This window comes from Gordonia sp. GN26 (assembly GCF_054823965.1).
This window is the reverse complement of sequence record NZ_JSYC01000014.1, coordinates 1-56,849: the sequence shown is the minus strand read 5'-3', so window position 1 is coordinate 56,849 and position 56,849 is coordinate 1. Positions and strand designations below refer to the sequence as shown.

Here is a 56,849-nt window from a genome sequence, read left to right as displayed (position 1 = left end):
CAGAACCCAGAGCGCGTCGGGCAGTGCGGCGAGGACGTCGGCCGGGTCGTGGGAGTCGACCTGGACCAGCGGTCCCCCGGTGTCTCCGCGGAGGTTGGCGTCGGCAGGTAGGTCGCGGTGTCCGATCACCACGCGCGCCGGCTGGTGCGGATACAGCCCGCCCTCGGCGGTGCGTGCGGTGAGCGTCGGGTTGTCGGCGAGGGCCGTCCCGGTGCCGATGACGATGGCGTCGAGGCGTGACCGCTGTTCGTGGGCGTGGTCGCGGGCGGCGGGGCCGGTGATCCACTGGCTGGTGCCGTCGGGTGCGGCGATCCGGCCGTCGATGCCGGCCGCCACCTTGGCGGTGACCATCGGCCGCCCGAGCCGCTGTCGGGTGAGCCATGGGCGCAGCGGACCGTTCTCCACGATGTCGGCCGCGACTCCCCCGGTCACCCGGATGCCGGCGGCCCGCAGGGTGTCGGCGCCACCCGCGGCGACGGGGTTGGGGTCGCTGACCGCGTAGTGGACGTCGGCGACGCCGGCCTCGATGAGTGCCTGTGAACACGGACCGGTGCGTCCGGTGTGGTTGCAGGGTTCGAGCGTGACGATCGCGGTGCCGCCCCGTGCGGCGTCACCCGCCGCACGCAAGGCCATGACCTCGGCGTGCGGGCCGCCCGGCGGTTGGGTCGCGCCGACGCCGGCGACAGTGCCGTCGGCAGCCAGGATCACCGCTCCGACAGGCGGATTGGGCGAGCTGACGCCCATGGCCGCATACGACGCCTCGACGGCGCGGTCCATGGCGGCGGCGATGTCCATGTGGTGGATCAGATGTCGCTGTGGGCGCGTGCGGTGGCAGCGGATTCGCGGAGGGCGGCGACGGCCTGGCCGGGGTCGGCGGCACCGTAGACCGCCGATCCGGCGACGAAGCAGTCGATTCCGGCCTCGGCCGCCTCTTCGATGGTGTCGGCGTTGATGCCGCCGTCGATCTCGACGAGCAGCCTCAGATCCTCGGAGTCGATGAACTTCCGGATGGCGCGGGCCTTCTCGAGAACCTCCGGGATGAACTTCTGCCCACCGAAACCGGGTTCGACGCTCATGATGAGCAGGGTGTCGAAGTCGCGGAGGATCTCCAGATACGGCTCGAGCGCGGTGCCCGGCTTGATCGACAGACCGGCTTTCGCACCAGCGGCGCGGATGTCACGGGCGACGCCGATCGGATTCTCGGTGGCCTCGGCGTGGAAGGTGACGTTGTAGGCGCCGGCCTCGGCATACGGCGGCGCCCAGCGCTCCGGGTTCTCGATCATCAGATGGCAGTCGAGCGGGATGTCGGTGGCCTTCAGCAGGCTCTCGACGATCGGCAGACCCAGCGTCAGGTTCGGCACGAAATGGTTGTCCATCACGTCGACGTGCAGCCAATCGGCACGGGTGGCACCGGGCTTGGCAACAGCAGCCGCCTCGTCGGCGAGATTCGCGAAGTCCGCGGACAGAATGGACGGAGCGATCATAGGCGCGTTACCAGCGGTGCACATGGTGAACAAGTGTAGGGCGAGTGGGTTTGCCCAGACGAAACCACTGGGCGTCAGGCTCTGTACTTGACCCGAGATGGCAGCAGAGCAGGCGGGCGCCGCACGCTTCGCCGTACTAGTCGGTCCGACTGTTCTGCCATCCCGGGAACTGACGCGCGGGAGGCTTCGGGGTAGAACCCTCTCCCTCGACCGAATCCGGCTCCGGGACTCCAGATGGAAGCGGTTGCCGATTGCACCCTTCCATCTCCGAGCGATACCGGTCACCTATCGCCAGATGTTCGAATTCTTCAACTCGCCACTCACCGAACACGTTTCGATCAGGTCGTCGCGCCGAACCCTTCTGCCCCGAAGGCGGCGCCGCACCGGACCGGTCGAAGCTGATCACCGTCGTCCAGCTTTGAATCGGAGTCGTAAACCAGCCACCATGTGAACGATCGCGAGTCGACTGATAACCGAACTCGCACAGGACAAGGCGCGTCTGTGGCCCCGTGTCTTCGCGACTCAGCAAACTGAAGGTCGAGGTCCCGACCAGCCCACCCGCCTCGCTCTGACTGGGTATTTGCCGAACCTGATCTTCAACACCTGGCGGGGAGGCGTTCACGAAGCCTGGGTAAGCCCATGAGGTTGATTTGCCTTCCTGGGCGAGGATGAACGACTCAACGTACGCCCTGACGAACGTCCCTTCCGGGCTGAGAGGATCGAAAACCGGGTTTCCGACCCATTGATAGGTGACGTCCAAGCCAGGAGGCTGCGGTGGCGGCTCTGATACCGACGCTTGCGCGGCATCGCCGCTGCCATCACCGCAACCACACACCACCACGAGCAGGAACGCCAGAACCGCGCTCAAGCGGGCCGAACTACGCTTCACCACTTCCCCCCGTCAGGGAACCCATGAGGATCTTTCAAGCGATCGAGCTGATTGGTGTATGAATCGATAAAATCATTGTCTCGACTACCGAACAGCTCCTTGACCAATTTTGTGATCGCAGTCTGATTAGACGTTGAGGGAAGCCCATCTCGACGAACAGACTCGACGAATTTCGGATCGTCAATCTTATCCCCGTAGATCTCTCTCATATCGGCGCTTTGGACGAAATCTGGATTAGCCCGCAGGTACCCGTCCAGCATACCCTGGTATACGTTGCTCAAATTTGTACTTTTGTACATCTCGGCGCGAATCGCATCGAAATCAGGAGACGCGCCGATATCGTCGGAATTAGGGGGCGACCCGAGAATTCCGAGCTTCAATGATGGGGCGCTCACGTCCACCATCCCTTGCAGAGCGGGGCCTAGACCTGGTACTGCGGAGCCCATGAGGCCTGCCGTAAGCGATCCGACCGCAGCTGCCGAGTCGTAGACGGCCCCCTTTTCCACGTAATCGACAGCTGCTGCGTACTGACGATCAGCTTCATCCTCGTCCAGCATGTGGTTCATTCCGGCCGTCATCCCGCCATGGAGCCGCCCAGCGAGCTCTCCCAGTTCAGTGCGGCTGGAGTCGTATCCAAATGCTTGCTCCAAGACGTTCGCTTGCCAAAGAGCACTCGCATTCATGATGCGGCCGGCTTCAGGGGCCGAATCCAGAACCTGAAAAAGCGCATTGAACTGGGCCCCCTCTTCGAGCCCGATCACCCCTCTCGTTTCGAAGAGGTCGGGGTCAGCCCCAGCCAAGTCGGCCAAATAGGGCGACATCGCTTTCGCCAGCGTTCGGGTTAGTTCAGGATTGGTTTGCCCGAGAGACTCGGAACCACCATTCATATCCTCGAACGCACTCTTGTTCTCAGCGATGATCCGAGCCAATTCACTTGCAACCTCACCGGACCGGACACCGTCCAGTGTCCGCTCTGCTGACAGTCCCTCAGGCGTATTCGCAACCTCGGGCATCCAGTTGAAAAGACGATTTACTCCATTACTCTCGTCGCCGACGCCGTCCTTCCAATCAAATTGGAAGAGATCTTTCATCGCAATCGAGGCGTCGTAAGAACGACTACCCCCGTCTAAATCGTGCACATCAGGCATACCAGCGTCGACATCGACTGAGCTCCCGGTTCGCACCACAGCGTCGTGAACAGCGATGTGGTCGGAGCCTGCGACATCCATCATTCGCGTAAGTAGTTTCTCTACTTCAGAGTGGGATAGCCGTGTATCTTCATCCGACATGTAGACTTCGCGGGAATCACCTGCGGCTATTTCGCTGGCTCTGGAAATGAGAGCTCGATCGACGTCGCTACCCAACTGCACCGAGCCGTCACCGTAACCCGCAGGTCCAGAATCCCGACTCCGATACTCCAAAACGTCCATCAGATCTTGCATATCAGCGAAGCTGCTGAGCTTGGCAGCCGTGTAGACGCGCTGCTCGCCACGGTCTGCGTACGGGTCTACATAGTTCGCTTTGGTCGCCGAAGGTTTTGTAAGCGTGTCACGCACAGGTGCAGAGAGTTCATTCAGACCACCGGTCACAAACCGCGGCCCCGGCGTCAGTCCCATCTGCTGCAGCGGTCCGGCAAGGAACGTCTGCTCGACCTGCTGGTCTGTCCGCACGCTTGGGTTACCGAGCAGGTAGATACCGTCACCGAGCGCGTTCTTCAACTGAAGACGTTCCGCGCCAGAGTATTCGTCACCGAAACGCTTCAGAGCGTCGAGCGCGTAAGGCGCCGACCCCTCTGAGCTCTGACCCCAGTTGGGCGTGTAAATGGCCTTCAAGTAATCGAACTGCTCTTTCGAGATGACCGCTTCTTCGCCGCGTGCCAGCGCCGCGCGCTGTTCGGGCGTCAGACTGGTCGCACGGTAGAAGCGTTCCTTCTGCTCCGGTGTCGCAGTCCCGCTCATGATCGCCTGGACATCGCGACTTGCTTGCCCGGCGGAGAAGCTCGAGCTGAGCGGAGCGTTGATCTCGGCGTTGCCCAAGACGACATTCAGCGCGCGGGCACCGTTACGGTCGTCCTCCCCGATCTGGTCCGCCAGCGACTGCAGCGACAGCGTCGCTGTCTTCGCCTCCTCGGCCCGCTTGGCCTGGTCGTTCCGAATCGACTGTTCGGCCGCGCTTCCGGCCTCCACACCGTTCAACTCCGAGGCATAGTCCCGAGCGTCGCGCACGGTCCAGTCGTCCGAGACGCTGAACTTGTCGAGTTCGAGGCCGAGTGCCTTCGTCAGAGCAGTGCTTCGGTTGGGGCTGATCGCGGCGGCCGTGTCGTGCAGCACTCTCGCGGCCGCGCTGAGTTCGGTACCGAGCCTGTTGATCTCGTCTTGGTCGGACGTCGTACGGTCTTCGCACGCACGCTTGGATTCGCCCGACCAGCCCTCCACGTTCATGGGAGCATCGGCCATCGTCTTGGTCTGGGTTCGCAGGTTCTCGGCTGTCGTCTCCAGCGATTCCGCAGACTGGAGCAGGACCATCACGTCCCAGCTGTTGACGGTCGACCGTGTCGGACGGTTCATCAGAACACGGAAATGGCTCGGAAACCGCTCGCCAACTCTTCATCGGTGTCTGCGAACTCGGTCGCAACCTGGTAGCAGGTCTGCGAAACCGCGTCCATGCGAGCAGCTGCGCGACCGAGAAGAGTTCGAACGAGGTCATCTTTGCCGGCGCAGGCGCCACTGAATGCCGAACCCGGCATCGCCGCAGCTGCGTCAGCGAATCCGGTACTGCCCGACCAGAGCGCCCGGGTGGCATTCGAGCACTCGGCCAACGTCTTGCCGACGCCCTCGATTACACCCTTCTCGGCTTCCAGGCGATAAGTCACTGTGAGTCCCCCGTCCCCGGCATCAACACCTCTTGACACCCCTCCACTCAGACAACCTAGTACGAGACAGTACGAAGTGGGGATTCGACATCCACAATCACGGAACCCGGACCATGGCCCACACGTCCGGGCCGTCGTCGGGCAGAGACACCTTCCCGGTCACCTCGAACCCGAGCCGTTCGTAGAACGTGACGTTCTCCGGGGATGAGGTCTCGAGGTATGCGGGAAACCCCTCTGTCCGGGCCGCCTCGAGCCCTGGCTCGAGCACAGCTCTGCCGAGCCCTCGTCCCTGCGAATGTGGCGCGACCCCGACCGTGGCCAGATGCCAGACGGGTTCGGCCGGCCGGAGACCGGCCTCTTCGGCCCGCGCGGCGACCTTTACTCGGTCTCCGTACAGGTCGACGACTCGGGATGCGATGTCGCCGAACGCCTCGTCGAGACCCGACGAGGACGGAGTGATCCACACCGCCACGGCGGCAAGGTCGTCCGAGACCCAGACGCGGCCGCACCTCATGCCGATTTCGGCGAGATACAATCGCTGAAGGGATTCGACGCGAGCGGCATGGTTACGCACATCCACCGTGTGTCTGGTGAACGGATAGTCGGCGAAGGCCTGGCCGAGCGTTTCTGCGGCAGCGTCGATGTCTTCCGGAATCGCCGGTCGAATGGATGGGCGGATCGTCACGCGAAGCGAGGTTACCCGCCGCCCCGCAGCACTCAAGCGACCGCGAGCAGCTGCAGCAGCTTCGTCTCGATCATGCTGCGGTCAGGACTATGGTGCCCGATCGCCGGTGGCGCGGCACTTCGATGGCGGGCGCCGGTCGGGGTGATGACGTCGATGACCCGTATGTCTCCGGCCATGCGAACCGAATATCCCCAGCCGTCAGCCTCTTTCGCCCGATTGTGGGTGACACAGATGCCGTCGGCATTGGCTTCGCTGGTCGGGCCGTCGTGTCGATGCGGTTTCGCGTGGTCGATCTCTGCGATCGGTGCGCCGCAGTACGGAGTTCGACAGCGCTGGTCTCGGAGTCGAACGAAGTGCGCGAGTGCGGCCGGGAAGGTTCGCGATCTCGACTCCATCGACACCAGTGCGCCGTCCGACGGACGTGCATAGATACGACGCAGCGTCGAGGCGGTCTCGCCATCGGGCGACACCGATGCGGCGACGAGTTCCCGTGCCACTGCTGCCGGGATCGGTCCGTACCCCTGCACTTCAGCCGCCGAATCATTCAGCCCGAGCAGACATTCGTCGGACATGATCATGTCCACTGCAACCGGCACCGGCTCCGCTGCGGATCGACCGGTGACACGTTCGACCAGCGTGTCGGCCATGATCTGCGCGTGCGTGCGATCGTCGGCGCCGAGGACCGAGTCGGCATGTTTCTTGAGCGAGGCATATACGGAGATCCCCTGCGTCATCGGCAACAACGCCGAAAGCTGGGTCATCAGATCCGGCGCCGGCCGCACGCTGACCCGCCGGTCCTTCTCGGCCTTGGCCTTTCGCGCGACCACCGCGGCCGGCTCGAGTTCGTAGGCGTGACGCTTTGCCCGGCCTTCGACCTCTCGATCGGAAGCACCCACCAGCGCCTGACGGTCGCCGCACACCCGGCGGTCGATCTCCTCGCGCGATTCGCGAGTCAGGTAAGCGGTTTCGCGGGCGAGGATCGTGGCACGCCACTCGGTGAGGACTCCGTCCGCGAGAGCCGCCATCGTATGCGGCATCTCATGCGCCAGGGCACGAGCGAACCCGAGGTACTGGCTCCCCTTTTGCGGTGAGGCCTTACGCGCCAATCCTATTTCGGCGGCAAGCCCCCGGCCCCGCCGCTGCGTCGGGACATTCCTCGCGGCCTCATCGGCTGCACGAAGCTGATCGAGATTCGCGGTCTCACGCACCTGCGCCGCGGAACAGGCGGACTTCACCTCCTCGAGCAGCGTCAACCGCTGCACCGACTCGGCCTCGTCGACGCCCGCAGTCATTCCCGCAAGGAGGCGCTGAAAAGCGTGAAGATCATCCGCCGAAAGGATCGGTGTTCCGCCCGCACATGTTTCGTACATACGTTCGATGATACGCACTTTCTCGCAGACCCAACGTCGTTTTCCACAACCAAGCGAAACTTCGATCACTTAACCATTGAGTTCATCGAACCACCGTGCAACACTTAGCCACATGGCAAACAGTTCAGTCGCCCTCGATGAGATATTCGGTGCGCTGTCGGACCCGACGCGCCGCGCCGTCGTCGAACGTCTCGGGCGCGGGTCTGCGAGCGTCGGCGAACTCGCCGACCCCTTCCCAATGTCCCTCCCGTCCTTCATGAAGCACCTGAGGGTTCTCGAGGAGAGCGGCCTGGTCATGACCAAGAAGACCGGGCGCACCCGAATGTGCACGCTCGACCGTCGACGCCTGCGACGCCTACAGACCTGGCTCGAACACCAGCGCATCGTCTGGACCGAACGCACCGACCGACTCGAAGCCTTCGTCACCGAAACCGAGGAGGCCACATGATCGACCCCGAACTCGACCTGACCCTGCAACGCATCATCCGCGCACCGCGGCAACGGATCTGGGACGCGTGGACCAAGCCCGAGCAGCTCGCGAAATGGTGGACGCCCTCCCCGACCGTCACCCGGGTCGAGCGTCTCGAACCGCGTCCCGGTGGTGCACTGGTCACGCAGATGAGCGACGACGGTGAGACCTTCGTGCCGCACATGGACGCCGTGTTCCTGGTCGTCGACGACCACGAACGCCTGGTGTTCACCAACGCCGTCGACAGTTCATGGCGGCCTGCGGAACCCGCACCCGTCCCCATGACCGCCGAGATCACCCTCGGCGAACATCCCGACGGGACCGAGTACAGCGTCGTCGTACGACACGGCACTCCATCCGATCGCGAGCAGCATCACGATCTCGGCTTCTACGACGGCTGGGGCTCGGTCACCGCAGCGCTCGCCGGACTCGTCGAAAGCGAGGTGTCGCGGTGAGGGTCACCGTCACCGAGTTCATCACCCTCGATGGCGTCACCCAGGGACCCGGTTCGGCCGACGAGGACACCTCCGACGGCTTCACTGCCGGCGGATGGTTGGTCCCACACATGGACGAGACCTTCATTCAGCAGGCGTCACAGTGGCTCGATCTGGCCGACGGACTGCTCCTGGGGCGTCGAACCTACGAGGCCTTCGCCCGCGACTGGCCGCAGATCACCGACCCCGGCGACCCGTTCACCGAGCGGATGAACACCCTCCCCAAGTACGTGGTGAGCAGCACGCTCACCGAACCCCGCTGGCAGCCTGCGACACTCCTCGGTGGCGCCGCGATCGAGGCGGTGTCTTCCCTGCGCTCGAGACCGGGCGGTGAACTGCAGGTCCACGGAAGCAATACCCTCGCCACGTCGCTCCTCGAAGCCGGGCTCGTCGACGCATTGCGGCTGGTCGTCCCCCGACCGCACTCGGCACCGGGAGACAGCTGTTCGGACGCAACGCAATCAGCCTGGGATTCCGGCTGACGCAGCACACCGCGACTCCCGCAGGACTCCTGATCCTCGAATACGAACCGACCGGCCAGGCGACGGTAGCAGACTACGAGGGTGTCGCCGCGATCACTGCCTCGCACGGCAACTGAACGATCAGTCCCGGGTCAACGCCGCCAGGAACATCGCATCCGTGCCGTGGATGTGCGGCCACAACTGAACGTGCGGCCCATCGCCGAGAAGCTCCGGCCCGAGCTTGCCGACGGTCACCAGCGGACGGGCGTCGAGTTGACGCGCACCTTGCACCGATGACAGAACATCAGCGACGACCGACGTGGTCTCGGCCGGGTGCGGCGAGCACGTCGAATAGACGACCACGCCACCGGGTTTGACCAACCGCAGCGCTTCGGTCAGCAACTCCTTCTGCAGGACGACGAGCTCTTCGACGTCGGCGGCGGTTCGGCGCCAACGGGATTCGGGGCGCCGGCGCAGCGATCCGAGACCCGAGCAGGGGGCGTCGAGCAGGATGCGGTCGTATCCGGGTTCGAGGCCGCTCGACCTGGCGTCGGCAACGTGGATCGTCACCGGCAGGTCGCTGACCACCTTGCGGATCAGTTCGGCGCGATGCTTCGACACCTCGATGGCGTCGAGTCGGGCGGCATCGATCTCGGCGAGCGCACCGATCAGCGCGGCCTTGCCGCCGGGTCCGGCACACATGTCGAGCCACCGGCCGGAGTCGTCGGCGACCTCGGCGACCGTGACCGCCCGCGCGATCAGCTGGCTGCCCTCGTCCTGCACACCTGCGTAGCCCTCGCGGACAGCATCGACGTCGCCGGGGTCACCGCTGGGCAGATACACGCAGTAGGGCGAGAACTCGCCTTCCTCTCCCCCGCTGGTCAGCGCCAGTTCCTCGGCGGTGATGTAACCCGGCCGGGCGACCAGGTGCACGGGCGGCCGTTCGTCGTCGGCGGCTAGCGCCGCCTGCAACTGACCGGCCGAGCCGCCGAGTGCGTCGCGGAACACCTCCGCGATCCAGCGCGGATGCGCGTACTGGAAGGCCAGGTAGCCGACGAGGTCCTCGGCGGGCGACGGCGCGAGCTCGTCGACCCACATGTCCTCGTCCTTCTGCGACACCTTGCGCAGCACGGCATTCGCGAAACCCGAAGGGCCCATGCCGTTCTCGGAACGCACGAGATCCACCGACGTCGACACCGCCGCATGGGAACCCACGCGCGTCCGCAACAACTGGTAGGTGCCGAGTCGCAGCACGTCGAGGACGGGGCCGTCGATCTCCTCTACGGGTCGTTTGGCCGCCGCGGCGATCACGGCATCCAGGAGCCCTTGGGCACGCGACGTGCCGTAGGCGAGCTCGGTTGCGAACGCCGCGTCGCGGCCTTCGATCTTGCGATCCCGCAGCATCTTCGGGAGGACCAGGTTCGCGTAGGCGTCGCGTTCACGAACCGCGCGAAGCGTGTCCCGTGCCGCGACGCGGGCCGGGTCGAGGTCCTTCTGCCGGAACTTCGCGGAGTTGTTGTCCCGCTTGCCCTGGCTCGGTCGGCGATCTGCACTCATCCCAATACCGTCCCATCGGTCAGTCGGGCGCCGCGCGCCCAGTCGGCGGCCGGCATCGGCTTCTTCCCGGGCGGTTGCACCGTGCCCAGTTTCACCGGCGTCGAACCGGTCCCGACGAACACCGCCTTCTTCGTCACCGCGACCGCACCCGCCGGCAACGGCTCGGCACGAACCGATTCCGGGAGCGACGCATCGTCCTCGGCGACGGGGCGCACCGGGCCCACCTTGATCCGGGCGTCGTCGAGACTCGTCCACGAACCCGGGGCCGGCGTGTAGGCGCGGATGAGCCGATCGATGATGTGCGCGGGCAGATCCCAGCGGATACGCGCATCCTCGACCTCGACCTTCGGCGCATGACTGACTCCGACCGAGGGCTGCGGTTCGGGGATGAGTTCCCCGGCCTCGATGCCGTCGAGCGTGTTGACGAGCAGGCCGGACCCGGCATCGGCGAGACGGGCGAGCAGGTCGCCGCTGGTGTCGGTGGGCCGGATGGTCTCGGTCAGGATGCCGTACACCGGCCCGGTGTCGAGCCCCTTCTCCAGCCGGAAGGTGCTGGCACCGGTCACCTCGTCACCCGCGGCGATCGCGGCCTGCACCGGTGCCGCGCCACGCCACGCGGGCAACACCGAGAAGTGCAGGTTGATCCAACCATGGGTCGGGAGCGCCAGCAGATCCTCGGGTACCAGGCCGCCGTAGGCGACCACTGCCGCACAGTCCGGCGCCCAGCGACGCAACGTCTCGGCGACGTCGGGTTCGGACATGCGGCGCGGGGTGATCACCTCGAGGCCGTGCTCGTCGGCGAGCACGCCGATCGGTGATCGCACGACCTTGCGACCACGACCCGACACCGCGTCGGGCCGGGTGATGACGCCGACGACCTCATGCGACGGCGAGTCGAGAAGGGCCTGCAACGACGGCACGGCCACCTCGGGGGTGCCGGCGAAAACGATGCGCATTCATCCGATCGTAGGCGGGTCCACCTGGACCCGGATCGGCCCGGTCTGCCGGTGCGTGTTGCGTCGGGCCTGCCCGGCGGCGAGAGCCTCTGCCAGAAGCCGTCCGTGCTTGCGCGGCAACCGCACCAGGATGCGGTCCATCTCGTCGTCGGCGGCGGCCTCCCACTCGGCGCTTCCGGCCGGCGGTCGCACCCCCGGCGGAAGCGGTACCGGCCCGAGAACGTCCGCCCCCTCGGGCAGTTCGAGGTGTTCGACGAAGTCGGTGATGACCTGCGTCGGACCGTCGACCGAGGCCATCGTCACCGCAGGCGGGAAACCCAGTTCGACGCGCTCGTTAAGCTGGAGCGACGCGAATCCGACGGGGTCCCAACGGATCAGCGCCTGGACAGGGGCCAGGGTCGAGTCGGCGACGATGACCACGCGTCCGCCCTCACCATGCGGCCGGACCATGCCGGCCAACGCCATCCAGCGTCGGACGGCGTGTTCCTCCGCGCGCAGATCGGCTCGGTCGAGTTGCGCCCAGGTGTCGACGACGACAGCCGCGCCGTAACCGTCCGGTGCCACCGGTTCGGCGCCGGGCGTCGCGACGACGAGTCGTGCGCCCGGCTCGATCTCGTCGAGGATGGTGTCACCGCCGCTGGTGTGGACCGGCACGCCGGCGAAGGCACGTCCGAGTTCCTCGGCGGTGCGTCGAGCTCCGGTGACCGTCGCGCGCACTTTGGTGTTGCCGCACTCGGGACAGCGGAAGACCGGCTCCGGGCGACCACACCACCGGCAACTCAGACGCTGATTGCCGTCCATCTGCAGGGGCCCGTTGCACGCGCGGCAACGAGCGTGCTCGCGACACCGCGTACACGCCAGCGATGGCACGTAGCCGCGGCGCGGGACGCTGAACACCACCGGCTGGTCGGCGGCGAACGCCGAACGGGCCGCGTCGAAGGCGACCTCGGGGATCCGCGCGGACCTCGCCATCGGGTCGCGCGCGATCTGGCGGTCGTCGTCGGAGATGGCCTGCACACGCGGACTGCGGTGGCGGACGAGCGGCCGGTCGGCGACGAGGTCGTGTGCCCACCCCGATGCGACGAGCGCCTGCGCTTCCGCGGTCCGGGCGAAGCCGCCGAGCACCAGTCCGCAGCGTTCCTGATGCGAGCGCAGGACTGCGACTTCACGCGGATGCGGATAGGGCGCGCGGGGATCGGCCATGCTGTCGTCGCCGTCGTCCCAGACGACGACCAGACCGACGTCGCTGACGGGTGCGAACACCGCACTGCGCGTGCCGATCACGAGTTTCGCCGCGCCGCGTCGTGCGGCGAGCCAGCGACGGTACCGCGCGGTGGGACCGAGACCGGCGGCCAGCGCGACTCCCCGATCGCCGATGAGCGGTTCGCATTCCGCCCACACCCGGTCGAGGTCCCGCTGGTCGGGCACGATGATGATGCAGCCGCGCCCGGCCGCCAGGGTCGTCGCGGCGAGTTCGGCGAGCCTACGGGGCCAGGCCTCCCCCGGCAGCGCCTGCCACGCAGCACGCGGGTGCCCACCATCGGCGATCGCCTCGACGAACGACTCGGCCAGCGGGTAGCGTCGCCACGCCTCCAGGTCGGGCGCCTCGATGACGGTCGTCGGTTCCGGCGTCGTCTCCTTCTCGGTGCGTGCGTGACGCGGCGGAATCGCCAGCCGGACAACGTCTCCCATGGTGCCTGCATAGCGGTCGGCGACGGCGCGGCACAGCGAGGCCAGTTCTGGTGACAGGACGGGTTCGGCGGAGACGACACGGTCGAGCCAGCCCAGCTTGCCGGGGTGGTCGCTCTTCTCGATCCGGTCGAGGAGGAATCCGTCGATCAGACGACCGGCGAACCGAACGCGGACCCGCACCCCCGGAACCGCCGTCGCATCCTGATCAGAGTCGATCAGGTAGTCGAACGGCCGGTCGAGGTGTGCGAGTCCGAGTATGGGCAGCACACGGGCCACCGGCAGCGAATCGGCCGGGACCCGTGCGCCTTTCGGGGGCAGGGACTGCGCCCTTCGGGGTCAGAGTCCGGCGGCCGCGCGCAGCTTGTCCGCGCGGTCGGTCCGCTCCCACGGCAGATCGACGTCGGTGCGGCCGAAGTGGCCGTACGCGGCGGTCGGACCGTAGATCGGACGCAGCAGGTCCAGGTCGCGGATGATCGCGAGCGGACGCAGGTCGAAGTTCTCCTTGATGACGCGCTCGATGACCGCCGGGTCGACGTGCTCGGTGCCGAAGGTCTCGACGAACAGGCCGACCGGAGCGGCCTTGCCGATCGCGTAGGCGACCTGGACCTCGATGCGGTTCGCCAGGCCCGCGGCGACCGCGTTCTTGGCGACCCAGCGCATCGCGTAGGCGGCGCTGCGGTCGACCTTCGACGGGTCCTTACCGGAGAAGGCGCCGCCACCGTGGCGGGCCATGCCGCCGTAGGTGTCGACGATGATCTTGCGGCCGGTCAGGCCGGCGTCGCCCATCGGACCGCCGAGGACGAACTTGCCGGTCGGGTTGACCAGCAGACGGTAGTCGGAGGTGTCGAGGTTCGGCAGGTCGATGTCGGCGAGGACGGCGTCGACGACCTGCTTCTTGATGTCGGGGGCCAGCAGGTTGTCGAGGTCGATGTCGGCAGCGTGCTGGGTCGACAGGACGACGGTGTCGAGGCGGACCGGGATGTCACCGTCGTATTCGATGGTGACCTGGGTCTTGCCGTCGGGACGCAGGTACGGCAGCGTGCCGTCCTTCCGGACCTCGGTGAGACGGCGCGAGAGACGGTGCGCGAGTGCGATCGGCACCGGCATCAGCTCGGGGGTCTCGTTGGTGGCGTAACCGAACATCAGGCCCTGGTCGCCGGCTCCCTGGCTGTCGATCTCGTCCTCGGAGATGCCGCTGCGGCTCTCGTGGGAGTTGAAGACGCCGCCCGCGATGTCCGGGGACTGCGCGCCGATGGCCACGTTGACGCCGCACGACGCACCGTCGAAGCCCTTGGTCGAGGAGTCGTAGCCGATCTCGAGGATCTTGGCGCGGACGATGCCGGGGATGTCGGCGTAAGCGGTGGTGGTCACCTCGCCCGCGACGTGGACCTGGCCGGTCGTCACCAGCGTCTCGACCGCGACCCGGGCCTTCGGGTCGTCGGTGAGGATGGCGTCGAGGATCGAGTCGCTGATCGCGTCACAGATCTTGTCGGGATGTCCCTCGGTGACGGATTCGCTCGTGAACAGGCGTGACGAGGTGGTCATCAGATCCTCTCGAGATCTCGCGCGCGGATGGTTCCGGCGCCGTTTGGCAGGTATCGGCCGTCGTTGTGGCCGGTGGAGTCACTTTCAAAACTACACAGCAGGCAGTTGCTGTCGCGGTGCCGCTCAGGCCCCCCGACCATCAGGCACCAGTTGACGCACTTCGTCAAGTATCCGACTCGACATGAGTGTTTTCGATCCGAAGGGCAGAGCGGTCTCGTCACCCTTGGCGGACAGCAGCCAACCGGTGTTGTCCTCGGTGCCGAACGCCTTGCCGTCGCCGACGGCGTTCACCACGAGCAGGTCGCATCCCTTGCGGGCGAGTTTGGCCCGGCCATGGTCGAGGACCCCGCCGGTCTCGTCGCCGGTCTCGGCCGCGAAACCGACGATGACGGTCTCGGACGGAATCCGACCGTCGTCCCTCGCTTCGACCAGCCCGCGGAGGATGTCGGGGTTGGTGGTGAGTTCGATCGGGGCGGGACCCTGATCGCCCTTCTTGATCTTGGCGTCGGCCACCGCGATGGGCCGGAAGTCGGCGACGGCGGCGGCCATGATGACGACGTCGGCGTCGGCCGCGCGTTTGGTCATCTCCTCGGCGAGTTCCTGGGCGTTGGAGATCCGCACGATGTGCACGCCGGCGGGATCGCCGGGGTCGGCGGTCGAACCGGCGACGACGGTGACACTCGCGCCGCGCTGTGCGGCCGCGCGGGCCAGCGCGAATCCCTGCTTGCCCGAGCTGTGATTGCCCAGGTAGCGCACGGGATCGAGGGGCTCACGGGTGCCGCCGGCGCTGATCAGTACGCGGACACCGGCGAGGTCGTAGGGCAGGGCGTCGGCGCGGTCGAGGAGCAGCTCGCCGATGAGAGCGATCTCCTGCGGGTCCGGGAGGCGCCCGCGGCCGGAATCCGTGCCGGTGAGGCGGCCGGAGGCGGGGGTCATGACCGTCGAGCCCTGTTCGCGCAGCGTCGCGATGTTGGCCTGGGTGGCCGGGTGCTCCCACATCTCGGTGTGCATGGCCGGCACGAAGAGCACCGGGCACCGCACGGTGAGCAGCGAAGCGGTGAGCAGGTCGTCGGCGCGTCCCTGAGCGGCGCGGGCCATGAGGTCCGCGGTCGCCGGCGCGATGATGACGAGGTCGGCGCCCTGGCCCAGACGCACATGCGCGACCTCGTCGACGTCGTCGAAGACGGTGGTGCTGACCGGATTGCCGCTGAGTGCCTCGAAGGTCGCCTTGCCGACGAACTTGAGTGCGGCCGGGGTCGGCACCACACGGACCTCGTGCCCGGATTCGGTGAAGTGGCGGATCACCGAGCACACCTTGTATGCGGCGATGCCTCCACCGACGCCGATGAGAATCCGGCGTCGTGTCTTGGTCGGTTTGGTCATCCCGACGCCGAGACTATTCGCCCTCGGTGTGCTCGAGCAGGTCGGAGTGGATCTCGCGCATCGCGATCGACAGCGGCTTCTCCTGCAGGCCCGGCTCGACCAGCGGGCCGACGTACTCGAGGATGCCGTCGCCGAGCTGGTTGTAGTAGTCGTTGATCTGGCGGGCACGCTTGGCCGCGTAGATGACGAGAGCGTACTTGGACGAGGCGCGCTCGAGGAGATCGTCGATCGGCGGATTGGTGATACCCAGCGGCGTGTCGTATGCCGGTGCGTCGGCGATCTCGGTGATGTCGAAATTGGTCGGGGTGGTCACACAAACTCCTGCGTCGAGGTCTGGGATGTCAGAGAGGCTGGTCAGGTCGCGGGCGCGGTGGGCTGCTCAGGTCCGACCAGCAAGGATACCAAGTCGGAGGCCGCTCGGTCGACTTCGCTGTTCACGATGACGTGGTCGAACTCGTCACGGGCGGCCATCTCGACCTTCGCGGTGGCCAGCCGGCGCTCGATCGCCTCGGGGCTCTCGGTGCCGCGACCGGTCAGCCGGGCCACCAGTTCGTCCCAGCTCGGCGGTGCGAGGAAGACGGTGGTCGCCTCGGGCAATCGGGCGACGACATTGCGCGCACCGACGAGGTCGACCTCCACCAGCACGGGCTTGCCGGCCTCCAGAGCCGCGAGGACGGGCGCGAGCGGGGTACCCGATCGCTGCAGGCCACCGTGGATTTCCGCCCACTCCAGGAGCTCGTCACCGGCGATCATCTTGTCGAAGTCCGCAGCGGAGACGAAGTAGTAGTCGCGGCCGTCGACCTCACCGGGGCGCGGTGCGCGGGTGGTCGCCGAGACGCTGAAGTACAGGTCGGGCAACGCGGCGCGCACCTTGGCGACCACGGTGGACTTGCCGACGGCCGAGGGGCCGACCAAGACGATCAGTCGACCCCTCGTGCGTGCGGCTCCCGCGGTATCCGGCCGGTTGGTCACCGCCGGTCCCACGAGCTCGTCACGCTGCCGTGTTCGGTTGCAATGCTCACGCTCAGGAGCTGAACTTCTCGAGCAGAGCCTTGCGCTGACGGTCGCCGAGACCGCGCAGGCGGCGGGTCGGAGCGATCTCCAGCTCGGTCATGATCTCCTGAGCCTTGACCTTGCCGACCTTGGGCAGGGCCTCGAGCAGTGCCGAGACCTTCATCTTGCCCAGGATCTCGTCGTTCTCGGCATCCTTGAGCACCTGCTGGAGATCGGTGCCACCGCGCTTCAGGCGCTCCTTGAGCTCCGCGCGGACGCGACGAGCGGCAGCTGCCTTCTCCAACGCAGCGGCGCGCTGCTCGTCAGTCAACTGGGGAAGGGCCACGGGTTCCTCCGTCTTTCGTTCTTGATTGGGACTGTCATCGTCCGCCCGGGGGCGTCCGACGGCTGTTGCCACACTGGTGACGCTGCGTCGTATTCGCAACGATGCGGTCGGGTGGGGACCCGTCCGGCATCACCGATTGTTGGCGGCGAATGCGACCGTACCCACGTGATCAGGCATTTGCGAGCGCGACCCCCCGTTTTCGCGGTGTTTTCTCATGTTGTAGTGCACCGCGGTGGTTCGCTCCGCCACATCGACGCTTCACTCATCGTTGCAACGCTCTGACTACGGCTTTTGCACCGAACCTGCAGGTCACAGCAGCGACACTGGCAACGGAGGTCGATAGCCATGCGAAATACATGCGATCGCGCGATTCACACCCTGAGACAGATGTGACTGGAGTGATGTGACCAGATCCGCGCGGAATTCGATCGCGGTTCGAGCGTGTCGCGGGCTCCCCCGGCCACCTCGGCGTCAGCCGAGCGCGGCCTCGACCTCGTCCCGCGCCTGTACGAACGCGTTCCGCAGTGCGGCGACGTCGGGACCTGCGCGGAGCACGCCACGTGAACTCGCCGGGAGCACCCAGGCCGGGTCGGCACCGTCGAAGACGACCTTCAGATCCTCGGCGGTGGCTCCCTGAGCGCCCAGACCCGGCGCCAGGATCGGGCCGTTCAGGTCGGCGAGGTCGAGTCCGTGCTCGCGAGTGGCGCCCACGACGAGACCGACCGTGGCCGTGCCGTCGGCATTCTCGGCCGCCGCGGCGTCGACGATGGACTGGGCGACCGTCCGCTCCCCCGCCGGGGTCTTCTCTGTCACGGCCTTCTGCACGTCGCCACCCTCCGGGTTCGACGTTCGGGCCAGCACGAACACGCCACGCCGGCCCTCACGGGCCAGATCCAGCGCGGGACGCAGCGATTCGTATCCGAGGTAGGGCGAGGCGGTCACCGAGTCGGCGCACAACGGTGAGGCATCGGCCAACCAGGCCTGCGCGTAGGCAGACATGGTCGAGCCGATGTCACCGCGTTTGGCGTCGGCGATCACCAGGGCACCGGCCTCGCGGCAACCCGCGATGACCCGTTCGAGCACTGCGAAACCCGCGGCACCGAACGGCTCGAAGAAGGCGACCTGCGGCTTGATGACCGCCGCCGACGGGGCCAGCGCCTCGACGCAGATGTCGGCGAAACGGGACAACCCGTCGACGGACACGTCCAGGCCCCAGTCGGTCAGCAGCGCCGCATGCGGGTCGATGCCCGCGCACAGGCGTCCGCGTTCGGCCGTCACCCGCCGGTAGCGGGCGCCGAAACCGGACGCCTCCGTCATGACCGGCCGGCCATGTCCGCGTGGCGTCGCTGGATCGAGCGCACCGCGACGTCACCGTTGATCGCGGCCTCGATGCCCTGCACCGCGGCACTGGCGCCCTGCACCGTGGTGATGCACGGGATGTTGACCGAGACGGCTGCACTGCGGATCTCGTAGCCGTCGACACGCGGGCCCGAGTTGCCGTACGGGGTGTTGATCACCATGGTGACCTCACCGGCGCGGATGATGTCCACGACGGTGCGCTGCCCCTCGGCGGCCTCGAAGTGCTTGAGCACGGTCTCGCACTTGATTCCGTTGCGGCGCAACACGTCCGCAGTACCCTCGGTGGCCAGGATCTCGAAGCCGAGGTCCGCGAGGTGCTTGACCGGGAAGATCAGCGCACGCTTGTCCTTGTTGGCGACCGAGACGAAGATCTTGCCGCTGGTGGGCAGCGATCCGTAGGCGGCGGTCTGCGACTTGGCGAACGCGCGACCGAAGTCGGCGTCGATGCCCATGACCTCACCGGTGGACTTCATCTCAGGGCTGAGCAGGTTGTCGACACCGCTGCCGTCCTCGCGACGGAACCGGTTGAACGGCAGGACCGCTTCCTTCACCGAGATCGGCGCGGTCGAGGGGGCCTCGCCGCCGTCGCCGGTCTTCGGCAGGATGCCCTGCTCCCGCAGGTCCGCGATCGACGAGCCGAGCATCACGCGGGCACAGGCCTTGGCCAGCGGCACCGCGGTCGCCTTGGAGACGAACGGAACCGTGCGGCTCGCACGCGGGTTCGCCTCGAGCACGTAGAGGACGTCGTCCTTGAGTGCGTACTGGACGTTGAGCAGACCCTTCACCCCGATGCCCTTGGCGAGCGCCTCGGTGGAGGTGCGGACCATCTCGAGGTCGGCGCGACCGAGGGTGACCGGCGGCAGTGCACACGCGGAGTCACCGGAGTGGATACCGGCCTCCTCGATGTGCTCCATCACGCCGCCGATGAAGACCTCGTCGCCGTCGCACAGGGCGTCGACGTCGATCTCCACCGCGTCCTCGAGGAAGCGGTCGACGAGCACCGGGTGGTCGGGGGTGAGCTCGGTGGCACGAGAGATGTAGTCCTCCAGGGACTTCTCGTCGTAAACGATCTCCATGCCGCGCCCACCGAGCACGTACGACGGACGCACCAGCACCGGGTACCCGATGCGGGCGGCGGTGTCGCGGGCCTCGGCGAAGCTGGTCGCGGTACCGAACGCCGGGGCCGGGAGGCCGGCCTCGGTGAGGACCTTGCCGAACTCGCCGCGGTCCTCGGCGAGGTCGATGGCGGCCGGGCTGGTGCCGACGATCGGGACACCCGCCTCCTCGAGCCGGCGTGCGAGACCCAGCGGGGTCTGGCCGCCGAGCTGCACGATGACACCGGCGACGGTGCCCGACTGGGATTCGGCGTAGTAGACCTCGAGCACGTCCTCGAAGGTCAACGGCTCGAAGTACAGACGATCGGCGGTGTCGTAGTCGGTCGAGACCGTCTCCGGGTTGCAGTTGACCATCACGGTCTCGTACCCGGCCTCGCTCAGGGTGAGCGCGGCGTGGACACACGAGTAGTCGAACTCGATGCCCTGACCGATGCGGTTGGGGCCCGAACCGAGGATCAGCACCTTCGGACGATCCGGCTGCGGCGCGATCTCGCTGGTCGCCGCGGGATCGAGCTCGTAGGTCGAGTAGTGGTACGGCGTCTTCGCCTCGAACTCGGCCGCACAGGTGTCCACGGTCTTGTAGACCGGCCGCACACCGAGCGACAGACGATGCGCGCGCACCGCGGCCTCGTCCTCGAATTCCGAACGGAGAGCGGCGATCTGACGGTCGGAGAAGCCGTTCGACTTCGCCTCGCGCAGCAGCGCCTCGTCGAGGGTGTCGGCGTCGCGGATCTCCGCGCCGAGTGCGGCGATGCCGCCGATCTCGGCCAGGAACCACGGGTCGATCGCGGTGGCCTCGTAGAGCTGCTCGATGGTGGCGCCGGCGTCGAAGGCCAGCATCAGCTTGTACAGACGCCCGTCCTTGGGCGTCTTGATCTCCTCGAGCAGCGCGGGCAGGTCGACGGTCTTCGGGTCGGGCCGGTTGGCCTCCACCCAGAACCCGCCGGCCTTGGTCTCCAGCGAACGCATGACCTTGCCGAGCGCCTCGGCGAAGCTGCGGCCGAGGCTCATGGCCTCGCCCACCGACTTCATCGTGGTGGTCAGCGTGTCGTCGGCGCCGGGGAACTTCTCGAACGCGAACCGCGGCGCCTTGACCACGACGTAGTCGAGCGTGGGCTCGAAGCAGGCCGGGGTCTCCTTGGTGATGTCGTTGACGATCTCGTCGAGGCTGTAGCCGATGGCCAGCTTCGCGGCGATCTTGGCGATCGGGAAGCCGGTGGCCTTCGACGCCAGGGCCGACGACCGCGACACCCGCGGATTCATCTCGATGACGACGAGGCGACCGTCGCGCGGGTCCTGGGCGAACTGGATGTTGCAGCCGCCGGTGTCGACGCCGACCTCGCGCAGGATGTCGATCGAGAGATCACGCATGATCTGGTACTCGCGGTCGGTCAGGGTCATCGCCGGGGCGACGGTCACCGAGTCGCCGGTGTGCACGCCGACCGGATCGAGGTTCTCGATCGAGCAGACGACCACGACGTTGTCGCGGTTGTCGCGCATGAGCTCGAGCTCGTATTCCTTCCACCCGAGGATCGACTCCTCGATGAGGACGTTGGCCGTCGGCGACGCGGCGAGACCGCCGCCGGCGATCCGCTCGAGATCGGCGTCGTCGTAGGCCATGCCCGAACCGAGACCACCCATGGTGAACGACGGCCGCACGACGACCGGGAAACCGAGCTCGGCCACGGTGTCGCGGACCTCGTCCATGGTGTGGCAGACGCGGGAGCGAGCACTCTCGCCGCCGACCTTCTCCACGATGTCCTTGAACATCTGGCGGTCCTCGCCGCGCTGGATGGCGTCGAAGTCGGCGCCGATCAGCTCGATGCCGTACTTCTCCAGCGAGCCGCGATCGTGCAGCGCAACCGCGGTGTTCAGCGCGGTCTGCCCGCCGAGGGTGGCGAGCACGGCGTCGATGGGATGGCCGGCGTCGCGCTCGGCCTCGATCACCTTCTCCACGAACTCGGCCGTGATCGGCTCGATGTAGGTGGCGTCGGCGAACTCCGGGTCGGTCATGATCGTCGCCGGGTTGGAGTTCACCAGGCTGACGCGCAGGCCCTCGGCCTTGAGCACGCGGCAGGCCTGGGTGCCCGAGTAGTCGAATTCACAGGCCTGACCGATGACGATCGGGCCGGAGCCGATGACCAGGACGTGGTTGATGTCTTCGCGGCGCGGCATCAGGCACTCGCTCCTTGCGCACGGTCACCCTCGAGCAGGGTGACGAATTTGTCGAACAGATACGCGGCGTCGTGGGGCCCGGCGGCCGCCTCCGGGTGGTACTGCACGGAGAAGGCGCGGCCGGAGAGCAGCTCGAGGCCCTCCACGGTTCCGTCGTTGGCGCAGACATGGCTGACCCGTGCGCGGCCGAAGTCGGAGTCGAACTCCTCCCCCGCCTCACCCTCGAGTGCGAAGCCGTGGTTCTGCGAGGTGATCGAGACCTTGCCGGTGGCATGGTCGACAACCGGGATGTTGATGCCCCGGTGCCCGAACTTCATCTTGTAGGTGGACCGGCCGAGGGCCCGGCCCAGGATCTGGTTGCCGAAGCAGATACCGAACAGCGGCAGATCGCGGCCGAGGACACCGCGGGTGAGCTCCACGACGTCGTCGGCGGTCGCCGGGTCACCGGGACCGTTCGACAGGAACACGCCGTCGGGCTTGAGGTCGGCGATCGCGTCGAGCGCGATGTTCGACGGCAGCACATGCGTGCGGACGCCGCGCTCGGCGAACATGCGCGGGGTGTTGGTCTTGATCCCGAGGTCGATGGCCGCGACGGTGAACCGGTGCTGATCGACCGGCTCCACGACGTACCCGTCGGAGGTGGTGACCTCGTCGGCGAGCTTGGCGCCCTTCATGTCCGGCTGGTTGCGGACCCGGCCGACGAGTTCGTCGGTGTCGGCCAGGGCCGGCCCCGAGAAGATGCCGGCCTTCATCGAGCCGTGGTCGCGGAGGATGCGGACCACGGTGCGGGTGTCGATCCCGCCGATGCCGACGATCCCCTGCTTGACGAGCTCGTCCTCGAGCGAGGTGGTGGCGCGCCAGTTGGAGACGCGACGCGTGGGATTGCGCACCGCATATCCGGCCACCCAGATCTTGCCGGAGTCGCCCTCGACCCCGGTGCTGCCCGCGCTGCCGGTGCTCTCGCCGTCCTCGGTGTTCCAGCCGGTGTTGCCGATCTGAGGCGCGGTGGCCACGACGATCTGCCGGTGGTAACTCGGGTCGGTCAGGGTCTCCTGGTAGCCGGTCATCGCGGTGCAGAACACCGCTTCACCGAGGGTCTCGCCCACTGCGCCGAAGCTCCGGCCGGTGAACACCTGGCCGTTCTCCAGCACCAAGACCGCTGTGTTCATTCCTGTGTCCCCTGTCCACTGTCATGCTGCCCGGCAAAGGCGTTCACCCAGCCGGGATAAATCGATTTGTCGTCGGCGCGGATTCCCGTGTCGATCTCGGTGCCGCTGGGCAGGACCCATCGGATCACCAGGACACCGTCGGCGCTCATCACCTTGCCCGCGATACCGCGTTCGGTGCGTACCGCCGTGATCGCCGCGCGCGGAATCCAGATGTCGCTCGCACCCTGTCGGGAGATGAGGATTCCCTCCGCGAACTCGGCGATCGTCGCCGACGCGCGGTCGGAGATGTCTCCCACGACCACGCGGTTCTGCCAGCTCGGCGCCATGGTGCTGCCGAGGTAGAGGCCGGTGTCGGGGCCGCGTTGCTCCGCCCCGAGATCGGCCGGGGTGGGCGGCAGTTCGCCGATGAGCTCGGCCTGTGCCGCCTGCTTCTTCTTGTTGCCGGTGATCAGCAGGTAGAACATCGACAGCAGGCTGATCACGATCAGCACGCACACGCCGATGAACCACGCGTTGAACACGAACCTGCCGTAGCCGAGCCAGGTGGTGAAGAGCGACGCGGCCACGAGGATGAGGAAGACGCCCGGGACCAGTCCGCGCCGGGACTCCTCGCTCATCGGGTCACCCGGCCCTCGCGGGTGGTGACCACGCCGCGCAGGACGGTGGCGGTGATGGTCGCCGGCATCGTCATCTCCTCGAACGGAGTGTTGCGCGACAGGCTGGCCAGTTCGTCGCCGCGGACCACCCACGAGGTGTCCGGGTCGACGACGGTGAGGTTGGCCGGCTCGCCGACCTCGATCGGGCGGCCCTGATCGGTCAGCTCGACGATCTGCGCGGGCCGCTCGCTCATCACCCGTGCGACGCCGCGCCAGTCGAGGAAGCCCGGCTTCACCAGCGTCTCGACGACGATCGGCAGCGCGGTCTGCAGCCCGAGCATGCCCGGCTTGGCCTGGGCGAACTCGCAGCACTTCTCCTGCGCGGCGTGCGGCGCATGGTCGGTGGCCACACAGTCGACGATCCCATCCGCCAAGGCCTGGCGCAGGGCTTCCTTGTCACGGACCTCGCGCAGCGGTGGATTGACCTTGTTGACCGGGTCATATGTTTCGAGACGCGAGTCGTCGAGGAGCAGGTGGTGCGGGGTCACCTCTGCGGTGATCGCGATCCCCTGGTCCTTGGCCCAGCGCAACAGTTCGACGGTGCCCTCGGTCGAGGCGTGGCAGATGTGGATGCGCGCGCCGGCATCGCGGGCGAGCAGCGCGTCACGGATGACGATCGACTCCTCGGCGGCACGCGGCCAGCCGGCGAGACCCAGCCGGGATGCGGTCGGGCCCTCGTTGGCGACGGCTCCGACGGTCAGGCGCGGCTCCTCGGCATGCTGGGCGATGAGTACGCCCAGGCCGGTCGCGTACTCGAGGGCGCGGCGCATGAGCAGCGGGTCGTAGACGCACTTGCCGTCGTCGCTGAACATCCGCACGCCCGCGGCACCGGCGTTCATCATGCCCATCTCGGCGAGCTGCTTGCCCTCGAGTCCGACCGTGACCGCACCCACGGGGTACACGTCGACGAGGCCCACCTCGCGGCCGGAGCGCCAGACGTTGTCGGTGACGGTCGAGTTGTCGGCGACCGGGCTGGTGTTGGCCATCGCGAAGACCGCAGTGTACCCGCCCAGGGCGGCCGCCTCGGAGCCGGACCGGATGGTCTCGGTGTCCTCGCGGCCGGGTTCGCGCAGATGTGTGTGGAGGTCGACGAAACCGGGCAGCAGGACCCCGCCCCTGCCCTCGATGCGCTCGGCGTCCTCGGGTGCGGACAGTCCCGCGCCGATCTCGGTGATCACACCGTCGACGACGAGAACGTCGACCGGCTCGCCTTCGCCGTAGGGGCGAACATCGGCGAGCAGGACGGTTCCGGTTGCCGGGGCGGTCACTTGCGAACTCCTGACGTGCTGAGGGTGGGCGTACTCGGCGTCACAGCTGGGCTCCCGCCGAGTCGGAGCCGACGAGGAGGCGGAAGAGCACCGCCATGCGGACGTGCACGCCGTTGCGGACCTGTTCGAGGACGGTGGCCTTCGGCGAATCGGCGACCGACCAGCCGATCTCCATGCCGCGCAGCATCGGGCCGGGGTGCAGCACGACCGCGTCGTCGGAGAGCATCGCGAGGCGGCGGTCGTTGAGACCGAAGCGGACCGAGTACTCCCGGGCGCTCGGGAAGAACCCGCCGTTCATGCGCTCGGCCTGCACCCGCAGCATCATGACCGCATCGACCGACGGCAGTTCGGCGTCGAGGTTGCCCGAGACGGTGACCGGCCACTCGCCCACTCCCGCCGGGAGCAGGGTCGGCGGGGCGACGAGGACGACCTCGGCGCCGAGGGTCGACAGCAGGTGCGCGTTGGACCGCGCGACCCGCGAGTGCACCACGTCGCCGACGATCGCGATGCGGCGCCCGTCCAGCGAACCGAGCCGCTGGCGCAGGGTGAGCGCATCGAGCAGTGCCTGGGTCGGATGCTCGTGCGTGCCGTCGCCGGCGTTGATGATGGCCGGGCCCTCGCCGTCGGAATCGGTGGTCCAGTCGGCGATCTGGGCGGGCGCGCCCGACGCCGGGTGCCGGACGATCAGGGCGTCGGCGCCTGCGGCGTGCAGGGTCTTGACCGTGTCCCGCAGCGATTCGCCTTTGCCCACAGAGGAACTCGAGGCGCTGACGTTGATCACGTCGGCGCTCATCCACTTGCCGGCGACCTCGAAGGAGACGCGGGTGCGGGTCGAGTTCTCGTAGAACACCGTCATGACGGTGCGGCCGCGCAGCGTCGGCAGCTTGCGGACCTCGCGGCCCGTCAGCGCCTGCTCGAAACGCTCGGCGTCGTCGAGCAGCGCGGTGGCCTCGTCGCGACTGAGGTCCTGCGTGGAGAGGAGATGCCGCATCAGGAATCACCCTCGGCGGCAGCGGTATTCGCAGCCGAACTCAGGACGACCTGGTCGATCCCGTCGTGTTCGGTGAGGTGCACCGACACCTGCTCGTCGCGAGCGGTGGGGATGTTCTTGCCGACATAGTCTGCGCGCAGCGGCAGTTCGCGGTGACCGCGATCCACCAGCACCGCGAGCTGGACCGCGGCGGGGCGGCCGAGGTCACGCAGCGCGTCGAGTGCAGCGCGGACCGTGCGTCCGGAGTAGAGCACGTCGTCGACGAGGATCACGATCGCGCCGTCGACGCCGCCGGCCGGGACCATGGTCCGTTCGAGCGGGCGATGGGGCTTACCGCGCAGATCGTCGCGGTAGAGAGTGATGTCGAGGTAGCCGACCGGCACCTCGACGTTGGCGAACTCGCCGATCTTGGAACCCAATCGGGTCGCGAGAGACGTTCCGCGAGTGGGGATTCCGATGAGAACGACGCGCGGGGCGTCGGGCGAGTCCAGAGCTGTCTTCTCGATCACCTGGTGTGCGACACGAGCAATCGTGCGCGACACGTCAGCGGCATCGAGCAGCACCCTGGGGGCGGGGCTGGCCAAAGCCGACCTCCTTCTCCGCCTCGCAGGACGGATCGTTAAAGGATGTCTGTCTTGCGACACTTTACACCGCGTCGCGAGACAGACGAATTCCAGCGACCTGCGCCACAGCAAGCGGTCCCGGTCGCAAACACGACCGGGACCGATGGCATGAGATCTTCGCTACTACTCGGCGTCACCCGACGGCCGCGGCTCGGCGGACGCGGCGGCACGGACCTGCGGCGCGAGCTCGGCGATCTTGGCGAGCACGCCGTTGACGAAGGCCGGCGAGTCGTCGGTGGACAGCTCCTTGGCGAGCTCGACCGCCTCGTCGACCACCACGATGGTGTCGACGTCGAGCGAGTTGAACAGCTCCCAGGTCGCCAGGCGCATGATGGCGCGGTCGACGGCGGGCAGACGCTCCAACGTCCACTCCCGCAGATGGGACGAGATGACCGCGTCGATCTGATCCTGGTCGTCGGCGAGCCCGTTGATCACCGTGGCGGTGTAGTCGTGGATCGAGCCGACGCTCTCGTCCCTGCGGACGTATTCACGGCGTTCGGCGACGAGCTGCGCGGGGCTGACCTTCTTGGCCTCGGCCTCGAAGAGAAGGTCGACCGCGCGCCGCCGCGCCTTGTGTCGGGTTCCGGGTTGTTTCACAGGTCAGGAGTTGACGCGGCCGAGGTAGCTGCCGTCACGCGAGTCGACCTTGAGCTTGTCACCGGTGTTGATGAACAGGGGCACCTGGATCTCGGCACCGGTCTCGAGCGTGGCGGGCTTGGTGCCGCCGGTGGAGCGGTCACCCTGCAGACCCGGGTCGGTCTGGGCGACGATGAGCTCGACGGTGACCGGGAGCTCGACGAACAGCGGGTTGCCCTCGTTGAGCGAGACCTGCACGGTCATGTTCTCCAGCAGGAAGCGTGCGCCGTCGCCGACGACGGCCGGCGGCAGCGAGAACTGCTCGTAGTCCTGTGCGTCCATGAAGACGTAGTCTGTGCCGTCGTTGTACAGGAAGGTCATGTCCCGACGGTCGACGGTGGCGGTCTCGACCTTGACGCCGGCGTTGAAGGTCTTGTCGACAGTCTTGCCGCTCAGCACGTTCTTGATCTTGGTGCGCACGAACGCGGGGCCCTTGCCCGGCTTGACGTGCTGGAACTCCTGGATCTGCCAGAGCTGGTCGTCCATGCGCAGCACGAGGCCGTTCTTGAAATCGGCGGTGGTCGCCATGTGGTGTTTCTTCCCTTGCAGTCAGATGACGGTGAATGTCTTGTCGGTGGTGGTCAACAGTTCCGGGTCGCCTTGTGTGACGACCAGGGTGTCCTCGATCCTGACCCCACCCCATCCGGGTAGGTACACACCGGGCTCCACGGTGACCGCAGCACCGCATGGCAGTGTACCCGCCGCGAGTTTGCCGATTCCCGGCGCTTCGTGGATCTCGAGGCCCACGCCGTGGCCGAGGCCGTGCACGTAGTGATCGCCGTGCCCCGCGTCGGCGATGACTTCGCGCGCGGCGGCGTCCACCTCCCGGAGGTCCGCACCGGGACGCAGGGCCGCCCGGCCGGCGGCCTGCGCGGTGGCGACGAGGTCGTAGATGTCGCGTTGCCAGTCCGCGGCGCGGCGCAACACGAAGGTACGGGTCATGTCGGAGTGGTAACCGCCGACGACCGCGCCGAAGTCGATCTTCAGGAGATCGCCGTCGGCCAGCGCGGTGTGGGTGGGCCGGTGATGCGGGATCGCCGAATGCGCACCGGCGGCCACGATGGTCTCGAAGGCGATGCCGTCGGCGCCCAGGCGGTACATCTCGAACTCCAGTGCACGGGCGGCCTGGCGTTCGGTGTTGCCGGCACGCAGGACGCCGTCGGCGATGATCTGGGCGAGGGCGGCGTCGCCGATCGCGCAGGCGGCACGCAGCAGCGCGATCTCCCCCGCGTCCTTGACCGAGCGCAGAGCCTGGACGACGCCGGTGAGGCCGACCAGTTCGACGCCGGAGTCCTCGATGGACGCGGTCAGGGCACGGTGGCCGGCGACGGTCTCGGCGTCGGCCTCGAAGCCGATCCGCGACGCACCCGCGGTCCGCGCGTGGGCGACCAGCGCCGGTACGCAGGCCCGTTCGATGACGGACTCCACGTCCGGGACCTGCGCGGCGACCTGGGTGATGTAGCGGCCGTCGGTGGCGATCCGGTCCCCCGCGGGATCGGACACGTCGATGAGGACCGCCGCGTTGGAGCCCGTGAAGCCGGTCAGGTAGCGGACGTTGACGAGGTCGGAGACCACGAACGCCGACACCTGCTCGGTGTCGGGACGCTCGCGTAACTGGTTCCGCAGCCGGTCGCGCCGGGCTGCTGTGTCGTGGATGATCGGCACCCGAGCAACGCTACGGCGGGACGTCGCCCAGTGCGAACCCGGCACGCTGGACCGGCCTGATCGACCGGGTGTGTCGGCGATCACGGCACAGATGCGTAGTATGACGCGCATGTCTTCGTGGTTGGTACGCGGTCTGACGATGACCGCCGTTCACGTCCTCGCCCGAATCCTGCTCGGTGTCGCGGTGGTCGAGGCCCCGCTGAACTCCACCGTGTGGCGCACCGTCACCATTGCGGCGGTCGTCCTGATCGCCCTGGTCTGGGGCGGTTTCGACGGTATCCGCGATGCCCGCGCCAATCCCGATCCGGACGACTACGAGGATCTCACCGTCCGCTGGCTCAAGGCGGGTGTCATGGCCGGTGTCATCGCCGGGCTGATCTCCTGGATCCTCGGCAACACGGTCCTCGCCGGCATCGGCCAGGCCGGCCTGTTCGTCGAGCTGATCGCGGGCGCCTCGTTCACCGGGCTGCTGGTGTTCGTCCCGGCGTTCGTCGGTGCGGCCATCGGCCGCTGGCTGATCCGCCGGGACCAGAACAAGGGCGCCCCCGAGGACGACTGGTCGGTCCACGAGGACCGTCACGCCGACGCGGCCGCCCAGTAGCCCACTCCGACCGACGACGAACCCCACGACCTCGAGGTCGTGGGGTTCGTTCGTCTTCGCGAGTGTCGCCTAGAGCAGGACCGACGTGCTCTTGCCCGCCCCGCCCGCGACGGCCGAGTAGGCGGCGGCGAGGAGGCCCGGATCAGGTCCCTCGAGACGGCCCGGCTTGGCCAGCCCGTCGAGCACGACGAACCGCAGCACACCGGAACGGTTCTTCTTGTCCCCCGCCATCCCCTCGAGCAGGTCGGGGAAGGCATCGGGATCGTAGGTCGTCGGCAGGCCGACGAGCTCCAGCACCGACTTGTGGCGGTCGGCGGTCGCGTCGTCGAGACGTCCGGCCAGGCGGGCCAGCTCGGCGGCGAACACCAGGCCCACCGACACCGCGGCGCCGTGACGCCAGCGGTACCGCTCGCGGCGCTCGATCGCGTGGCCCAGGGTGTGGCCGTAGTTGAGGATCTCGCGCAGCGAGGACTCCTTGAGATCGGCCGAGACGACGTCGGCCTTCACCTGCACCGAGCGGCGTATCAGATCCGGGAGGACCGGGCTCGTGGGGTCGAGCGCAGCCTCCGGGTCGGCCTCGATGATGTCGAGGATGCTGGGATCGGCGATGAAACCGGTCTTGATGACCTCGGCGAGCCCCGCGACGATCTCGTTGCGGGGCACGGTCTCGAGGGTGCCGATGTCGATGAGTACCGCGTCGGGTTCGTGGAACGAGCCGACGAGGTTCTTGCCCGCCTCGGTGTTGATGCCGGTCTTGCCGCCGACCGCGGCGTCGACCATCGCCAGCAGCGTGGTCGGGACATGGATGACGCCGATGCCGCGCATCCAGGTGGCGGCGACGAATCCGGAGACGTCGGTCGCGGCGCCGCCGCCGAGGCTGATGACCTTGTCGTTGCGCTTGAGACCGATCCGGCCGAAGACCTCCCAGCAGAAGGCGGCGACCGAGAGGTCCTTACCCGCCTCGGCGTCCGGGATCTCGATGCGGTGGGCGTCGAAACCCTTGTCCGCCAAGAATTCCCGGATCTGTTCGGCGGTCTTGTTCAGCGGCGGCTGGTACAGGATCGCGATGCGGTCGGCGCCGGCGGCGGCGTCGGCGACCTCGCCGAGCAGCCCGCGCCCGATCGTCACATCGTAGGGCGCACCCGCGTTGACGCGGATCGCAACGGGTTCGGTGTCGGTCATTCTGGTGTCCTCACGTCGAGTTCGCGGGCGAGTTCGGAGACGATGGCGTCGGCGACGGCGTCCGGGGCGGCGTCGGCGTCGACCTCGAAGGTGCACACCGACGAGTAGATGTCGGTGCGTTCGGCGAGCAGTTCCGCATAGCGGGCGGCCGGGTCCTCGGTGGCCAGCAGCGGCCGGTCGGTGCCGGATACCCGCTCGTAGCCGCGTTCGGGGCTGACGCGCAGGTAGACCACCCGCTGGTCGGCCAGCGCGTCGCGGACACCCGCCGTGGTGACCGCGCCCCCGCCGAGCGAGACCACCCCGCCGTGATTGTCGAGGACGTCGCAGACGACGTTCTCCTCGATCGTGCGGAAGCCGTCGACCCCGTCGGATTCGAAGATCTCCGGGATGGAGCGCCCCGTGCGCCGGACCAGTTCGATGTCGGTGTCGACGAAGTCGACCCCGAGGCGGTCGGCGAGCAGACGCCCGACGGTCGACTTGCCGGCGCCCATGAAGCCGATCAGCACGGCGCTGGGGCGTCGCCCCGTGGTCGCCCGTGTGGGGGTCGGCGCCTGGGTCATGGGCGCGGCGGGCGCGCGTGGACGGCAGTCAGGTAGGCGCCGAGGTTGGTGGCGGTCTCGGTGGCCGAATCGCCGCCGAACTTGTCCAGTGCCGCCTGGGCCACGACGAGCGCCACCATGGCCTCGGCGACCACACCGGCCGCGGGTACGGCGCACACGTCGGAGCGCTGGTGGATCGCGCTGGCGGTCTCCCCCGTCTCCATGTCGACCGTCGACAGCGCGCGCGGCACCGTCGAGATGGGCTTCATCGCGATGCGGACGCGCAGGTCCTCGCCGTTGGTCATGCCGCCCTCGAGGCCGCCCGCGCGGTTGGTCGAGCGCAGCACACCGTCTGGTCCGGGGACCATCTCGTCGTGGGCCTCGCTGCCGCGGCGGCGGGCGGTGGTGAAGCCGTCGCCGACCTCGACACCCTTGATGGCCTGGATGCCCATGAGGGCGGCGGCCAGACGTGCATCGAGGCGGGTCTCGCCGCTGACGTGCGAGCCGAGGCCGACGGGCACACCGGTGGCGACGATCTCGACGACGCCGCCGAGGGTGTCGCCGTCCTTCTTGGCGGCCTCGATCTCGTCGATCATCGACTTCTCGGCGGCGGCGTCGAAGGCGCGGACGGGGCTGGCGTCGATGGCCTCGACGTCGCTGTAGCGGGGCGGCGGGCCGACGTAGGGGTCACTCGCGCCGATCGAGATGACGTGCGAGACGACCTCGATGCCGAAGACCTGACGCAGGAAGTTGCGGGCGACGGTGCCGGCGGCGACGCGGGCCGCGGTCTCGCGGGCACTGGCGCGTTCGAGAACCGGACGGGCATCGTCGAAGCCGTACTTGAGCATGCCCGAGTAGTCGGCGTGGCCGGGACGCGGACGGGTCAGCGGCGCGTTGCGGGCGCTGCCCTCGAGTTCGGCGGGATCGACCGGGTCGGCCGCCATCACGGTCTCCCACTTGGGCCATTCGGTGTTGCCGATCTCGATGGCGACCGGGCCACCCATCGTGCGTCCGTGGCGCACGCCACCGATCACGGTGACCTTGTCGGCCTCGAACTTCATCCGCGCGCCGCGACCGTAGCCGAGGCGACGGCGGGCGAGCTGTTCGGCGATGTCCGACGAGGTCACCTCGACCCCGGCGACCATGCCCTCGACGAGGGCGACCAAAGCGGGTCCGTGGGATTCTCCGGCAGTTATCCAGCGCAGCACAGTGATCAATTGTTCCATGTGCCCCACAACTCCCCGACAGCGGTCGTGGGGCGGGCGCCGTCAGGCCAGATCGGACACGGAGATCAGCGCACCGACGAGCGCCGGGGCGTGCGCGTGTCCCCGTCGTGGCGCATGTCGCCCGACACTCACGAGGGCGATCACCAGTGTCACGAGCGAGGCGCACGCCACCATCGCGATCGCGGTGTCCCAGCGCAGCGCGAGCCCGCCGCAGGCGAAGGCGAGCTTCACGTCACCTCCGCCGCACCATCCGATCGTGAACGTCAGCAGGTACGGCGTCGCCGCCGCCGCGGCGGCGAGTCCTACGGCAGGCTGGGCGATCGCGACGGCCGCCACCGCGCAGAGTCCAGGCCACACCATCGCATTGGGGATGCGCCGGGTGCGTGCGTCGGTGACCGCGATCGCGAGCAACCAGAACAGGATGGCGGGTTCGACCATGTGCCGAGCTTCGCGCGTATCGCCGACACAGTGACCGGTGGTCTCCACAGCCTCAGGCGTTGGGGATGAGCACCTTCGTCATCGCCTCGCGGGGTGCCGGGAGCCCGGTGAACAGCTCGACCTGACGGAAGGCCTGGTTCAGCAGCATGACCAGTCCCCCGACGACAGCGCCACCGGCCGCCTCGACGGTGGCGGCGAGCGGCGTCGGCCAGGGGTCGTAGATCACGTCGACGACCTTGCGCGCATGAGCGATTGCGGGCGCGAGCGTCCCGGCCGCCGGTGCGGGCACCGTCGACACCACGACAGACGCTGCCCGGCAACGGTTTTCGAGCGCTGTCCCGGCGTCGAACGGGATGACCTCACCGGCGATGCCGAGGCGCTCGCACAGTTCCAGCACAGACGCGGCCCGACCGGCGTCGCGCGCGACGACCGAGATCGTCGAGACTCCCACCTCGGCGAGTGCCATGACCGTCGGCAGCGCCGTGCCGCCGGCACCGACCACGACCGCGTCGGGCGCGGCCCCCGCGGCGAGGTCGGCGTCGACGCCCAGTTCGGCCAGCGCACCGGTCATGCCGTCGATGTCGGTGCAGTCGGCTCGCCACCCGCCGTCGATGCGGACGAGGGTGTTCGCCGATCCGACGAGCTCGGCCCGTTCGGTCCGCTCGGTCGCGAAGTCCAACGCGGCCAGCTTGTTCGGCATGGTCACCGAGAACCCGATGAACTCCGGTGCCGCGCCGGACACGATCTCGGGCAATCGGTCGGCCGTGCACTCGATCCGGTCGTAGGTCCAGTCGTCGAGACCCAGCGCCCGGTAGGCGGCCAGGTGGACGGCAGGCGACTTGGAGTGCGCGATGGGTGAACCGAGCACCGCCGCCCGGCGTCGGTCACCGTTGGGCGAACGGGTCACTGGCATCCCGTCGACACGAGTTTGTTCTTGCAGGCGACGTTGCGGTTGCGCTTGTGTTCCTCGAAGGTGTCGGCGAACAGCGTGGTGCCCGCGGTGTCGACGGTGACGAAGTACAGCCACGAACCCGGGGCCGGGTCGAGCATCGCCTCGAGTGCGGGTACACCCACGGCCGCGATCGGGGTCGGCGGAAGACCCTTGTAGCGGTAGGTGTTCCACTCGTTGTCGGCCTTGTAGGCCTCACCGTGCACGTCGATGTTGGTGACCGCGGCGGTGTAGTTCTGCGTCGAGTCCATCTCGAGCCGCTGATCCTCGTCGAGTCGGTTGCGGATGACCCGGGCGACCTTCGGCGCGTCTTCGACGTGCCGCACCTCGCGTTCGACGATCGACGCGGCGATCAGCGTCTCGTAGGGCGAGAGCCCGGACTTGTTGTTGTCCACCAGGCCCCACTGGTCGAACATCGCCGCGCTCTTGGTGATCATCTCGTTGAGGATCTGGACCGCGGTGTGATCGGGTTCGACGCGCTCCCAGGTGGTGGGCGCGATCAGACCCTCGATGCGGCGATGGTCGCCGGTCATCGACGCGACGTTCTCCTTCGCCCAGTCCGGCACGCCGAGCGCCTCGGGGGTCGAGGTGGCGGCCGCCTCCTCGAGCTGGGCGACGGTGACACCCTCGGGCTGACCGTTGATCTCGGTCGTCGTGGCGTCCTCGATCAGCTGGAAGATGCCCGGCGTGATCTTGTCGTCGATGCCGGTCTTGGAGTCGAGCTGCAGACCCGGCGGGATCACCACGCGACCGACGCGGTGCTGGGCACTGTCGTCGGTGAGCATCTCCACTGCGGTCGACGCCGGGATCTGGGTCCGCATCTTGTAGAGGCCGCCGGACATGGGCTGGCCGTCCGCGGCGTCGAGGAAAGCACGCATGCTGCCGACGACATCGGCGTCGAGAAGGATCTGGCCGAAGTCCGACAGGGTCGAGTTCTCCGGGATGTCGACGATCACGTCGCTGGCGCCCGCGGTGTTGGTGTAGTCCTTGCGCGACTCCAGGACTCCCATGGAGCGCAGACCGTAGTAGCCGACGCCGCCGACGAGCGCGAGCATGAACACGATCGCCAGCGCCAGCACCACGCGGCGCTTCTTCTGGTTCTCCCGGTTGCGCCGGCGCGGACGTCGCGGCGCCGCCGCCGGTTCCGCCTCGTCGGCACCCGGCCACCAGTCGTCCTCGTCGCGACCACGCACGCCGCGCGGCGTCGTCGCCACCGGCTCGGTGTACGCGGGTTCCTCATAGGCGGGTTCCTCATAGGCGGGCGCGTCGTGCACGGGCTGGGCGTCGACGTCGGCGAACTCCGCGCCGTCGTACCGCGGTTCGACATACTCCGGCTCGGCCTCGCGTCCGAGCCGGAAGTCGGTGTCGGGGGCCTCCTGAGGCGGTGCCTCCTGAGGCGGTGGCGGTGGCGGCGGCACGGGCCGACGCGGGGCGGCCGGCGGCGGAGGCGCCTGCTGCACGCGCGGCGGTTGTGGGGGCTGACCGCCCGGCGGGATCCGCACGGGCTGCGCACGCCCCGGAATCCCACCCGGCCGGCCACCCTGGGCCGGGGGTGTGGGCTCTCCGGGCGGCGCGGGCGGGGCCGCACGCCGGCGACGATGCCGAGTGTGCGGCGCTCCCTCGCCGGGCTGCGTGAAGTACCGCAGACGCTCCGGATCCATGCCCTCGGCACCGCTTTGGTGCGCGTCGGCACGGCGTCCCTGGCTGTCCCGGTGTCGCGTGCGACGCCGTTCTTCGGTCACCGCCGGCTCCCCTCCCGACTCTGTCGAGGGACCATCGGACTCACCGTCGCGCATCCAGCCATCCCTGAAGGATAGCTACCGCGGCCGCTTGGTCGATGACCCCTCGAGATGACTTCACCGTCCGGCCGCTCGCGTGCAGTGCCTGCTGCGCGGTCACGGTGGTGAATCGTTCGTCCTGCCAATGCACCTCGGCCGGCGCGATGCGCTCGGCGAGTCGATCGCCGAAGGCGCGCGCGGTCTCCGCCGCGACCCCGGTGGTGTTCTTCAGCGTCTTCGGCAGCCCGATGACGACCCCGATCGCCTCGTACTCGGCGACCAGTTCCACGATCCGATCGAGATCGGTTGTGGCGGAAGGTGTTCGACGGACGGTCTCCACGGGTGTGGCGAGGATCCCGTCGGGATCGCAGACCGCGACGCCGATCCGGACGCTCCCGACGTCGATGCCGAGGCGGCGGCCTCGTTGCAGCGGCATCAGCCGACGAGCTCGCGGATACGCGACAGGGCGGCGTCGATCCCGCCGGGTTCGGTTCCCGATCCCTGCGCGAGATCGGGCTTGCCGCCACCGCGTCCACCGACGAGCGGTGCCACCTCCTTGACGAGGTCACCGGCCTTGATGCCGGCATCGCGGGCGGCGGCGGTCGTGGCGATCACGAAGGGCACCTTGGCATCCGGTCCGTCGCCGCTCGGCGAGAACAGGGCGATCACGGCCTGGCGGTCGGCGACCCGGCCGCGCAGATCGGTGACGACCGAACGCAATCCATTGGCGTCGAGTCCCGGGACACGTCCCTCGACCACGAGCGTGGAACGCACGGTGGTCGCGGTGTCGAGGAGACCGGCCACGGCCGCCTGCGCCTGCTCGGCGCGCACCCGGGCGAGTTCCTTCTCGGCGTCGCGCAGCTTGGTGACGAGTTGTTCGACGCGTCCGGGCACCTCCTCGGAGGGCACCTTCAGCGAAGACGCCAGACCGGCGAGCAGTGCACGCTCCTTGGACAGGAAGCGGAACGAGTCCATGCCGACGTAGGCCTCGACGCGGCGCACACCGGAACCGACGGAGGACTCGCCGATCAGGGTGATCGGACCGATCTGCGACGACGACACGACATGCGTGCCGCCGCACAGCTCCATCGAGAACGGGCCGCCGATCTCGACGACGCGCACGACGTCGCCGTAGTTCTCGCCGAAGAGCGCCATCGCGCCCATCGCCTTGGCCTCGTTCAGTCCGGTCTCGAAGGTGTTGACCTGGTAGTTGGCCTCGACCGCGGCGTTCGCGATCTCCTCGATCTCCCGACGCTGCGACTCCGTGACCGGGCCGCTGGCGTTGAAGTCGAAGCGCAGGTAGCCGGGACGGTTGAGCGAACCCGCCTGTGTCGCACCGGGTCCGAGCACCTCGCGCAGGGCGGCATGCACCATGTGGGTGCCCGAGTGGCCCTGCGTGGCACCGTGGCGCCATGCGGTGTCGACGGCGGCGAGGACCTCGTCGCCCTCCTCGATCTCGCCCTCGTCCACGCGGACCTTGTGCAGCCACACCGACTTCCCGAGCTTCTGCACGTCGGTCACGGACAGTCGGACACCGGAACCGGTGGAGATGGTGCCGACGTCGGCCATCTGGCCGCCGGACTCGGCGTAGAGCGGGGAGCGGTCGAGCACCACGGTGAGTTCCTGCCCGGCGGTCGCCACGGGCACCCGGGCGCCGTCGGCGACCAGACCGAGAACGCGTGCCTCGGAGACGAGTTCGTCGAAGCCGGTGAACTCGGTGGGTCCGCGGTCGAGGAAATCGCGGTACACGCTCAGGTCGGCGTGGCCGGTCTTGCGTGCGGTCGCGTCGGCCTTGGCGCGCTGCTTCTGCTCGGCCATCAGGGCGGTGAAGCCCTCCTGGTCGACCTCGAGTCCGGCCTCGGCCGCCATCTCGAGCGTGAGGTCGATCGGGAAGCCGTAGGTGTCGTGCAGGGTGAACGCGTCGGCACCGGTGATGGTGGTGCTCGCCGACTTCTTGGTGGCGGTCGCGGCGTCGGCGAACAGCTTGGAGCCGGCCGCGAGGGTCTTGGCGAAGGAGGTCTCCTCGCCCACCGCGACCTTCACGATGTCGGCGCGCTTGGTCTCGAGCTCGGGGTACGACGGGGCCATCAGGTCGATGACCTTGCCGATGATCGTGCCCATGGTCGCCTGGTTGTCACCGGCGCCCAGCAGGCGCATCGAGCGGACGACGCGGCGCAGGAGGCGACGCAGCACGTAGCCGCGACCGTCGTTGCCGGGCAGCACGCCGTCGCCGATCAGCAACGCCGAGGTGCGGGCGTGGTCGGCGATCACGCGGAAGCGCACGTCGTCGGCATGCGATCCGGAGCCGTAGGTGCGGCCGGTGAGCTCGGCGGCCAGGTCGATGATCGGCTTGAGCAGGTCGGTCTCGTAGACGTTGTCGACGCCCTGCAGGATGCAGGCCACGCGTTCGACGCCCATGCCGGTGTCGATGTTCTTCTTGGGCAGGGGCCCGAGGATCTCGTAGTTGTCCTTGCCGCCGCCCGGGCCGCGGACGTTCTGCATGAACACGAGATTCCAGATCTCGATGTAGCGGTCCTCGTCGGCCTCCGGGCCGCCCTCGATGCCGTACTCGGGGCCGCGGTCGTAGAAGATCTCCGAACACGGACCACAGGGGCCGGGGACGCCCATCGACCAGTAGTTGTCCTTCAGGCCGCGACGCTGGATGCGCTCGGCGGGCACACCGATCTCGTCCCGCCAGATCGCCTCGGCCTCGTCGTCGTCGAGATAGACGGTGGGCCACAGCTTCTGCGGGTCGATGCCGTAGCCGCCGTCTTCGACGCTGTTGGTCAGCAGCGTCCAGGCGAAGTTGATGGCCTCGCGCTTGAAGTAGTCGCCGAAGGAGAAGTTGCCCGCCATCTGGAAGAAGGTGTTGTGGCGGGTCGTGATGCCGACCTCGTCGATGTCGAGGGTGCGCACACACTTCTGGACGCTTGTCGCGCGGGTGTACGGCGGGGTCTGCTCGCCCAGGAAGTAGGGCTTGAACGGAACCATGCCGGCGTTGACGAACAGCAGGTTGGGGTCGTCGAGCAGCAGCGAGGCGCTGGGCACCTCGGTGTGGCCGGCCTTGATGAAGTGGTCCAGAAAACGCTTCCGGATGTCATGCGTCTGCACTGTTGGTCTCGTCCTCGCCGTTGGTTGTCGCGACATCCCAGAGTACCGTCGGCGCGTCGCGGAACCGGTCCCGGGCGTCATCCCCGGCGCATCCGGCGCGATCAGCGGGATCGGCGGCGTGTGACGGCACCCCGGACAATGGATCTCAGGCGTGCCACGCGCGGCCCGATCTCGCGTTCGAGCCCGTGATCGGTGGGCTCGTAGTAGTCGACGCCGACGAGCTCGTCGGGCGGGTACTGCTGCGGCACCACGCCGTCGGGATGGTCGTGCGGATACCGGTAGGCGACGCCGTTGCCGAGCTTCTTGGCGCCCGCGTAGTGACTGTCACGCAGGTGGGCGGGCACCGCCCGGGCCTTGCCCGCCTCGACGTCGGCGAGCGCCGCGCCGATCGCCGACACCACGCCGGCCGACTTCGGTGCGGTCGCCAGATGGATCGTCGCCTGGGTCAGGGCCAGCTTGGCCTCCGGCATACCGACGAGATTGACCACCTGCGCGGCGGCCACCGCGGTCTGCAGCGCGGTGGGATCTGCCATCCCGATGTCCTCGCTGGCGTGGATCATCAGGCGCCGGGCGATGAAGCGCGGGTCCTCCCCCGCCGCGATCATCCGCGCCAGGTAGTGCACCGCGGCGTCCACATCGGAACCGCGGATCGACTTGATGAACGCGCTGGTCACGTCGTAGTGCTGGTCGCCGTCGCGGTCGTAGCGCACCGCCGCCCGGTCGATCGCGGTCTCGACGTCGGCGAGGTCGACGTGGGTGGCCGAGTCGGCGCTGGCCTCGAGTGCGGTCAATGCGCGCCGGGCGTCGCCGCCGGCGACCGCGACCAGGTGGTCGTAGGCGGCCTCGGTGACCTCGACCTGGCCGTCGAGGCCTCGCGGGTCGCCGACGGCCCTGGTCAGGACCTCACGGATGTCGTCGTCGGTGAGGGACCGCAACTGCAGCACGAGAGACCGCGACAGCAGTGGCGCCACCACGGAGAACGACGGATTCTCGGTGGTCGCCGCCACTAGCAGCACGATCCGGTTCTCGACTGCATCGAGCAGCGCATCCTGCTGGGTCTTGGAGAAGCGGTGGACCTCGTCGATGAACAGGACGGTCTGCTGGCCGTCGATGAGTCGACGGCGGGCGATGTCGATGACCGCGCGCACCTCTTTGACTCCCGCCGACAGCGCGGACAACGCCTCGAACCGGCCGCCGGTCGCACGCGCGATCAGCGACGCCATCGTCGTCTTGCCGGTGCCGGGCGGACCGTAGAGCAGCACCGAGGCCGCGCCCACACCGCTGATCAGCCGACGCAACGGCGAACCGTCGCCGAGCAGGTGCTGCTGGCCGACGATCTCGTCGAGGGTCTGCGGGCGCATCCGGACCGCCAGCGGTGCCGTCGGCTTCGGAGCCGCGGTCAGGCCGTCGGCGCCGGACGTCGGCCCACCGGCTCCGGCGGCCCGGGGATCCGCGGGCGGGTCGAACAATCCGTCCACGAGCCGATCAGGCCATCCAGATGCGCTGCAACGCCAGACCCGTTGCAGTCGCGAAGTCGGCGATCTCGTCCTCGCCGGCGCGACCGGCGGCGGCCGCGAGGTCGGTCCAGCGCGACACGAGCACACGCGGGTCGTTGGTGTGCAGTGCCCAGTCGTGGGTGAAGCCGCCTGCACTCTCCGTCGGGGTGCCCGCAGCAGAGTTCTGCAGGTCCGGATCGAACGGGGTGATCTCCACGCTCGCGTCGGCGTCCGCGCCGGCGTTCTCCGGGTCGACGAGGTCGGAGTCGGCGGGCAGCATCCACGCGGTGGACAACCACACCCACAGCAGCCGGGCGACGAGCACCTTGCGTTGCATCTCGCGCTCGTGCGCGAGGGTCGGCCAGATCGGGTTCACCTCCGACCGCCAGGCGTCGACCATCGACACCTCGAGGTCGGTGGCGCGTGCCGCGGCGTGCGCCGGCAGCTGGGCGGTCATGGTCACCACGGCGTAGGCGATGTCGAGGGTGGCGTCGCGGAAACCGCCCCACTCGTAATCCATGAACTGCACGCCGTCGTCGTTGAGCATGATGTTCTCGGGACCGACGTCCGACGGACTGAACGCGCGGTGCTCACCGTCGTCGAACAGGGCGGCGGCGGTCTCGAGAGCCTCGATCACGCGGTTCGGCACCTGCACGCCGAGTGCGGCCGCATGTCCGGCGAGCGCCTCGACGGAGCGTCGGGCCTCGTCCCGGAGGATGTCGCGGCCCTCCGTGCCCGACGGACCGCGACGGACCAGGGCATCGAAGTCGATCTCGCCGCCGACGGTCGCCGCGTGCATCCGTCCCAGGGCCTGACCCCAGGCGCTCACCGCGCGGGAGGTCTCCACCGGATCGACGCCGTCGAGGAACTCGAGCATCGACCGGCCGTGGCCGAGGTCGGAGAGCACCATGAGGCGCTGGTCGGGGTCGGAGGCGATGAGCTGCGGACCCGGCCGGGACTCGTTCGGGAGCGCGGTGGCGTACTTGTACGAGGCGATCTCGCGGTGGAACGCCTGTGGGTCCTCGTGCTCGGGCAGCGCCTTGATCACCAGCGAACGGTCCAGGCTGAGTGGGTTCTGCGCCACCCTCACCCGGACCACCGTCGTACGGCCGCTACCCCCGAGGTCCTCCGGGTCGTCGAGGACAACGGAGGAACCGGCGCGGTGTGACAGCAGCGCCTCTGCCGCCCGCACCACGCTGGTGATGCGGCTTTCAGTAATGACCGTCATGTCGTGTCCCAAGGTACCCGTTGCAACTCCGTCGCAACACCGGTGTTCATCCTTCTGTACGACGTCGTGACCGGTGAATCACGATTCAGTCACGCCGATCCCGCTGCCTCCCAGGCGTTTAGCGGACCGGCTCACAAATCGTGCCGGGTTGCGCCCTCGGTGGACGCAACCGCCGGCGTAGTACCGGCCTGCGCCGGTTCGTCCTCGACCGGCCTGACGTCGACCGAGACGTCGATGTGGCTCTTGGTCGAGTCGGTGTAGATGACGCCGCGCAGCGGCGGGACGTCGTCGTAATCACGACCCCAGGCCAGGGTCACATGGCGTTCGTCGACCAGTTTGTCGTTGGTCGGGTCGAACGGCAGCCAGCGGTCGTCGGGCATCCACACCGCCGCCCATGCGTGGCTGGCGTCGGCGCCGAAGATCTTCTCCTTGCCCGGTGGCGGGTCGGTCGCCAGGTAACCGGACTCGTAGCGGGCGGCGAGCCCGACCGAGCGCAGGCACGCGATCGCGACCCGGGCGAAGTCCTGGCACACGCCCTCGCGGCGCTGCATCACCGTGTCGACCTTCGTCGAGATCGCCGTGGACCCGGAGCGGTAGGTGAAGTCGTCGAAGATCCGCGTGGTGAGGTCGGTGACGGCCTCGATCAGCGGCCGTCCCGGGGTGAACACCGCAGCGGCGTAGTCGCGTACCGAGGCGGTGATCTCCGGCGGATCGAGGTCGAGGACGAACTCGGCGGCGAGCGCGGCCTCGCGGCTCCCGACCGCCGCCGGGCGCGCGGACTCCCACGGTGCCCGTGCCGCCGGCCCGATGAGCATGCCCTGGTCGACGCCGTCCACCTCGACGACCGAGCGCGCGGTGACCGTGAGCTCCCGATGGGCGGTGCGCACGTGGAAGTAGGTGTCGTTGTTGCCGTAGACGTCGATGCCCGTCGACCGGTCGTCGGGCTCGGGCTCGATGTCGACGGTCGCCGAGAGCACCCGCTGGCCCGGAAGGTCGCGTGGGGTCAGGTAGCAGCGGCCGTACGACGACGACACGTCGTCGTTGTAGGTGTACCGGGTGCGATGCATGACCCGGTAGACGCGGGTGCTCACATCTCACCCCCGCCCCAGATCGGCTGCGCCTGGCGCGGCACGGCGAAGCGGGTCCGGCTGAGCAGGTCGGACAGGTCGCGGGAACCGGTGCGCAGCGTGGTCATCAGCTCCGCGAGGTCGGTGCGAATCCCCTGCGCGTCGACGCCGGCGAGGTCGACCGGTCCGCTCCGGCGCAGCTCGGCGATCAAGTCCTGCACTCCTCGTTCGGCCCCGGCCGAGCGGAGTGGTTCGGGGACCGAGGTCAGATCGTGGTTCATCTTCTCGAGCTGGAAGATCATCGAGCGCGGGTTGGTCGGGTCGAACAGCAGCAGCTCGGCGACGCTCGCGAACCGGTACAGACCGCGGTTGCGGCGGCGGTAGATCACCGACGACTCGTTGGCGGCCAGGTACGACTCCAGCAACGTCTGCTCGACGTCGGTGTCGTGGGCCTCGGTGAACATCGCCCTGGTGAGGTCGGCGAGGGTGATCGCGCGCTCGATGCGCCGACCCAGATCCATGAACATCCAGCCCGGGTCGTGGACCATCGACTCCTCCTGGAGTCCGGTCAGCGCGAGCACGCCGTGCAGGACCTCCTCGTGCGCCCGTCCGAGGTCGGGACCGAGGTCGAGGGCGGCGTCGCCCAGACCCTCGATGCCGGCGTCGGAGGCATCGGCCCGCGACCGGGCGACCAGGCGTGCGGTGCTCGCGACGACGCGTTCGACGGGCGCCAGGACCATCCACGTGCTGGTCGACATCTGATCGCGGACCGCGCGGGCGGAGGCGACGAGGCGCTCGACCGAGTAGGCGACCGAGCCCGGGATCGAGCGGGCGACGGTGAGGTCGGCGATCTTCTCGATGGCCTCGTTGACCTGATCCGGCGAGGGCTGGCGGTCGGTGTCCGACAGCAACAGATCCGCGGTGTCGAGGTAGCCGTCGGTGCCGGTGATCGTCGCGACCGCATGCAGCAGCAGCGGCACCGCCGGGGTCCCCGACATCCACGGCCGGTACTGGAAGTCCTGGTAGCGCTGACGGGAGACCTTCGCGAGGCGGGTGACCTGCTCAGTGCGCTCGGCGTAGCGGCCGAGCCAGAACAGGTCGGCGAGCACACGCGGACTCGCGGCGGCCGCGACCTCGGAGTACTCGAGCGACACGGGACGCCCCGCCTCCGGGATGACCTCGCCTGCGGGTTCGACGCGGGTCTCCGAGCGGCGCGACACGTGGCCGCCGACCTCGGTGCTGGTGACCCAGACGTCCTTGGCCGCGACGATGTGGTGGGCGGCCCCTTCGACACCGTCGGCCAGGACGGCGCCGAGACCGCCGGGCATGACGGCGTAGGTCGGCCCCTGGGCGACGCTGAACGCGCGGATGGACACCGGTGCGGCGCGCAGCGCGGTGGTGTGACGTCCGGGCCGCGAGCCGGTGGTGATGGTCGGCGCCACCGAGTAGGCGTCGAGTTCGCGTCCGACCCATTGCCAGGACTGCGCGTCGATCCGCGCGGCGACCTCGGTGCGGGTCCGCGTGTCGAGCAGCGGGCCGATGAACTCCTCGGCGGTGCGGGTGTTGGTGAGCACCAGCGATCCGATCCGGCTCTGGATTTTGCTGCGCTGCAGGTCATCTCCGGCCCAGTACGTGGTGACGGAGCCGAGCGCGAGTTCCTCGTCCAGAAGGACGGGCGCGAGTCGTTCCAGCACCGTGTGCAGGGCCGGGTTCTCGAGGACACCGGAACCGAGTGTGTTCAGCACGGTGACGTTACCGCGTGAGATCGCCTCGACGAGACCGGCGACGCCCAGCCGGGAGTCGGTCCGAAGATCGAGTGGATCGGCGTAGGCGGCGTCGACGCGTCGCAGGAGGACGTCGACGCGCTTGTACCGCCCGAGGGAGCGCATGTAGACCGCGCCGTCACGCACGGTGAGGTCCGCACCCTCGACCAGCGGGTAGCCGAGCGCCGAGGCCAGATATGCCTGGTCGAAAGCGGTCTCCGACATGCTGCCGGGGCTGAGGACGGCGACCGTCGGGTCGTCGACGCCGGGTGGGGCGTACTCGGCGAGCGCGAGGCGCATCGTCCCGGCGAAACCGGTCACCGGACGCGGCGCGCACGCCTGGAAGAGCTGCGGGAGGGTCTTGGTCAGCAGACGCCGGCCGACGATCGAGAAGCCGATGCCCGACGGGGCCTGGGTGCGGTCGCGGTAGACGACGAACCGGCCGTCGGCGGCACGCGAGACGTCGACCGCGTGCTGGAACAGGGCGTGGGGTCCGGCGACCTCGAGGCGTGCCGCCTTGCGGATGTAGCCGGGGTGTCCGAAGACCATCTCGGGCGCCACGAGACCGGAGGTGATGGTCTTCTGGTCGCGGTAGAGATCGCGCAGCAGCAGATCGAGCAGCATCGAGCGCTGGGTGATCGCCTTCTCCAGCTCCGCCCACTCGACGCCGTCGACGATGAGCGGCACCGCGTCGATGTCCCAGTCGCGGGTGTGGGTGGTCTGACCGTCGAACTCGTTGTAGACCACGCCGTCGTCGCGGACGGCCGCGGCGAGCCGGTCCGCGGACTCGCGCAGGCGGGTGTCACCGCGCCGCTGATACAGCCGCACAAGGTCTTCCCACGCGGGACGGACCATGCCGGCGGAGTCGAGGAGCTCGTCGTAATGGGTTCCCGAGACGAGGTCGGGATCACCGGGTCCGGCGAGGTCGAAGAGCGTGTAACCCTCGTCACGGTAACGGTCGAAAACCGTGGATGCATCGAACACCGCGGAAGCGTTGCCCGGTGTGGAGGTCACCGAAGAACTGTACGTGCCCGCCGTAGATCGAGGATCCCGGGGACCCCGAAGTCGATGGCCTGCCGGGCCTGTCGTTCCCGGAGCAATCCGATGTCGACGGCGCCGGTGGTGTGACCGGACGCCTCGAAGCGCCCGTTGCGGCGGGATTCGGCCTCGACGGCGTTCACCGGCGGACGGTCGTAGGCGCGACCGCCCGGGTGGACCACGTGGTAGGTCGCACCGCCGACCGACCGACCGTTGACGGTGTCGACGAGATCGAAGGTCAGCGGGGTGTCGATGCTGATCGACGGATGCAGTGCGCTCGGCGGCTGCCAGGCCCGGAACCGGATGCCGGCGACCCGTTCGCCGGTGCGGCCGGTGGCCCGTAGAGGGATGGGGAAACCGTTGCAGGTCAACAGGTAGCGATCGTCCTCGCCGCCGAGGACACGCACCTGGACCCGCTCAACGGAGGAGTCGACGTAGCGGGCGGTGCCGGTTCCGGTCGACTCCTCCCCCAGCGTGTTCCAGGGTTCGATGGCGCCGCGCAGTTCCACTTCCTGATCACGGATCTGCACGGTTCCCAGACGCGGGAAACGGAACTCGGTGAACGGGTCGAGCCAGGCGGTCTCGAACGGATAGCCGGCCTTGCGTAGTTCCTCGGCGACGAGCGCGATGTCCTCGATGACGTAGTGCGGCAACAGATGTTTGCCGTGCAGGTCGCCGCCGTGGCGGATGAGCCGGGCGCGGTAGGGCTTCTCCCAGAACCACGACACCAGGCTGCGCACCAGTAGCGACTGGACCATCGCCATCCGGTGGTGCGGCGGCATCTCGAAGGCGCGTAGTTCCAGCAGGCCGAGCCGGCCGCGGACCGAGTCGGGACTGTAGAGCTTGTCGATACAGAACTCGGCGCGGTGTGTGTTGCCGGTGATGTCGGTGAGCAGATGGCGGAGAGCGCGGTCGGTGACCCACGGATTGGGTGCGTTCGACTCGGGATCGTCGGCACTGTGGGCCCCCTTGGGGCCGGTCCCCCGCGGGTCGGCGACCGTGGCGGAGAGCCGGTCGATCTCGGCGAGCGCGATCTCGAGTTCGTAGAGCGCCGATTCCCGGCCTTCGTCGACGCGCGGCGCCTGCGAGGTGGTGCCGATGAAGCGGCCGGAGAACAGGTACGACAGCGACGGGTGACGCTGCCAGTAGGTCAGCATCGACGCCAGCAGGTCGGGGCGGCGCAGCATCGGCGAGTCGGCGGGCGTCGTCCCGCCGAGGGTGATGTGGTTGCCTCCGCCGGTGCCGCCGTGACTGCCGTCGAGGTCGAAGCTCTCGGTGCCGAGCCGGACGCGGCGGGCGTGATCGTAGAGGGATTCGAGCAGTTCGGACTGTTCGGCGAAGCTCGCCGTCGGCTGGATGTTGACCTCGATGACGCCGGGATCGGGGGTCACCGACAGCGACGTCAGACGCGGATCCGACGGCGGCCCATAACCTTCGATGACGACCGGAGTCGCGGTCGCCGCGGCGGCGCCCTCGACGAGTTCGACGAGGGCGAGGAACTCCTCGGCGGTCGAGGTGGGCGGCATGAACACGTACGTCACGCCGTCGCGGACCTCGGCGACCAGCGCCGTGCGCGGCAGGAACTCGGACGGGTCCACCGCGCGGACGGTGTGACCGAGCGCTTCTGCCGGATCGGCCGGAAGTGCTTCGTGAGGCGCCGTCGGGTCGGCCTCGAACATGGTCGGTGCCGGCCCCCAGGACAGCGAGTTCAGCGGCAGGCGGAGACCCGCCGGCGAGGTACCCGGGGTCAGGACGACGCGGCCGCGGCGCAGGGACCACACCGCGCTCTGCCAGGCGGTCCGGTCCTCCGACCGACTCAACGGGAGGACATGGGCGCTGGGGTCGTTGACCGCGGCGTCGAGTCGGGCCAGCAGCGAACGGCGTCGCGCCACCGAGTCCTTCTCCGGTGCCAGCTCCTCCTCGTCGCCGTCCTCGAGGGTCTCCAGGTCGACGTCGAACTCCGCCTGGGCGAACGTGCGGGCGGTCGGCAGGGTCGGATCGTCGCCGGGGTCTCCGGGCGGCATGGTGGCCAGTTCGCGCATCCGCACCAGCGGGTCCTCGTAGGCGGGCATCACCTGTTCGGCGGGCAGCCCGAGATTCGCCGCGAAGGCGGCCAGCAGCTTCTGGGCGCGTTCGGCCCGGGCCGGGTCTTCACCGACGGTGCCGTCCGGGTCGGCGCCGTAGGTCTCGGTCTCGATCGCCGCAGCACACTGCTCGGGTGTCGACCACGGGTCGGCGAGCAGCTCCGGGTTCCGCCAGATCGGCTTGCCGTCGGCGCGCCACATGATCTCCATCTGCCAGCGCGGCAACGGTTCTCCGGGATACCACTTGCCCTGGCTGCGCTGGATCAGACCCTGGGGTGCATACGCCTCCCTGAGGCGCTCGGCGAGCCGGGACGCGAGGAGTCGTTTGTGCGGACCGTCGGCAGCGGTGTTCCACTCGGGCGCGGTCTGGTTGTCGATGGAGACGAAGGTCGGCTCGCCACCCATCGTGAGGCGGACGTCGTTGCGCTCCATGCGCTCGTCCACGGCCGCACCGAGCTCGACGACGCGGTCCCACTGCTCCGGTGTGTACGGCAGGGTGACGCGCGGGTCCTCGTGGAAACGCGTGACGGTGTTGGAGAAGTCGAGTGTCGCGTGGCACGGACCGGTCGCGCCGGTGATCGGCGCGGCACCGACCGGATGCGGCGTCGCGGCCAGCGGGATGTGCCCCTCGCCCGCGAACAGCCCCGACGTCGGGTCCATGCCGACCCAGCCGGCTCCGGGCAGGTACACCTCGGTCCACGCGTGCAGGTCGGTGAAGTCGGCGTCCGGGCCCGACGGGCCGTCGAGCGATTTGATGTCGGAGGTCAGCTGCACCAGGTAACCGGACACGAATCGTGCGGCCAGGCCGAGTTCGCGTAGCAGGGCCACGAGCAGCCAGGCGGAGTCACGACAGGAACCGATCGCGCTCTCCAGCGTGTACTCCGGTGTCTGCACGCCGGCCTCGAGACGCACGGTGTAGCCGACGGCCTCGCGGACCGCGGTGTTCAGCGCCACCAGGAAGTCGATGACGCGGGTCTTGCCGATCGGCTTGTGTCTCGCGGCGAACGCGGCGACCTCGGGATGAACCGGAGCACCGGCGAACTCACCCTCGGTGACACCCACCGGACGCAGGAAGATCTCCAGGTCGCGACGCAGCTCCTCCGGGTACTCGAACCCGTAGTGCTCGGCCCAGTCCTCGATGAAGAAGTCGAAGGGGTTGATCGCCGTGAGGTCGGCGACAAGGCTGACGGTGATGTTCAGAGTCGTCGACGGCTCGGGGAACACCAGCCGTGCGAGGTAGTTGCTGAACGCGTCCTGCTGCCAGTTGAGGAAGTGCTCCCCCGGCTCGACCTTCAGCGAGTACGCCTCGATGGGCGTCCGCGAATGCGGTGCCGGTCGCAGACGGACAACGTGCGGGTAGATCTTCGTCGGGCGGTCGAACGAGTAGCTCGTCCGGTGTTCGAGGGCCACCTTGATCGTCACCGACGTACCTCCGGAATGCACGCGCTCGCAGACATGGAATCGATCTCACCACAGATGGACTGCGACCGCCCGCCGTCGAAACCGCCGAGACGAAAGCGGTGGCCGAACTCACGCTCGGCCACCGCTTTTCGTTGCTCCGGGGTCTACTTGTCGGCTGCTGCCTTCTCGGCCGCACCCTCGGCCTGCTCGGCTCCGCCGCGCGGTGCCGGCTTGGCGTCGATACCCGACTCCTTGCGCTGCTGCGGGGTGATCGCCGCGGGTGCATCGGTCAGCGGGTCGACGCCGCCGCCGGACTTCGGGAAGGCGATGACCTCGCGGATGGAGGACTCACCGGCGAGCAGCGCGGTGATGCGGTCCCAGCCGAAGGCGATGCCGCCGTGCGGCGGGGCGCCGTAGGCGAAGGCGTCGAGGAGGAAGCCGAACTTCTCCTGCGCCTCGTCGTGGCCGATGCCCATGATCTCGAAGACGCGTTCCTGGACGTCGCGCTGGTGGATACGGATCGAGCCGCCGCCGATCTCGTTGCCGTTGCAGACGATGTCGTAGGCGTAGGCCAGTGCCTCGCCCGGATCGGTGTCGAGCTTCTCGATCGACTCCGGCTTGGGCGAGGTGAACGCGTGGTGCACCGCGGTCCAGGCCGAGTGGCCGAGGGCGACGTCACCGGAGGCGGTGGCGTCGGCGGTCGGCTCGAACATCGGGGCGTCGACGACCCAGGTGAATGCCCAGTCGCCGTCTTTGATGAGGCCGAGCTTCGAGGCGATCTCGCCGCGGGCCGCGCCGAGCAGCGCGCGGGTCGGCTTGACCTCGCCGGCACCGAAGAAGACGCAGTCGCCGGGCTTCGCGTCGACATGGGCAGCGAGACCGGCGCGCTCCTCCTCGGACAGGTTCTTGGCGACCGGGCCGGACAGCGTGCCGTCCTCGGCGATGAGCACATAGGCGAGACCGCGGGCGCCGCGCTGCTTGGCCCACTCCTGCCAGGCGTCGAGCTGACGACGCGGCTGCGAGGCACCGCCCGGCATGACGACGGCGCCGACGTACGGGGCCTGGAAGACGCGGAACGGGGTGTCCTTGAAGTACTCGGCGCACTCGACGAGTTCGATGCCGAAACGCAGATCCGGCTTGTCCGAGCCGAAGCGACGCATCGCATCGGCGTAGGTCATGCGCGGGATCGGGGTCGAGATGTCGACACCGATCAGCTTCCACAAGGCCACCAGGATCTCCTCGGCGACCGCGATGACGTCGTCCTGGTCGACGAAACTCATCTCGATGTCGAGCTGGGTGAACTCCGGCTGACGGTCGGCGCGGAAATCCTCGTCGCGGTAGCAGCGCGCGATCTGGTAGTAGCGCTCCATACCCGCGACCATCAGCAGCTGCTTGAACAGCTGCGGGCTCTGCGGCAGGGCGTAGAAGGTGCCGGGCTGCAGACGTGCAGGCACCAGGAAGTCGCGGGCGCCCTCGGGCGTCGAGCGGGTCAGCGTCGGGGTCTCGACCTCCACGAAGTCGTGGGCGGCGAGGACACCGCGGGCAGCGGCGTTGGCCTTCGAGCGCAGGCGCAGCGCGGCGCTCGGGCCCTCGCGGCGGAGGTCGAGGTAGCGGTGACGCAGACGCGCCTCTTCACCCGGCGACTCGTCGAGCTGGAACGGCAGCGGCGCCGACTCGTTGAGCACCTCGAGTTCGACGGCGTTGATCTCGATCTCACCGGAGCTCAGATTCGGGTTCTCGCTGCCCTCGGGACGGACCTCGACCACGCCGGTGACGGCAACGCAGTACTCGGCGCGCAGGCGGTGGGCGGCCGCGGCGACCGACTCCTCGCGGAAGACCACCTGCACCAGACCGGTGGAGTCGCGCAGGTCGATGAACACCACACCGCCGTGGTCGCGTCGGCGCGCGACCCAACCGGCGACGGTGACGGTCTGCGACGCGTCGGCCCGGCGCAGCGAACCTGCGGAATGCGTGCGGAGCACTGAGAGTCCTTCCCAACGTCATGCGGCCGGCCCGGTCTCGCGGGCGGCGTCGGCGGCGTTGTTTGTGTCGGCTTGTTCGTGACCCGGTGGAAACGCAGGCCAGGTACCCATCGTGCCGCATCGGCGTCGGTGTCCTGAACCCGGCCACCCGGAGATGTCCGGTTCGCGCACCGCATCGTGCCAGAATGACCGCGTGACATTCCAAGGCAGCGGATCGATCGGCACCGGCAACGTCTCCGGCGGTGGCGGCGGAGGTGGCGGTGTCGGGCGGATCGCGCTCGGCGGTGGTGCAGGTCTGATCATCACGATCGTGGCCCTGCTGTTCGGCGTGAACCCCGGCGAACTCCTCGGCAGCCAGGCTCCCCAGCAGGGCACCTCGTCGGATGCGGCCGAGATCCAGCAGCAGCTCGACTCCTGCACCTGGGAGATGGCCAACGAGAACACCATCTGCCGGATCAAGGCGACCACCGTCAGCCTCGACGACGTGTGGTCGGAGCTCATGCCGGGGTACCAGCCGCCGAAGACGGTCATCTTCGCCGACTCGGTGAACACCGGGTGTGGCGCGGCGAGTGCCGCGACCGGCCCGTTCTACTGCCCCGCCGACCGAACCGCCTACTTCGATCCGTCGTTCTTCACGCAGCTGCGCCGCATGGGCGGCAGCGACGGCCCCCTCGCCCAGGAGTACGTGGTGGCCCACGAGTACGGCCACCATGTGCAGAACCTGACCGGCGCCCTCGCCAAGGGCCAGCGGATGGGCTCACAGGGACCGCGGTCGGGTTCGGTGCGCGTGGAACTGCAGGCCGACTGCCTCGCCGGCGTCTGGGCCCAGCACGCCGACAACGGTCCCGACGCGCTGCTCGCCCCCATCTCCGAACAGCAGATCGCGACCGTCATCCAGACCGCGAAGGCCATCGGCGACGACACCATCCAGGGGCCCGGCTCCAACCCCGAGGGCTGGACACACGGCTCGGCCACGCAGCGCGCGAAGTGGTTCGGCATCGGATACCAGTCGGGCGACCCCAACCGCTGCGACACCTTCGCGACCAACGATCTCTGACGCGACTCCGAGATGACCCCCACCGCCGCGACCCCCACGAGCCCCCGCGAACGCACCGAGGTGGATGCGATCGCCGAGGCGCACCTCGACCGGTTGTGTGAACTCGATCCCCTGCTCGGCACCGAGATCGGCCACGGCGGGCACGACGACGCCCTGACCGACTTCTCCGCGCAGGCCTGTGCCGAACGGGCCGCGGTCGCCGCCGACACGTTGGCGGTGCTCGGCAAGGCACCCGTCGTCGACGCGATCGACCGGGTGACGGTCGCGACGATGTCCGCGTCGCTGCGGCGCGAACTCGCCCTCGCCGAGGCCGGCGAGCACATCGGCGAGTGCAACGTGATCGCGTCACCGCTTCAGGCGCTGCGCGACATCTTCGACCTGATGCCCACCGACACCCGTGCCGACCGCGAGGTGTTCCTCGCCCGGCTCACCGCGATCCCGGGTGCGTTGAACCGGGCCGTCGACGGGCTGGCGCACCGCCTGCGGCACGGTCCCCCGATCGCGCGACGACAGGTCGTGGCCGTGGTACGACAGGCTGATTCGGCCACCGACGCCATCACCGACAACACGGCGCCGATCGCTGCCGACCCGGCGCTCGCCGGAACGCTCGGCACCGCCCTCGACGCGGCCCGCACCGCGTTCGGCACGTTCGCCAACTTTCTGGAGACCGAGGTCCTGCCGGCCTCCGTCGACGACGATGCGGTGGGCCGGGATCGTTATCTGCTCCACCTGCCGTCGTATCTCGGTGCCGACGCCGATCCCGAGGACGCCTACGCCTGGGCGCTGACCCGCCTCGAGCAGATCGTCGCCGAACAGCACGAGATCGCCGAGTCGCTCCTGCCCGGACGCGGCGTCGCCGAGGCACTCGCCTGGCTGGATCGCCAGCCGCAGTATCAGATCCACGACCGCCACGAGTTCGTCGACTGGATGCAGGAGACCTCGGACGCCGCCGTCACCGGACTCGCCGGGCGGCACTTCGACATCCCCGCCCGCCTGTCTCGGCTCGAATGCCGGCTCGCGCCGTCGTCGACCGGGATCATCTACTACACGCAGCCGACCGCCGATCTCTCCCGTCCGGGCCGGATGTGGTGGGCGGTCCCCGACGACCAGACCGTCTTCCACACGTGGCAGGAGAAGACGACCGTCTACCACGAGGGTGTCCCCGGCCATCACCTCCAACTCGGTTCGGCCATCGTCGATCCCGACCTGAACGCCTGGCGCAAACTGGCGTCGTTCACCTCCGGTCACGGCGAGGGTTGGGCCCTCTACGCCGAGCGACTGATGGACGAGCTCGGCTGGCTCGAGGATCCGGGCGACCGGATGGGCATGCTCGACTCGCAGCGACTACGCGCGGCGCGGGTCGTCGTCGACATCGGCGTGCACTGCCGCCTGCCCGCGCCGGAGTCCCTGGGTGGCGGGATCTGGGATGCCGACAAGGCGTGGGAGTTCCTGACCGCCTCGGTGGCCATGGACCATTCCGTGCTGCGCTTCGAACTCGACCGTTACCTCGGCTGGCCGGGACAAGCGCCGTCGTACGCACTGGGACAACGGGTCTGGGAACAGACGCGGCACGCCGCCCTCAGCGCTCACCCGGAGTGGACGCTCAAGGACTTCCACTCGCGCGCACTGGCTTTGGGCGGAGTGTCGCTGGATGTGCTGGCCGACGAGATGACCCGCGACGGCGACGAAAACCACCCCTAGAAAGCACCCTCCAGAGGACCGGCGCCGACGATATGTCGACGGCCGGCCTGTGGAGGGTGGATCTCGGGGGCGCTTTTCAGCCCAGGAGTCGGTTGACCTCGGTGACGAGATCGTCGAGCGAGATGCGGTGCTGCTCACCGTTGCTCAGGTCCTTGACCTCGACCTGACGCTCCGCCAGCTCGTTCTCACCGAGCACCAGTGCCAGGCGGGCGCCGGACCGGTCGGCGGCCTTCATCGCGCCCTTGAGGCCGCGGTCGCCGTAGGCGAGGTCGACGCTGACGCCCGCGGCACGCAAAGCACCTGCGACGCCGACCAGTTCGGCCTTGGCGTCCGCGCCGAGCGGGACACCGAAAACCTGGCAACGTGCCGCCTGCGTGCCGGCGACACCCTCGGCCTCGAGGGCCAGCATCGTGCGGTCGACGCCGATGCCGAAGCCGATGCCGGACAGATCCTGTTTGGCGCCGAGCTGACGCATGAGGCCGTCGTAGCGGCCACCGCCGCCGATGCCCGACTGCGCGCCGAGGCCGTCGTGGACGAACTCGAAGGTGGTCTTGGTGTAGTAATCCAGGCCGCGCACGAGTCGCGGGTTGATCTCGTAGGAGACGCCGAGCCGGTCCAGGTTGGCCAGCACGAGGTCGAAGTGCGCCTTCGCCTCGTCGGACAGGTAGTCGATCAGCAGCGGCGCGTTCGCGGTCGCCTCCTTGATCTCCGGACGCTTGTCGTCGAGCACGCGCAGCGGGTTGATCTCGGCGCGCTTTCGGGTCGCCTCGTCGAGGTCGAGCTTGAACAGGAACTCCTGCAACGCCTCCCGGTAGCGGGGACGGCTCGCATCGTCGCCGAGTGAGGTGATCTCGAGGCGGTAGCCGGAGAGTCCGAGACGCTTGTAGCCCTCGTCGGCGACGGCCACGACCTCGGCGTCGAGTGCCGGGTCGTCGACGCCGATGGCCTCGACGCCGACCTGCTGCAGCTGACGGTAGCGACCGGTCTGCGGCTTCTCGTAGCGGAAGAACGGTCCCGCGTAGCAGACCTTGACCGGCAGCTGTCCGCGGTCGAGTCCGTGCTGGATGACCGCGCGCACCACACCTGCGGTGCCCTCGGGACGTAGCGTCACCGATCGGTCACCGCGGTCGTTGAACGTGTACATCTCCTTGCTGACGACGTCGGTCGACTCGCCGACGCCGCGGGCGAACAGCGCGGTGTCCTCGAAGATCGGCAACTCGATGTGCCCGTATCCCGCACGACGCGCCGCGTCGGTGAGCGTGTCCCGCACCTTCCGGAAATCCGCCGAGTTCGGCGGGAAGTAGTCCGGGATACCCCGGGGTGCCTGAAATGCTCCGCTCACAGTCCGTGTCGTCCCTTCGGTCGATCAGTGGGGATGGTGGTGTCGGTTCCCGGAGCCCGCAGGTCGACCAGGAAGGGGTTGGTGGCGCGTTCTTGCGCGATGGTGGTCTGCGGCCCGTGGCCGGGCAGCACCAGGGTGTCGTCCGGCATCGGCAGGAGCTTCGCGGCGATGGAGTCGAGCAGCTGCTGATGGCTGCCGCCGGGCAGGTCGGTGCGTCCGATGGAGCCGGCGAAGAGCACGTCGCCGGAGAAGCAGACCGGCACGGTCGTCGGGGCGTCGGACTCCGACTCCCCCGGTACGGCCACGTCGACGGTCAGCAGCACCGACCCCTGGGTGTGCCCGGGCGCGAGGTCCACCGCGAAGTGGATGCCGGCGAGCTCGACCGGTTCACCGTCGTCGAACTCGATGACCTTCTCCGGCTCGCGGAACTTCTCGTCCCCGATCATCGCGCCGAGCGCTCGCCCGATGCCCAGGCCGGGGTCGGTCAGCATCGGCCGGTCGGCGGCATGGATGTAGGCGGGGATGGAGTAGTCGTCGCAGAGTTGGGTGGCGTTCCAGGTGTGGTCCAGGTGCCCGTGGGTCAGTAGGACGGCGACCGGGGTGAGGTCGTGCTCGGCGAGCAGTTCGCGCACGCGGGGTGCGGCGTCCTGGCCCGGGTCGATGATCACCGCATCCGATCCGGCTTCGGCCGCCAGGACGTAACAGTTCGTCTGGAACATCCCGGCGGGGAATCCGGTGATCAGCATGGCACTCCTCGAGGGTCGCGGGTCCTTCCATTGTGTCCTAGCTGCCCACGGCGACCGACAGCCGGTTCTCCACGCGTCGTTTCGCCGACCGCGACACCCCACTCCAACACCCGCTGAGCGACGTTCTCAGGTACAACTGGCACACTTGCCTCTCGAGTAAGTGACATCCGCGCAGATTGTCGGCACGACGATGCTGTACAGCTGAGACGGCACCATGTGCCGGGATTCAGGAGGATCCACCCGCGTGACCACCAATGAGGAGCGCCGCGAGGCAGCGAAGCGGAAGCTCGAGGAACGCCTCGAAACCGAGCGCCGCGCCCGGCGCAAGCGGAAGATCGTCATCGCCTCGGTCTCGACTGCCGTCGTGGTCGCCGTCGTCGCCGGCGTGACCGCCGTCGTGGTGAAGAAGATCATGGACGACCGCGAGGCCGCCCGCTGGACGAGTTGCGCGTTCGAGGACTCCCCGAGCCGCTTCGACCAGCTCCCCGACCAGGTTCCCGACAACGTGCCGGCGGACCAGCGTCCGCAGTACCAGGCCGAACTCGACGAGCTGAAGGCTGCGGCGAAGAACGAGCGCAAGTCCCCCAGGCCCGACGACAAGGTCCTGAAGTCCGGCACCGAGCAGGCCACCTTCACGACCACCCAGGGCGTCCTGCCGGTCACGCTGGAGCGAGACGGCGCCCCCTGCAACGTCGCCGCGGTCACCTCGCTGATCGAGAACAAGTTCTACGACGACACCACCTGCCACCGCATGACCACCAGCGACAAGCTGCAGATCCTGCAGTGCGGCGACCCCACCGGCACCGGCATGAGCGGTCCCGGCTGGACCAGCCCCGACGAGCCGCCGACGGACCTGAAGAAGGTCGGGCAGCCCGATCCGATGACCGGATCGCAGCCGGTCGTCTACCCGCGCGGCACCGTGGCCATCGCCAACAGCAGCCAGGGCGGCCAGAACCCCAACACCGGGTCGAGCCAGCTGTTCATCGTCATCAACGACAGCGAGCTGGGTCCCGACTACTCCGTCGTGGGCAAGGTCGACGAGCCCGGACTCGCCGTGCTGGACAAGATCTACGAGGGCGGGATCACCCCCGGCCCGGCCGGCAGCCAGCCCGGTGACGGCAAGCCGAAGCTCCCGGTGACCGTCGAGACCGCGGTCATCGACTAGCGAAACCCGCTGAGCCAACGAAGATCCCGTTGCGTTTTGTCCCGGAATCCGGGACGAAACGCAACGGGATCTCTGGTTTCGATACGGCTCGTCGCAAGCTCC

Annotated in this window: 48 protein-coding genes; 7 read left to right on the top strand and 41 right to left on the bottom strand. The window is 68.5% G+C overall.

The features are described 5' to 3' along the window. The 7 genes from ribD to OK17_RS05050 all read right to left on the bottom strand — a co-directional run. On the bottom strand, window positions 1-795 hold a 795-nt coding region (gene ribD / locus OK17_RS05080; RefSeq protein WP_461416864.1), incomplete at its 3' end, for a bifunctional diaminohydroxyphosphoribosylaminopyrimidine deaminase/5-amino-6-(5-phosphoribosylamino)uracil reductase RibD. Between the two features lie 8 nt (window positions 796-803). Then, entirely contained in the window at window positions 804-1,484 is a 681-nt protein-coding gene (rpe, locus tag OK17_RS05075) for a ribulose-phosphate 3-epimerase (RefSeq protein WP_232719340.1), read from the bottom strand. A 136-nt stretch (window positions 1,485-1,620) separates the two neighbouring features. Further along, on the bottom strand, window positions 1,621-2,373 hold the full coding sequence (locus tag OK17_RS05070) for a hypothetical protein (RefSeq protein ID WP_461416863.1): 753 nt from the start codon (window positions 2,371-2,373) through the stop codon (window positions 1,621-1,623). Beyond that, complete coding sequence (locus tag OK17_RS05065) at window positions 2,370-4,940, bottom strand: TPR repeat region-containing protein (RefSeq protein WP_461416862.1); 2,571 nt, start codon at window positions 4,938-4,940, stop codon at window positions 2,370-2,372. Before OK17_RS05065 ends, OK17_RS05070 begins: the two co-directional genes overlap by 4 nt. Beyond that, window positions 4,940-5,245, bottom strand: coding sequence for a hypothetical protein (locus tag OK17_RS05060; RefSeq protein WP_461416861.1), 306 nt, complete (start codon window positions 5,243-5,245; stop codon window positions 4,940-4,942). Before OK17_RS05060 ends, OK17_RS05065 begins: the two co-directional genes overlap by 1 nt. 97 nt (window positions 5,246-5,342) lie before the next feature. Further along, on the bottom strand, window positions 5,343-5,930 hold the full coding sequence (locus OK17_RS05055) for a GNAT family N-acetyltransferase (protein ID WP_461416860.1): 588 nt from the start codon (window positions 5,928-5,930) through the stop codon (window positions 5,343-5,345). 32 nt (window positions 5,931-5,962) lie between these two features. Then, window positions 5,963-7,222 carry a 13E12 repeat family protein gene (locus OK17_RS05050; RefSeq protein WP_461416859.1) on the bottom strand — a complete coding sequence of 420 codons (1,260 nt, stop codon included), beginning with the start codon at window positions 7,220-7,222 and terminating at the stop codon, window positions 5,963-5,965. 190 nt (window positions 7,223-7,412) lie between these two features. On the opposite strand from OK17_RS05050, the gene OK17_RS05045 reads away from it, so the two are divergent. The 3 genes from OK17_RS05045 to OK17_RS05035 are packed head-to-tail and all read left to right on the top strand — an operon-like array spanning window position 7,413 to window position 8,745. Beyond that, complete coding sequence (locus tag OK17_RS05045; protein WP_461416858.1) at window positions 7,413-7,748, top strand: ArsR/SmtB family transcription factor; 336 nt, start codon at window positions 7,413-7,415, stop codon at window positions 7,746-7,748. After that, complete coding sequence (locus tag OK17_RS05040) at window positions 7,745-8,224, top strand: SRPBCC domain-containing protein (protein ID WP_461416857.1); 480 nt, start codon at window positions 7,745-7,747, stop codon at window positions 8,222-8,224. The genes OK17_RS05045 and OK17_RS05040 overlap by 4 nt, the downstream gene beginning before the upstream one ends. Further along, window positions 8,221-8,745: a dihydrofolate reductase family protein gene (locus OK17_RS05035; protein WP_461416856.1), complete on the top strand. Its 525-nt coding sequence runs from the start codon at window positions 8,221-8,223 to the stop codon at window positions 8,743-8,745. The genes OK17_RS05040 and OK17_RS05035 overlap by 4 nt, the downstream gene beginning before the upstream one ends. A gap of 120 nt (window positions 8,746-8,865) precedes the next feature. Here the strand turns inward: OK17_RS05035 and OK17_RS05030 are convergent, their stop codons facing one another. The 18 genes from OK17_RS05030 to OK17_RS04945 all read right to left on the bottom strand — a co-directional run bounded on the left by OK17_RS05030 (window position 8,866) and on the right by OK17_RS04945 (window position 28,853). Next, complete coding sequence (locus OK17_RS05030; RefSeq protein WP_461416855.1) at window positions 8,866-10,281, bottom strand: RsmB/NOP family class I SAM-dependent RNA methyltransferase; 1,416 nt, start codon at window positions 10,279-10,281, stop codon at window positions 8,866-8,868. Beyond that, a complete protein-coding gene (gene fmt, locus OK17_RS05025; protein ID WP_461416854.1) occupies window positions 10,278-11,237 on the bottom strand; it encodes a methionyl-tRNA formyltransferase in 960 nt (319 codons plus the stop codon). Before fmt ends, OK17_RS05030 begins: the two co-directional genes overlap by 4 nt. Next, window positions 11,238-13,205 carry a primosomal protein N' gene (locus OK17_RS05020; RefSeq protein WP_461416853.1) on the bottom strand — a complete coding sequence of 656 codons (1,968 nt, stop codon included), beginning with the start codon at window positions 13,203-13,205 and terminating at the stop codon, window positions 11,238-11,240. It lies immediately after the preceding gene. Window positions 13,206-13,265: 60 nt separating this feature from the next. Continuing rightward, window positions 13,266-14,474, bottom strand: a complete 1,209-nt coding sequence (gene metK, locus OK17_RS05015; RefSeq protein WP_006866328.1) for a methionine adenosyltransferase — start codon at window positions 14,472-14,474, stop codon at window positions 13,266-13,268. Window positions 14,475-14,597: 123 nt separating this feature from the next. Then, window positions 14,598-15,857 (bottom strand): bifunctional phosphopantothenoylcysteine decarboxylase/phosphopantothenate--cysteine ligase CoaBC, encoded by a 1,260-nt coding sequence (gene coaBC / locus OK17_RS05010; protein WP_232719351.1) that lies wholly within the window; start codon window positions 15,855-15,857, stop codon window positions 14,598-14,600. A 13-nt stretch (window positions 15,858-15,870) separates the two neighbouring features. Beyond that, entirely contained in the window at window positions 15,871-16,170 is a 300-nt protein-coding gene (gene rpoZ / locus OK17_RS05005) for a DNA-directed RNA polymerase subunit omega (RefSeq protein ID WP_006357204.1), read from the bottom strand. 41 nt (window positions 16,171-16,211) lie between these two features. Continuing rightward, complete coding sequence (gene gmk, locus OK17_RS05000; RefSeq protein WP_461416852.1) at window positions 16,212-16,841, bottom strand: guanylate kinase; 630 nt, start codon at window positions 16,839-16,841, stop codon at window positions 16,212-16,214. Between the two features lie 40 nt (window positions 16,842-16,881). Further along, window positions 16,882-17,196, bottom strand: coding sequence for an integration host factor, actinobacterial type (gene mihF / locus OK17_RS04995; protein ID WP_004021989.1), 315 nt, complete (start codon window positions 17,194-17,196; stop codon window positions 16,882-16,884). A gap of 471 nt (window positions 17,197-17,667) precedes the next feature. Further along, on the bottom strand, window positions 17,668-18,513 hold the full coding sequence (gene pyrF, locus OK17_RS04990; protein WP_461416851.1) for an orotidine-5'-phosphate decarboxylase: 846 nt from the start codon (window positions 18,511-18,513) through the stop codon (window positions 17,668-17,670). Further along, entirely contained in the window at window positions 18,510-21,845 is a 3,336-nt protein-coding gene (gene carB, locus OK17_RS04985; RefSeq protein ID WP_461416850.1) for a carbamoyl-phosphate synthase large subunit, read from the bottom strand. Before carB ends, pyrF begins: the two co-directional genes overlap by 4 nt. Beyond that, a complete protein-coding gene (gene carA / locus OK17_RS04980; RefSeq protein ID WP_232719355.1) occupies window positions 21,845-23,014 on the bottom strand; it encodes a glutamine-hydrolyzing carbamoyl-phosphate synthase small subunit in 1,170 nt (389 codons plus the stop codon). The genes carB and carA overlap by 1 nt, the downstream gene beginning before the upstream one ends. Next, entirely contained in the window at window positions 23,011-23,631 is a 621-nt protein-coding gene (locus tag OK17_RS04975; protein WP_461416849.1) for a PH-like domain-containing protein, read from the bottom strand. Before OK17_RS04975 ends, carA begins: the two co-directional genes overlap by 4 nt. Then, window positions 23,628-24,938: a dihydroorotase gene (locus OK17_RS04970; protein WP_461416848.1), complete on the bottom strand. Its 1,311-nt coding sequence runs from the start codon at window positions 24,936-24,938 to the stop codon at window positions 23,628-23,630. Before OK17_RS04970 ends, OK17_RS04975 begins: the two co-directional genes overlap by 4 nt. A 40-nt stretch (window positions 24,939-24,978) precedes the next feature. Next, on the bottom strand, window positions 24,979-25,929 hold the full coding sequence (locus OK17_RS04965; protein ID WP_461416847.1) for an aspartate carbamoyltransferase catalytic subunit: 951 nt from the start codon (window positions 25,927-25,929) through the stop codon (window positions 24,979-24,981). After that, window positions 25,929-26,513: a bifunctional pyr operon transcriptional regulator/uracil phosphoribosyltransferase PyrR gene (gene pyrR / locus OK17_RS04960; protein WP_232719359.1), complete on the bottom strand. Its 585-nt coding sequence runs from the start codon at window positions 26,511-26,513 to the stop codon at window positions 25,929-25,931. The genes OK17_RS04965 and pyrR overlap by 1 nt, the downstream gene beginning before the upstream one ends. Window positions 26,514-26,675: 162 nt before the next feature. After that, window positions 26,676-27,149 carry a transcription antitermination factor NusB gene (gene nusB / locus OK17_RS04955; RefSeq protein WP_461416846.1) on the bottom strand — a complete coding sequence of 158 codons (474 nt, stop codon included), beginning with the start codon at window positions 27,147-27,149 and terminating at the stop codon, window positions 26,676-26,678. Between the two features lie 3 nt (window positions 27,150-27,152). Beyond that, the gene (gene efp, locus OK17_RS04950; RefSeq protein ID WP_005197124.1) at window positions 27,153-27,716 is read right to left on the bottom strand and encodes an elongation factor P; all 564 of its coding nucleotides are present in this window, start codon (window positions 27,714-27,716) and stop codon (window positions 27,153-27,155) included. Window positions 27,717-27,737: 21 nt separating this feature from the next. After that, window positions 27,738-28,853 (bottom strand): M24 family metallopeptidase, encoded by a 1,116-nt coding sequence (locus tag OK17_RS04945; protein ID WP_461416845.1) that lies wholly within the window; start codon window positions 28,851-28,853, stop codon window positions 27,738-27,740. A gap of 109 nt (window positions 28,854-28,962) precedes the next feature. Between OK17_RS04945 and OK17_RS04940 the strand changes: the two genes are divergently transcribed. Next, window positions 28,963-29,454: a B-4DMT family transporter gene (locus OK17_RS04940; RefSeq protein ID WP_461416844.1), complete on the top strand. Its 492-nt coding sequence runs from the start codon at window positions 28,963-28,965 to the stop codon at window positions 29,452-29,454. Window positions 29,455-29,523: 69 nt separating this feature from the next. Here OK17_RS04940 and aroB read toward each other — a convergent pair whose 3' ends face one another. The 14 genes from aroB to aspS form a co-directional block, all read right to left on the bottom strand. After that, complete coding sequence (aroB, locus tag OK17_RS04935; protein ID WP_461416842.1) at window positions 29,524-30,636, bottom strand: 3-dehydroquinate synthase; 1,113 nt, start codon at window positions 30,634-30,636, stop codon at window positions 29,524-29,526. After that, window positions 30,633-31,196 (bottom strand): shikimate kinase, encoded by a 564-nt coding sequence (locus tag OK17_RS04930; RefSeq protein ID WP_461416841.1) that lies wholly within the window; start codon window positions 31,194-31,196, stop codon window positions 30,633-30,635. Before OK17_RS04930 ends, aroB begins: the two co-directional genes overlap by 4 nt. Beyond that, window positions 31,193-32,401, bottom strand: coding sequence for a chorismate synthase (aroC, locus tag OK17_RS04925; protein WP_461416840.1), 1,209 nt, complete (start codon window positions 32,399-32,401; stop codon window positions 31,193-31,195). The genes OK17_RS04930 and aroC overlap by 4 nt, the downstream gene beginning before the upstream one ends. A gap of 42 nt (window positions 32,402-32,443) precedes the next feature. Beyond that, on the bottom strand, window positions 32,444-32,839 hold the full coding sequence (locus OK17_RS04920) for a prepilin peptidase (RefSeq protein WP_461416839.1): 396 nt from the start codon (window positions 32,837-32,839) through the stop codon (window positions 32,444-32,446). 52 nt (window positions 32,840-32,891) lie between these two features. Further along, the gene (locus OK17_RS04915) at window positions 32,892-33,746 is read right to left on the bottom strand and encodes a shikimate dehydrogenase (protein WP_232719505.1); all 855 of its coding nucleotides are present in this window, start codon (window positions 33,744-33,746) and stop codon (window positions 32,892-32,894) included. Continuing rightward, window positions 33,743-35,584 (bottom strand): endolytic transglycosylase MltG, encoded by a 1,842-nt coding sequence (gene mltG, locus OK17_RS04910; RefSeq protein WP_461416838.1) that lies wholly within the window; start codon window positions 35,582-35,584, stop codon window positions 33,743-33,745. Before mltG ends, OK17_RS04915 begins: the two co-directional genes overlap by 4 nt. Beyond that, window positions 35,571-36,002 (bottom strand): Holliday junction resolvase RuvX, encoded by a 432-nt coding sequence (gene ruvX, locus OK17_RS04905; protein WP_119032412.1) that lies wholly within the window; start codon window positions 36,000-36,002, stop codon window positions 35,571-35,573. Before ruvX ends, mltG begins: the two co-directional genes overlap by 14 nt. Next, window positions 36,002-38,677 (bottom strand): alanine--tRNA ligase, encoded by a 2,676-nt coding sequence (alaS, locus tag OK17_RS04900; protein WP_461416837.1) that lies wholly within the window; start codon window positions 38,675-38,677, stop codon window positions 36,002-36,004. Before alaS ends, ruvX begins: the two co-directional genes overlap by 1 nt. Window positions 38,678-38,778: 101 nt before the next feature. Continuing rightward, window positions 38,779-40,155, bottom strand: a complete 1,377-nt coding sequence (locus OK17_RS04895) for a replication-associated recombination protein A (protein WP_461416836.1) — start codon at window positions 40,153-40,155, stop codon at window positions 38,779-38,781. A gap of 7 nt (window positions 40,156-40,162) precedes the next feature. Then, window positions 40,163-41,401, bottom strand: coding sequence for a hypothetical protein (locus tag OK17_RS04890; protein ID WP_461416835.1), 1,239 nt, complete (start codon window positions 41,399-41,401; stop codon window positions 40,163-40,165). Between the two features lie 131 nt (window positions 41,402-41,532). Further along, window positions 41,533-42,492 (bottom strand): transglutaminase family protein, encoded by a 960-nt coding sequence (locus OK17_RS04885; protein WP_461416834.1) that lies wholly within the window; start codon window positions 42,490-42,492, stop codon window positions 41,533-41,535. Then, window positions 42,489-45,245 carry a circularly permuted type 2 ATP-grasp protein gene (locus OK17_RS04880; RefSeq protein ID WP_461416833.1) on the bottom strand — a complete coding sequence of 919 codons (2,757 nt, stop codon included), beginning with the start codon at window positions 45,243-45,245 and terminating at the stop codon, window positions 42,489-42,491. The genes OK17_RS04885 and OK17_RS04880 overlap by 4 nt, the downstream gene beginning before the upstream one ends. Continuing rightward, entirely contained in the window at window positions 45,242-48,775 is a 3,534-nt protein-coding gene (locus tag OK17_RS04875; protein ID WP_461416832.1) for a transglutaminase family protein, read from the bottom strand. The genes OK17_RS04880 and OK17_RS04875 overlap by 4 nt, the downstream gene beginning before the upstream one ends. A gap of 143 nt (window positions 48,776-48,918) precedes the next feature. Further along, window positions 48,919-50,736 (bottom strand): aspartate--tRNA ligase, encoded by a 1,818-nt coding sequence (aspS, locus tag OK17_RS04870; RefSeq protein WP_461416831.1) that lies wholly within the window; start codon window positions 50,734-50,736, stop codon window positions 48,919-48,921. Window positions 50,737-50,929: 193 nt separating this feature from the next. On the opposite strand from aspS, the gene ypfJ reads away from it, so the two are divergent. Both ypfJ and OK17_RS04860 read left to right on the top strand, forming a co-directional pair. Next, entirely contained in the window at window positions 50,930-51,793 is an 864-nt protein-coding gene (ypfJ, locus tag OK17_RS04865) for a KPN_02809 family neutral zinc metallopeptidase (protein ID WP_232719373.1), read from the top strand. Window positions 51,794-51,805: 12 nt separating this feature from the next. Then, window positions 51,806-53,494, top strand: coding sequence for a DUF885 domain-containing protein (locus OK17_RS04860; RefSeq protein WP_461416830.1), 1,689 nt, complete (start codon window positions 51,806-51,808; stop codon window positions 53,492-53,494). Window positions 53,495-53,570: 76 nt separating this feature from the next. Here OK17_RS04860 and hisS read toward each other — a convergent pair whose 3' ends face one another. Both hisS and OK17_RS04850 read right to left on the bottom strand, forming a co-directional pair. Then, window positions 53,571-54,836 carry a histidine--tRNA ligase gene (hisS, locus tag OK17_RS04855; RefSeq protein WP_461416829.1) on the bottom strand — a complete coding sequence of 422 codons (1,266 nt, stop codon included), beginning with the start codon at window positions 54,834-54,836 and terminating at the stop codon, window positions 53,571-53,573. Continuing rightward, window positions 54,833-55,582: an MBL fold metallo-hydrolase gene (locus OK17_RS04850; protein ID WP_461416828.1), complete on the bottom strand. Its 750-nt coding sequence runs from the start codon at window positions 55,580-55,582 to the stop codon at window positions 54,833-54,835. Before OK17_RS04850 ends, hisS begins: the two co-directional genes overlap by 4 nt. 244 nt (window positions 55,583-55,826) lie before the next feature. Here OK17_RS04850 and OK17_RS04845 point away from each other — a divergent pair, with 244 nt between their 5' ends. Continuing rightward, window positions 55,827-56,747, top strand: coding sequence for a peptidylprolyl isomerase (locus OK17_RS04845; RefSeq protein WP_461416827.1), 921 nt, complete (start codon window positions 55,827-55,829; stop codon window positions 56,745-56,747). Window positions 56,748-56,849: the final 102 nt, after the last annotated feature.

Coding starts and splice junctions, on each gene's coding strand:
- OK17_RS05045 (WP_461416858.1), top strand. CDS start 7,413: ATGGCAAACAGTTCAGTCGCCCTCGATGAGATATTCGGTGCGCTGTCG.
- pyrF (WP_461416851.1), bottom strand. CDS start 18,513: ATGACGGAGGCGTCCGGTTTCGGCGCCCGCTACCGGCGGGTGACGGCC.
- OK17_RS04975 (WP_461416849.1), bottom strand. CDS start 23,631: ATGAGCGAGGAGTCCCGGCGCGGACTGGTCCCGGGCGTCTTCCTCATC.
- OK17_RS04940 (WP_461416844.1), top strand. CDS start 28,963: ATGTCTTCGTGGTTGGTACGCGGTCTGACGATGACCGCCGTTCACGTC.
- fmt (WP_461416854.1), bottom strand. CDS start 11,237: ATGCGCATCGTTTTCGCCGGCACCCCCGAGGTGGCCGTGCCGTCGTTG.
- ruvX (WP_119032412.1), bottom strand. CDS start 36,002: ATGCCGCTGCAACGAGGCCGCCGCCTCGGCATCGACGTCGGGAGCGTC.
- OK17_RS05050 (WP_461416859.1), bottom strand. CDS start 7,222: ATGACTGCGGGCGTCGACGAGGCCGAGTCGGTGCAGCGGTTGACGCTG.
- OK17_RS05040 (WP_461416857.1), top strand. CDS start 7,745: ATGATCGACCCCGAACTCGACCTGACCCTGCAACGCATCATCCGCGCA.
- aroB (WP_461416842.1), bottom strand. CDS start 30,636: ATGACCGACACCGAACCCGTTGCGATCCGCGTCAACGCGGGTGCGCCC.
- efp (WP_005197124.1), bottom strand. CDS start 27,716: ATGGCGACCACCGCCGATTTCAAGAACGGCCTCGTGCTGCGCATGGAC.
- OK17_RS04890 (WP_461416835.1), bottom strand. CDS start 41,401: ATGACGGTCATTACTGAAAGCCGCATCACCAGCGTGGTGCGGGCGGCA.
- OK17_RS05030 (WP_461416855.1), bottom strand. CDS start 10,281: ATGAGTGCAGATCGCCGACCGAGCCAGGGCAAGCGGGACAACAACTCC.
- carB (WP_461416850.1), bottom strand. CDS start 21,845: ATGCCGCGCCGCGAAGACATCAACCACGTCCTGGTCATCGGCTCCGGC.
- OK17_RS04965 (WP_461416847.1), bottom strand. CDS start 25,929: ATGCGGCATCTCCTCTCCACGCAGGACCTCAGTCGCGACGAGGCCACC.
- OK17_RS05065 (WP_461416862.1), bottom strand. CDS start 4,940: ATGAACCGTCCGACACGGTCGACCGTCAACAGCTGGGACGTGATGGTC.
- coaBC (WP_232719351.1), bottom strand. CDS start 15,857: ATGACCAAACCGACCAAGACACGACGCCGGATTCTCATCGGCGTCGGT.
- OK17_RS04860 (WP_461416830.1), top strand. CDS start 51,806: ATGACCCCCACCGCCGCGACCCCCACGAGCCCCCGCGAACGCACCGAG.
- OK17_RS04920 (WP_461416839.1), bottom strand. CDS start 32,839: ATGGTCGAACCCGCCATCCTGTTCTGGTTGCTCGCGATCGCGGTCACC.
- rpe (WP_232719340.1), bottom strand. CDS start 1,484: ATGATCGCTCCGTCCATTCTGTCCGCGGACTTCGCGAATCTCGCCGAC.
- aroC (WP_461416840.1), bottom strand. CDS start 32,401: ATGGAACAATTGATCACTGTGCTGCGCTGGATAACTGCCGGAGAATCC.
- metK (WP_006866328.1), bottom strand. CDS start 14,474: ATGACCACCTCGTCACGCCTGTTCACGAGCGAATCCGTCACCGAGGGA.
- OK17_RS04850 (WP_461416828.1), bottom strand. CDS start 55,582: ATGCTGATCACCGGATTCCCCGCCGGGATGTTCCAGACGAACTGTTAC.
- OK17_RS04930 (WP_461416841.1), bottom strand. CDS start 31,196: ATGACCCAGGCGCCGACCCCCACACGGGCGACCACGGGGCGACGCCCC.
- carA (WP_232719355.1), bottom strand. CDS start 23,014: ATGAACACAGCGGTCTTGGTGCTGGAGAACGGCCAGGTGTTCACCGGC.
- mltG (WP_461416838.1), bottom strand. CDS start 35,584: ATGCGCGACGGTGAGTCCGATGGTCCCTCGACAGAGTCGGGAGGGGAG.